We start from the raw sequence: 57,227 nt of genomic DNA on the forward strand, positions 1-57,227 counted from the left end.
TCATACTAGAGAACGATATGTTTTTTAATACCTAAAATGAAAATGGGACTGAAGAATCAATTCTGATTCATCAGTCCCATAAATTATAGAGCCACTTTTCTAACCACAAAAAAACATTCTTGCCAATGCAGCGAAAACGCCGCAACTGGCAAGAATGTTTTTTTAGATGACCCAAGCGACAAATGCAACCATTGAAAAGAACATTGTCCAAACCGCAATAATAGCTGATGCGATAAAAATAATTTTGATTGATAAAGGTTGGACAAATTTTCGGGCATCTTTAGAGAACGCATAGGTGATCGATGAAAAAATCAAGCAGCATAAAATAAAAAACACTGTTAGAACCATAAGCCTCTCCTTTACTGACGCAATGTCAAATGAATAATGTAATTATAACAGACCATGGTTTTTTGGGGAAATAAAAATGATTAAACGAGGGAATTTTCTTGTAGTTGTAACCGTTTTATAGGGAAGTGTAAGAAAGGTCGAACCTTGTTAGACAGCGAAATTATAAAAATAAGCCGTGTTATTTAAGTATTTTTATAAATTTTTCTTTATCAATAAAAGAACAAAAGAAAAAAGCTTGTTGAAAAACGATGGTTTCAACAAGCTTTTAAAGGTTGGTTATGATAATTTTTTAATCCGATAACTTTCAAAGTAATCAGGTTTGCCTCGTCCTTGAACATACGCGATCACGCCCATCAAAGCAGCACCAATCGTGTTGGTTAGTAAATCGCCCATCGTATCCATCAATGCTTCACGACCAATAAACGGGGTGCCATCTAAGGTTGCATAACGTTGGAGATTCATTCCACCAACAGAGTCGCAGATGAATTCCCAAAACTCCCAGAAAACACCACACAAGCCAGCAAAAGCAAAGCCCATCAGTAAAAATAACCAAGGCGAAACTTTTGAAACGGGCACTTCTTTTAGTAAGAGACAGATCAATCCATAGCCTACAGCCGTCAAGACCATTGGGCTTACCGCATGCAGAATTTTATCCCAGAAAGCAATGGTTTCGATCAAATGTAAGATCGTCCCCATGAATACGGAGATCAGCAAGAAAAACCAATAAAAGTAGACGGTGGCATTTGGTAGCTGGATTTTTAAGAACTTTTTACTCATTTCTGGGACAAAGATCAATAAAATCCCAAGTAAGGCTTGACCCAAGAAAATCAGTCCTTGTGTTTGCGGATAGACTCCACGGAAAAATTCCCACAAAGAAAAACAAAACACGAGAATACCGAAAATAGTGAATACCTTTTGCAGTCGCTGATAATTTTGCCCCATTTAGTTGTCCTCCGAAAGATAGTCTGCTAAGCCAGCTACAAGTGCTGCTTCAGAGGAATAAATCTCACCGTTTAGCTTGATCAAACCCACCGTATAAAGATTGACATAGTGGAACTGATTTTCCGCAACGGTTTGTAATGCTGCCAGCTTTTGCTGATTATCGGCACCTTGTTGGCGACTATCCGTATAAAGCCCTAAAACAGGAATGCCTTTTGCATAGGCGACGCCAATCTCAGAGGCAACCCCAGCATCGATGGTCAAACCATCCAGCAAAGCGATCATCAAATCGCTTTCCAGTACTTTTTCGGTATCTGCCAACGCAATCATTTTGCTATCCGCGTAGGCGGACTTATCATTGATCGCGGCATTTTCTTGAGGTAAATAAATCTCCAGCTGCGGATACTGCTGGCGAATCGACGCAACAAGTTCGGCGTTGTAGCGAAGGTCACTAGCAGCAAACAGGGGAGCAGCAAAATATAGTTTCATTCAAAAACACTCCTTAATCATTCATAGTTGTACGTTTTGTTGATTCGTTGTTTAGAAATAATCACTGAAATAGGCTTCCATATCAGGGATGATCGATTCTAGTAATGCCAGTGTTTCTGAATCGGTATTTAGCCGTTCCACACGCTCTAAGTAAGCTGGACGGCGGTAATTCATCAACAGACAAGACAATGTCTGAATATCCAGCTGGACAGCTTTTCCGATGGCTTCTCTTGAAACCACGATCTCCCCGTGATTGTATTGGACACCGAAGATTCCGTTGTTCCAATCGGCAACTGGGTCAGAAACAACAAAGTGAAAGGGTGTTTGAAAGGCTTCAAATGGGAAGTTTTTCAAAAACTGTTCAACATCGACGATCCGCGCCATGTAATAAGGCTCAATGGTTTCTTTGATTTGGCTATCATCCAAGTAGAAGGACAGGGGTTCATTTGAATAAATGTCTCCTTTGACCCAATAAACCATTGAGAAATGAGCAGAGATAAAATTCCAAAGACCATTGCGGGCTTCTTGATTCAAGTAGAACATTTCCTTTACATGGAAGACTTCTTCGGCTACCCAATAAAAAAGTACACCAGTCGGATGACCACTGGCATTGTAATAGACAGCCGCGGTGCGCTCTTCTTCATTTTCATAGCGCCAATACTCTTCCCAGTGAAAAGAGGTCCGCTGCAAGGCGCCATGGTTTTCCCGGGAGAATTGGTTATAGACAGTAAAGACATCAGGGTCATCCACTTCTTTGCGCTCTACGATCCCAGGGACTTCTTTGGTTTTCGGAAGCTGGGTATCACGAATTTTGAAGGTCAGCTTGTCGGACATGATCTCCCAGCCTTTGCGACGATAGTAGGGCACATTGTATGGATAAAGGTAGGAGATCCATTGCTGATCTTCCCGCATGGTTTCTAAGGCAAGCTTGATCAAGTCTTTCATCAGGCCATGTCCGGCATATTCAGGGTAGGTCCCAACACCGGTCACTCCGCCCATTTTGATCAATTTGCCGTGTATATTGACTTCACAAGGATAAACGGCGATTTGCGAGATCAACTTGTCTTCATTGAACCAGCCAAAGACCTTGGAAAGCTCTAAGATCGGGCGCTTAGATTTAATCATTTCCCGTTTGCTCTCATAGCCGCTTTCTTCAATATCCGATTCAGTGATCTGAAAAACGTAGCTTAACAGTTCATTGAACTGATCAACGTCTTTTTCATCCACCGCTCGAATATGTAGATTTTGATGAAAATTATTGTCCATTCTTTCAACTCCAATTTATTTGCTAGCTCTAGTATAGCAAAACCTGAATGAATATGTCTAAATAACGGTTAAGAAAAATACTTTAACTATTGGCGTTTCGTTGGTATAATAGAAAAGCTGACTAAAAGAAATGAGGAACGTATCCATGAACATAGAAGAAATGAAAAAACGACAGGAGAAGATTCGTAATTTCTCCATTATCGCCCATATCGACCATGGGAAATCAACACTGGCGGACCGTATTTTGGAACAAACCCATACGGTGACGTCTCGGGAAATGCAAAACCAATTATTAGACTCCATGGATCTTGAACGTGAACGAGGAATCACGATCAAATTAAATGCTGTGGAACTTAACTATACCGCCAAAGATGGAGAAACCTACATCTTCCATTTGATCGACACCCCAGGGCACGTCGATTTCACCTATGAAGTTTCCCGCAGTTTGGCCGCTTGTGAAGGCGCCGTACTCGTCGTTGATGCGGCTCAAGGGATCGAAGCACAGACATTGGCAAACGTCTACTTGGCGTTAGACAATGATTTAGAGATCCTACCAGTCATTAACAAAATAGACTTGCCAGCTGCCGATCCTGAGCGGGTACGAACAGAGATCGAAGATGTTATCGGAATCGATGCCAGTGAAGCTGTTTTAGCTAGTGCCAAAGCAGGTATTGGGATCGAAGACATTTTGGAACAAATCGTTGAGTATGTCCCAGCTCCAGCAGGTGATATTGAAGCACCGTTAAAAGCGTTGATCTTTGACTCCGTGTACGATTCCTATCGTGGGGTGGTCTTAAACGTCCGCATTATGGACGGGATGGTCAAACCTGGAGATAAAATCAAAATGATGAGCAATGGCAAGACCTTTGATGTCACGGAAGTCGGCGTCTTTTCACCCAAACCCATTCAACGAGATGCGTTGATGGTGGGCGATGTTGGTTATATCACTGCTGCCATCAAGACTGTTAAAGATACGCAAGTCGGAGATACGGTGACTTTAGCCAACAATCCAGCAGCCGAAGCATTGGAAGGCTACCGCCAAATGAATCCGATGGTTTATTGCGGATTGTACCCAATCGATACCTCACGCTACAACGACCTTCGAGAAGCATTGGAAAAATTACAACTGAATGATGCAGCATTGCAATTTGAACCAGAAACCTCTCAAGCGTTAGGATTTGGGTTCCGCTGCGGCTTCTTAGGCCTATTACACATGGATGTCGTGCAAGAACGGCTAGAACGTGAATTTAACCTTGAGTTGATTACGACTGCACCATCCGTAATCTATCATGTCAACAAGACAGATGGCTCAATGGTCGTCGTTGATAACCCAGCAGAATTTCCTGAACCAGTCACGATCGACAACGTGCAAGAACCTTACGTCAAAGCACAAATCATGGTCCCTAATGATTACGTCGGTGCTGTAATGGAATTGTCCCAACGCAAACGGGGAGACTTTGTCACGATGGATTACTTGGATGATTATCGAGTAAACGTCGTTTATGAGATCCCCTTATCGGAAATCGTCTTTGATTTCTTTGATAAATTGAAATCCAGCACCAAAGGGTATGCATCACTCGATTACGAAATGTCTGGTTACCGCACTAGCAAGCTAGTGAAGATGGACATCTTGCTGAATACTGAAAAAGTCGATGCGTTGAGCTTTATCGTTCACCGTGACTTTGCTTATGAACGAGGCAAAGCCATCGTTGAAAAACTGAAGAAACTGATCCCACGACAACAATTTGAAGTACCGATCCAAGCAGCCATCGGACAAAAAATCGTTGCCCGTTCAGACATTAAAGCCTTGCGTAAAAACGTATTGGCGAAATGTTATGGCGGTGACGTTTCTCGGAAACGCAAACTTTTGGAGAAACAAAAAGAAGGGAAGAAGCGGATGAAACAAATCGGCTCTGTCGAAGTACCGCAAGAAGCCTTCATGGCAGTTCTTAAGATGGATGAGGATGAACCTAAGAAATAGATTGTTTTAAATTGAAAAATCGATTAATGGAATCTTTTCGTGTGGCAGAAAAAGTGTGACTAGTAGTTTATAACATTTGGCTCTTCGACATTTAGTGTTGGTAGAGAAAGATACAACTGAAAATTTAGTCATGACCAGTTAGGCAGAGTGCTTAACTGGTTTTTTTCGGCTCTTTGTCAACAATGAAAATGGGACTGAAGAATCAACTGTGATTCATCAGTCCCAAAAATTATAGAGCCATGATTTCTTGCGAACAAATTGGAAATAAGCAAAAGGAAACAGGATGTAGAGACTGTTTAGAAACGGTCTCATTCATTCTGCTTTTGTGTGTAGTTAGAACAGGTAGGTTAGCAGCATGATATCTTCATCCGTAAAATCAATGAATGAGAGCTCAACTGCTTGATCAAATTGCTTTTTGATTCGTTGAAATTTTTGATTTGCTAGTCTTTTATATGTGGATCGATCAATGGTAACTGACGAGTCGTGATCGTTCGCCATATGCTTTTCTAAAAGACAGTTTCCTTGAAAAAGAAAGTCAAGAATGAGTTTATTTGAAAGCGTGATAGCTAAATCGCTGGTGATATGTTTTAAAAGCTTATATAAAACTTCATTGGTTTTAGCTGTATTTAGTCGTGAAAAAAGCTGATTAAAAAGTTCATAGTATTCGCTGTTTGTTCGTTCTGCACGATCATTCAAGGAATCGTCTGCCAAAAATTTCTTGTGTTCATTTTTTTTATTGATAATCGTTGAAGAAACGGAGACAATACTCATGATGTTTCCATTCAGAATACACAGAATATCATAGATATGGGCCATCGTCGGTGGGTAGGTAGTGAAGGTTAAGAGCCGGATTTCCAGGAGAATCTTATTGTCTATATCATTAGATGGGTCATAATCAGTGACTAGGACTGTTCCGCCACCGCGATCGATCGTTTTTAGATTTCTAGACATCTTTCTGACAAATGAATGAACCTCTCCCTTATCCATCGCCTCTGTTCGTCTGGAACTCATGGAAAAGATTGCTCTCTTTCCAATCAATTCGTTAAACCGCTGAGCCAAATGTTCCGCAATTCCATTGTCTCTGGCAGAAATCAGCATTGGGACTCTGACATCAGTTACTTTTTTGATCCCTAAAATAATCAGCTTCCGAATAAAAGTGATTTTTGGCTCTGATATCCCTTTTTGATACTTACGCAAGAAACGCTCGATTTTCTTGAGAATGCCAGTAATTCCTTTAAAATTATCGTCCTGTTTTGGAAAAATATAGTTCTCAATAGGGAAGCTTCCTCTAATAATTTCCGCGATCGTTTTGATGATGTAATTCTGTAAAATCGGATCTTTGATTAGCGGCGTCTCTGATAAAAAGTTGAATATGCGTTTTTCCAAGGTATGCTGGTAGTCTTGCTCGCTATAAAAAACTAAATTTGTTGGCAAGGTATTAATCAAATGTTCGATCGTCTGCTTTTCAAAGATATGTCGGTCGATTAACCAATTCTCGGCTGGTGTACTGTTTAAGATTTCTAGTGTGGACAAGTTGGATTGAGTGGAAAAGGTAAGCCTTTCTGGAAATTTATCCCAAAAATGTTTCTCATCTCGTGGGCCTTCAACGTTTTGGTCAATTTTCTCAGATAAATGCCTGGTTGATACAAGAATTGTTGTACTGGCAGCATTCTCTATATTTCGATTGAAAAAAGCTTGAGAGATCGAATATAAGATCTCTTTTTTTATATAGGCAATGTTTGACCTGGCTGAAATAGCGGCAAGCGCTTGAATCACTTTTTTGGTAACCATAATTTCTCGTGAAATTTGTCTGCATTCTGTTAAATAAATGCTTGAAATAATTTCAACTTTTTCCTTCAAAAGACGTTCGCTAAATTTAGGGAAATATCCCACATAAGGACTGATTTCATAAAACTGTTGGATATTTTGCATATGAGGTGGTATCAGTAAAGCCACCAATGGTTGAGTGCCGCCTTCATTTTTATAATAAAAAGAGAGCTCATCGAGTTTTCTTGAAACATCTGATGCTGAAATGGAAGAATCTAGCTCGATGACCAAAAAAGAAGACAGACCTTCTTTTTTCCTTTTTAACTCTGGGAGAATATCAAGCTTGTTTTGTTCGGACCAAAGAGCATAGAAGATTTTTCTTGCAGATTTGGAAGTTTCTTTCCTTTTATTTTGCTCGATCAATTTTTCTAAAAAGAATTTTCTCCCGACGCCTTTTTCGCCTCTTAAAATAATTATTTTCAGCTCATTGCTTGGATAATAAAAGATCGGTAAGACATTTTGTACTACATTGTATAACGAACTCGTTTCACCAATGTCTAAAGCATCCAACTGAAATTCAGTCGCACTAAGAATTGATGTTTCATTTAGAAAAAGGTAGTTATTCAAGTGGTCATCTTTTTGAATTGTATAAGGCAAAGATAGATAGGGAAAATTCTTTGTCAAAACTTGAGTAGAAATGAATAAAGTTGGTCGTCCTTTTAGCTTGATCAGTTGTTTTTCTTGATGCAGCTTATTCAACATACGCGAAACATTGGAGCGATCAATTACTAAATCAACTGATAGAACCAATGCGCAACAGTCTGAAAAATCATAAGTACCCTGCATGATTTGCTCTTGAGTCATCTCTTCGATGCGATGGAGTAGTTTTTCCTGCTGAGTTGCCATAATTTCCTCCTAAATTTGTTGTATTTATTCAAGAATGCGCTTACACTGTTTTTCATAGAATTATACCACAAAATAATAGTTGGTGTTTCTATAGTGTAATATATTACTTTTAATGCTTTTATAAAGGTATTTTATTGTGGTACACAAAAGGTTTTTGGGAGATTTTGACTTGTGGTTTTGGATATGTGATAGTGAGGATGTTCTTAAAGGATGTAGTCTTAAATTTACCAGAGAGGAGCCGTTATTCAAGTAAGAGATTACAAACAATGCATAGGAGGAAACAGAAATGGAAAATTTAAAATTGACACGGATCGATTTTCGTTTGATCCATGGGCAGGTAATGACCAGATGGGTAAAGGAATACCACATTAAAGATATCGTGGTGATTGACGACAAATCAGCGAAGAGTCCCATCTTGAAAAAAATACTATTAAATGCGGCACCCTCATCGGTAAATGTTTTTGTAGAATCGATTGCAAGCGCTACCGAAAAATGGAAGCAGAATGATTTCCCTAAGAATAATTTACTTATTCTCTTCAAAGATACAAAAACAGCGGCCAAAGCATGGAAAGACGGAATTAAGTATACCTCGCTACAAATTGGCGGCATTGAAGGTTCCGGAAACAAAAAAAATATCAATAAAAATATTGTCATGTCAGAAGAGGATGTTCAGGACCTGGTTCCGCTACACGAAAGTGGGGTGCGAGTTTACGGACAACCGATTCCCGAAGATACGGAGTATGCATTTAAAAATATTTTAAGTAAGTTTTAAAAAAGGATTGTCTTTTCATTCAAGAAATTTCTTGAATGAACACTTTAATGAAATGATAGTAGGCATTTGAACAAGATTCATTAGTGCGAAGGAGGAAAAGAAATGGTTCAAGCATTATTTATGGGATTGTTAGCTCTGCTAAACGGGATTCAGTGGCCGCTAAGTTGGTGGCTGATCCGCGAACCGATTATGGCCGGGTTCTGGGTTGGGTTAATCTATGGCGATCCAGTTCAGGGAGTAATAATTGGAGCAACAATCAACGTGGCCTATCTAGGGTGGATTAGTGCAGGTGGGGCGAATGCTTCAGACCTATATTGGGCGGGATTACTTGGAACATTTGTTGCGATCCAAGGGGGGATGAGTATTGAGCAATCGGCTGCTTTCGCCATTCCGATTGGATTATTAGGAAATTATGTTCATGTAGCATACATGACTCTAGCGTCATTTTGGCCGACGCGAATGGATAAATTAGCCGACAAGGGTGATTGGAAAGGCATTCGCAAAATTCAAATGTTTGGTGGTCCGTTTATTGTGCTCTTCTTAAGAGCGTTACCGGTCTTCTTTATCGCCCTTTTTGGAAGCGAGTACATTCAGATTATTATTAATAGTTTGCCTGATTGGGCAATGAACGGTCTTGGAGCCGTCGGGAAAATTTTACCAGCTTTAGGGATGTCGATGTTGTTGAAATTTATGCTAAAAAAGGAACTTATCCCATTCTTTATCATTGGCTTCGCGATTGCGGCTTATACCGGCATGACAGACTTAATGATGTATGTCATCATCGCTGTGGCGATTGGTCTATTAATGTTAAAACTTGGTTTTGCGAAAGAAGAGGGGGAAACAGAGAATGGCTAAAGCATTAGAAAAAAAGGATATCAAAAAAGCAGCTGTCACTTGGTGGTTAACATCACATTTAACTTACAACTATCAACGATTACAGGCAGGCGCGATGACAACCGTTATGGGACCGCTTTTGAACAAGATGTATGAAGGAGACAAGGAAGAAATTACCGATGGATTGCAACGGCATATGCTGTATTTCAATACAGAACCTCGCTTGGGAGCCTTTCTACCAGGAATGGTGATCGCTTTGGAAGAAGGAATCGCTAATAATCCAACCGAAGAAATCGATAAATCGATGGTCACGGAAATTAAAACCGCGTTAATGGGCCCGTTAGCGGGAATCGGCGACACTGTTGTAGCCGGATTGTTGAAGCCAATCGTTCTAAGTGTGACATTAGGCTGGGCTTCACAGGGGCAGATTTGGGGAGCTTTTGCCTTTGGGATCATCTTTACGTTGATGGATTTTGCGATGACATACGGTATGTTTACACAAGGCTACAAATTAGGGATGGACTCGATTGATCGTTTCTTAGAAGGACCATTCATCAAAAAAATGACTTCCTTTTTAGGAATCGTCGGCCTGTTCTGTCTAGGTGTAATGATCGTCAAATATGTCAGTGTTCAAGCAGTGTTAGAAGTGAAACTAGAGACGACAACTTTGTCAGTTGGTGAAACCTTGAATAAGATCATTCCTAGTTTCTTACCAATTGCCTTTACTTTTTTAGCTTATTGGTTGCAGGTCAAAGGACAAAGCGTCACTCGTGTGTTGTTGGTACTCTTCGCGATCGGTTTCCTAGGCGGTGCAATCGGGGTATTAGGATAAGGAGATAAACGTATGATTAAGTTGATTATTGTTACTCACGGACCTTTAGCTGATGCCTTCAAAGAAAGCGGTGCGATGTTTTTTGGAGATCAGGTAGATCAGGTAGCTACGATCGGATTGCTTCCAACAAAAAGCCCAGAGGTGTTAGAAAAAGAAATCAAAGCAGCTGTCGTCCAATCTGGAACGAAGGAATGTCTCATATTCGTTGACATTTTAGCTGGCACGCCATTTAATGTCGTAGCTCTCATGATTGAAGAGTTAAAAGAATATCATATTGAATGTTTTGCCGGGGTAAATATGCCAATAGTGATGGAAGCATTAGCTTCAAAGGAATCAATGAATGTAGCAGAACTAACAGAGCACATTGGAGAAATATCCGCTGCTACTATTGTTAATCTTCGACAGACATTAGAAATTTAAAAGGAGCGAATCGGAAAATGATAAAAGCAGAAAACACAATGCGAATTTTTAATACTGGTATAATGGCCGTTGTCCGCGTAGAAACGATTGAACGAGGGATCGAAGTTGCAAAAGGTTGTTTAGACGGTGGGGTTGATGTTATGGAAATCAGCTATACCAACAATAACGCTGGAGAAGTCATCCGAGCAATCAAAGCAACATTCGGTGATCAAATCTTGATCGGTGCCGGAACTGTTTTAGAAAGTACCACTGCACGCTTGGCAATCATGGATGGCGCGGAATTTGTTATTGCTCCAACTTATGATCAGGGCGTTCAAGAGCTGTGTAATTTGTATCAAATTCCTTACGCACCAGGGTGTACCTCTTATACAGAAATGATGGAGGCCTTGAAAAATGGTGCTTCATTTATTAAAGCCTTCCCAATTTCCAATTATTATGGCCCTAGTTTAGCGAAGGTAATAAAGGTTCCTGTGCCGCATACACCAATTTTAGCATCTGGCGGTGCAACTCTGGAAAACCTTCATGAATGGTTTGAAAATGGTGTGGATTGTATTGGTATTGGGGGACTCCTAACTAAAGGTACATCAGAAGAGATTGCACAAAATGCCCAGAAATTGACAGCTATAGTCAGTGAAGTTCGAGGAAAGTAAGAGGGGAATCAAATGAAAAAAACGGCGATCGTAAACGCGAATAGTTTTGGGAAATACTTTCCAGAATACATGGATCAGTTAAATAAACAAGTCGGGGAAACAAAACGTTTCAAATTTCCTTCAGACATCTCTCCTGAGGATTTAGCAGCTGAATTGAAGGATTTTTCCTTCATCATTATCGGGACCGAACCTAGATTGCCTAAAAGTTTTTTTGAAAAAATGCCTAAACTTCAATTGGTCGTACGCTTTGGGATCGGCTATGATAACGTGGATGTTATCGCGGCTAAAGAAAACAAGGTAATGGTCTCCAATATTCCGGCGTATATGGAAAGAGACGATGTTGCCGAATATGCCGTATCTTTGATTTTGACTGCAGCGAAATTAGTTACCTACACTGCTGAAAAAGTGAAAGAAGGTGAGTGGTCCAAAGATCGTGGACGATACTTAGGTCATCGCTTGAACAAGAAAACGATCGGCATTTGTGGTTTTGGAAACATTGGTACACGAGTTGCGGAGATTATGCAGGCATTTAACTGTAAGATAATTTGTTACGATCCGTATCTTTCTGTCGAAGAAGTGGAAAAACGCGGTGGAGAAAAGGTGGACTTTGACGAATTGTTGGCACAAGCAGATATCATCTCTCTGCACATGAACTGTACGGCTGAGAACAAAGGATTATTCAATAAGTCAGCCTTCAAGAAAATGAAAGCCAGCGCGGTTCTGGTTAATACTGCTCGAGGTGCTTTAGTAAATGAAGAAGATTTAGTGTTGGCACTAACGGCTGGCAAATTTGGTAGCTATGCCACTGATGTTTTAGAAAATGAACCTCCAACAGCTGATCATCCATTTATGAACCAAGAGAAAATTGTTTTGACACCTCATATTGGGGCTTATAATCATGAATGTAATGAAATGATGTGCGAAAGTGTCGTTGATGACATTGCTAGAGTTAATGCTGGTGGAGAGCCGAAACATTTGTTGGAAGGATAAAACTTAATTATTGAGCACGGAGATCTTAACTTATCAGTAATGATGGGAATAGAATAGATTCATTTGATTAGACATACATTATGGGATTAAAACTTGACCTAGAAATAGCAAGTGGAGAAATCGGTTTTAATCGTTCTGTATTTTCGGGCATAATAATCAAAGAATAAGGCCAACGATTGAGAAACAAATAAAAATAATCACTATCAGGAATGAATTGAATGGCAGACAAAAATTGATCTGCTCAGCCTATGAGATACATCCGGTTATCTAAAAGAAATAGTCAGAGCTGCAGAAAAAGCAAGTGAATGACAACGCTATTTCTTATGAGTGGTGTCGAAAGATGTGAAGACGTAAATCAATTTCATTTGTAACGAAAAAGCCCACTGAGATGTCAGTATCTCAATGGGTTTTTTGGTTTTATAAAAATGGCTCAAGAAAAGATTTGTTTTCCGGTCGTTTGCTTTCCTCTAAACTTGCAATACTTGTTAATAGAGAGAACAGATTGATTTTCGCCATTTTTTCTTCGACAGTTACTTGCAATTCATTATACGCACCATCCAGTACTTCTTGTATATTTGCACCAACAATGCAGTCTGGATTCGTTTTAGGATCGACTTGAATGAGATTTGTGTTTCCATGAATACTTTTATATATATCAAGTAGACTAATATCTTTGGGGTCCTTTGCTAAATAGGGCTTTGGTTTCCCAGTAGTTGTTCGAATCAGTCCAGATTTTTTTAAGTTTGCCATTATTTTTCTGACATTTGCAGCATTAGTTTCTACACTTTGAGCAATCATCTCACTTGAGAGCATATTAGTATCTTTATAGATGACGATATAACACATAATATGAATTGCATCACTGAGTTGAATAGAATATTTCAAGTGAATTCAGTCCTTTTTAGATTTTCTTCTTGACTTATCTTAACATACTATTTATTATATAGGTGTATCTTATAATTGTACAGCAGAATGTACGAACTAAAAAGGAGTGTTTTATATGACATATTTAGTAACAGGAGCTACTGGTGGTTTTGGAGGATATGCACTTGAATTCTTGAAAGATTTAGTTTCTAAAGATCAGATCTATGCTTTGGTACGATCTGAAGAAAAAGCAGCTACACTAAAAGAGAAAGGCTACAATGTAAGAGTAGGGGATTATTCTGACATCAATTCGTTGAGTAACGCTTTTGACGGCATTGACCGCTTGCTTTTTGTGTCTGGCGCACCAGGCAATCGTCAAGAAGAACATGCTAATGTGGTTAAGGCAGCCAAAGACGCTGGTGTTCAGTATATTGCTTATACAAGTTTTGCTGATGCAGATCACTCAACAAGTGCATTAGCTGCTGATCACATCTTTACTGAAAAACAAATCAAAGAAGCGGGAATTGCGCATACATTTTTACGTAATAACTGGTATTTAGAAAATGAAATGCCGATTATTGGAGGTGCTTTAGCTAGTGGGAAATTCGTTTACGCAGCTAAAGAAGGCAAAAACGGCTGGGCTTTGAAGCGCGAATATGCTGAGGTTGCTGCAAAAGCACTAGCAGGAACAGAATACCCTGAAATCCTTGAATTATCGGGCAGCCCTATTACTTATGCTGAATTAGCAGCAGCTTTAAAAGAAGCAACAAGGAAGGAAATCGAAGTAGTTTCATCTGATGATCAAACCTTTGTAGATAGTTTGACAGCAGGCGGTTTACCACAACCTGTTGCAGAAATGTTCTTGTCTTTCCAACATGATATTAAAAATAATCAATTAGATGTGACATCTAGTGACTTTGAACAAGCTTTGGGTAAGCCTTTGACGAGTCGCGTAGAAGCAATCAAAGAGTTGTTAAATTAGTCTTGCTATTTCCCGATTATCGAAAATAATCGGGAAATTTTTATAAAGAAGGTGTTGACGATGAACCATAGCGAAAAGAGGAAATGGCTGATTAACTATTTATTAGAGGAAAACAGTCACTTAAGTAAAATAGTAGATGCTAGCTCGGATGATCCGAAAGAACAAAATGATTTATTGCGATGCTTATTAAATATAAGAGAAGCGCGACCTATTCATAAGGACTTTATTGACATTCAAAATCAATTTCTTTTAGAAGAAAGAGCTGAAAATCAGATTTTTTCACTAAACGATGCGCAACAGTATACAAAAAAACTTTATCTCTGGCAAGGAGATATCACGAGGTTGGAAGTGGACGCCATCGTAAACGCTGCAAACGCACAGCTACTAGGATGTTTTGTTCCATTACACAGGTGCATCGACAATGCGATCCACTCTGCAGCAGGTATTCAATTAAGACTAGCATGCAAAGAAATCATGGACGCACAAGGGCATTTGGAAGAAACCGGCTATGCAAAAATCACCGACGGCTATAACTTGCCTGCAAAAAAAGTGATACATACTGTTGGGCCAATCATAAAAGATACCGTAACTAAAGAACACGTATCCTTATTGGCTGACTGTTATCGTCGCGTCTTGTTGCTTTGCGAAGAGTATCAATTGAAGAGCGTCGCTTTTTGTTGTATCTCAACAGGAGAATTTCGTTTTCCCAATGAGTTAGCTGCAGAGATCGCTATCAAAACAACGCAAGAATATGTAACGCGTGTTCATTCACCTATAAAAATTATTTTCAATGTGTTTAAAGACATTGATAAGGAGTTGTACCATGAAAAACTACAACAATTATCAGAAAGCTTATCAAAAGATAACTGAAGCAGAGGCAATCGTTATCGGTGCTGGATCAGGCCTTTCTGCTGCTGCCGGGTTAACCTATTCTGGTGAACGGTTCAAAAAATATTTCAGAGACTATATTGATCATTATTATTTAACCGATATGTATTCTGCCGGATTTTATCCCTTCGATTCATTAGAGACGTATTGGGGTTATTGGAGTAAACATGTTTTTCATAATCGATATCAGCCTGAGGCTTTGCCGCTATATAAAGAGCTTCTATCTTTGGTAGAAGAAAAAAATTACTTTGTCATTACTACTAATGTAGATCATCAGTTCCAAAAGACGGGCTTTGATAAGAGACGATTATTTTATACACAAGGTGATTATGGGTTATTTCAATGTTCACGTGCTTGCCATAACAAGACGTACGAGAATGAATCATTGATTATGCAAATGGTCCATCAGCAGAGTCAGTTCAAAATTCCCAAGCACCTCATACCATATTGCCCCAAATGTGGACAACCGATGCGGGTCAATTTACGGATAGATCAATTTTTTGTACAAGATGATGGTTGGGAAAGCGCAGCTAACCGATACAAAGAATTTCTAGAAAATTATTTAGGTACTAAAATCGTTTTTTGGGAGATCGGCATTGGTAACAACACGCCTTCCATTATAAAGTATCCATTCCAAGAAATGACGAGGGCAACGAATCAGTCGACCTATATCGTCTGTAACCAACAAGCACAACGCATACCAGATGAACTCATGGATAAAACGATTATTCTGCAAGGAAATATAGTTGAAACGATCAGAGAAATCGATCATTTTAGATAGGAGCGCATTCATGGACCATTCAAAAATGAAGACAGAAGATTATTTGAATTATTTAAAAAATGAGATTCATTCTACCGTGTTCGCCACAGTAGACGAAAACGGAAATCCGGTCACCAGAGTAATCGATATTATGTTGGTGAAAGAAACGAAGCTGTATTTTTTGACTGCAATATCCAAGCCGTTTTATAAACAGCTCAAAATGAACCCGGTCGTTTCCATCACAGGTATAGAAGGAGAAACATCAATGGAATCGTTTTCTATCACCTTACAAGGAAGAGTAAATGAAATAGGCTCTACCTATTTAGATGAAATTTTCGAGAAAAATCCTTACATGTCAAAAATATACCCCTCTGTAGAAGACCGAAATGTTTTACGAGTCTTTGAAATTTATAAAGGCATTATGTCAATCTTTGATTTAAGCAAAAAGCCTATCTATCAAAACGTTAAATCTTTCGGATAACTCAAAGCAAAAGGAGACAATCACATGGCAAATAAAGTATCAGAAGAGGAAATGAACGAAGAAGAGTGGTTAAACTGGTATAAGAAGCAGGAATTACCACAATATCCAAAGCCAGCATTTACTGTTGACAATTTGATATTCAATGTCACGTCGGATGCAGTATACATTTTACTTGTCAAAAGAAAAAATCATCCTTTCAAAGGACGGTTCGCTTTGCCAGGTGGCTTCGTTAACGAAGGAGAAAATATCATTAAGGCCGCCATCAGAGAGTTAAAGGAAGAGACGGGCGTGGAAGTGCAGGAAGTTTCTTTATTAGGTGTATATGGAGATAAAAATCGGGATCCCCGTGGATGGACCGTTTCTGCTGTCTATATAACTGTTCTACAGCAGATGAAGATTCTTTATGCAGGAGATGATGCTTCTGAGGCTTTTTGGTATAGGGTTGATAAGGATAAAGTACTCTATCAATATGTTACGTCAAAAGAACGATCCTCTACGGAGAACTGGGAATCTCTTTTTGCTTTTGATCATGCGCAAATCATCCATGATGGATTTAAGTGGTTGAACGACGAATTAAGGCAAAGAGGCCTTTAACAAGTAGAAGCGATGTGGCTTAATTTTTTTCGAGTGGGGATAATTATTTATATGATAAAATTGATTGATCGCCGGGCGACTTATGCCATCTCTTTCCTGATATCCTCTAAAAACCATGGATAGTCAGTTTGGTTCCGATGTAATGAACTACTTCTGAGGATTTGTCAGACTTAAAAGATGATGGCTTCAAATCCTCACTTCTTTCTCTTAGTAATAGTCAGCTTTGTTATAATCCTGTTTTACACAAAAGTAGTTGATTTATCTAGGAATAAGGTGGGTTAGACATAACTGGAATTGATAAGGAGGATCTGAACGAATAATCTACTTTGACGAATCTCATCTAGAAGAATAGAATGAAAGTATCTTCGTGAGAAGGTGCTTTTTTTATAGTAAAAAATGACCAAAAGAACTTAAATTATTTATTTTTATATGATTTCAATCTAATGATAGTTGGCTAAGTGATAGAGCTTTGGTTTCATAAAGAAAATCACACGATTTTGATTGGCAAAAGATAGGAGATGTTTTGTGCATGAAGGCATTGTACTTTAAAGAATTTGGCGATTCAGATGTGTTAACTTATGGTGAATTGCCTGATCCCGTCATTCAAGAAAATGAGCTAATGATAGAAATGATGTATATTGGGTTGAATTATGCAGATATTTATCGAAGAAAGGGCAGCTATCATATTGAATCCCGAGACCCTTTTATCAATGGCTATGAAGGAGTAGGGAAGATTATTCAAAAAGGAAGATCAGTCTCCAAATTTCAGCTAGGGGAAACGATTCTTTTTGTGGATGTTCCTTTTGCCAACGCAGAATTGGTGGCTGTTCCTGAGGAAAATGCCATCCGTATTCCATCTGGTATACCACCTAAATTAGCAGCCAGTATTGGTCTGCAAGGGTTGACAGCTGATTTTTTAGCTCATGATCTTGGCAATAATGTGAATAATAGTAAGGTCTTCGTCCATGGGATAAGTGGTGGTGTCGGACAAATTTTATCGCAACTATTAACCGCAGATGGTCTAGAAGTTTATGGCGTCACTTCTACGGAAGAAAAGCGACAACTGGCTTTAGACCAAGGAGCAAAACATGTCTTTTTAAGAAATACAGAATGGCAAGAAACCTATATTTCTTTCTTTGATACCGTTTATGATGGCATTGGGCATACATTAGCCGAAAGTGTCGACTTGCTCAGAAATAGAGGGAAGGTTATCTTTTTTGGCATGGCCGGCGGAAATCCGCCAGCGATCGACTTTATTCCCTTGTTATCAAAATCAAAAAGTATTTTGACAGGAGATCTGTGGGATTACTTGACAAGTTATCAAGAGCGGGAGAGAAGAAGCACCCGACTGTTTGATTATTTTAGCAAGAATCAAATTAAAATCAGTCAACCAACCATTTTTTCCTTAGTTGACGGAAAAGCTGCCCATGATTATTTAGAATCTGGAAAAAGTGTCGGGAAAATTTTGCTGCAACCATAAGAAAGTAAAAAAGCTAAATGACTTTATCATAAAAGATACACCGAATGTTTGCTAATTCACTAAATTATCTTTTTATATAATCGATACTTTTCTTATGATAAATCATTAAGGATAAAAATAAGTATAAAATGAGTAGAATATTGCAAGAATCTAATGTTTTCTGTTTCTTCAGTGAGAATCAGATAAAACTTTGTGATAAACAGTACATTTAATTTGAAAATATTTAATTACAGCAGTAAGATAAATATATCAAATACTTAAGGAGTGATATCTATGACAAACTATGAAGAAAAGGAAGCAAAAGCATTGGTAAAGATTGCAGAGGTTCTTGATAAGTTAGATAAGAATTTAGCTGAATTAGACACACTAGACGCTGACGCAAAAAAACATAGTATGAAGAAATGGATCGTTGAGAAAAAAGCGATTCACGAAATCAAAAAGATCGCACACGAAGCCGGTAAGTATGAAAAGTACGATGAAAAAGCACTACAAAAAGAAATTGATGAAGTTGAGAAGTATATGTAATTGAAGAAAAATAAGAAATTGTCTTCATTATTCAGCAATTGAAATCTGAATTGATAAAAGCCAGATTTTAATTGAAGATTTAGAATTGACGATGATCTCACTAAGCCCATGCTCTTATGAGTGTGGGCTTGTTTGCTGTACATATGATTAAACACGACAAGCTGAATAGGCATGGAAGATCATGTTCTACAACGACAAGATAAAACCTTAGTTAAACGAAGACGGGGAAAAATCAAAAAAAACAAAGAAAGTCTGTTTTTTCGTTTTTTTCATCGACTTTCTCCATTTTTTTAGACAAGCTTTTCGCTTATTCTAAATTTATGAGCGGTATCAAAGTAAAAAGTTAACAAAACGTTTAGACCATTTGAAAATACCTTTGCAGAAAATAGTGACGAGAGATTTATGGCTGATAAGCAATTCGATTGCCTTTTACAACATAGTAGAAAGTTCTTTATTGAAGATAAAATAATAAACTATATAGATGAAACGGGTGATTACATGGAAACAACATTTTTCATTTCTAAAAATACTTCTGTTACGTCAAAACAGTTGGAAAATGAAGTGATTGGACATGCTTGCGAGATCTTGCAACGTGACATTTTAACCGTTGTGACAGACACGAGGAAGGCAAATAAAATTGAATTGGTTTTACTTGATGAAAAAAATGAAACGGATGCTTTTCATATACTTTTCGTATCGCCAGATAAAGTAAAAGTGTGTGCTGAAACACCGTTAGGATTAATGTATGGGGTTCTTGAAATCTCTCATAAAATTTTAGGTGTTCAACCCTTTTGGTATTTCATGGAGATTCCCCCAATAAAAAAGCCATTTATTGAATGGACAGGTTTTGACTTAACATTGCCTGATTTTGCAACGGACTATCGGGGCTGGTTCGTTAATGATGAGTTGCTGCTGGATCAATGGGAAGATAATGGTTCAAATGAATATGTATGGGAACGTATTTATGAAACATTGTTACGTTTAGGCGGAAATGTCATCATCCCTGGAACAGATAAGAACAGTCATAGACATCGAGAAAGTGCGCAAGCGATGGGGTTGATCTATACACATCATCATGCCGAGCCACTAGGCGCTGAGATGTTTGCTAGAAGGTATCCCAGTTTGAAGGCTTCATACGAGGAACATTTTGTGTTGTTTCAGGAATTATGGAAAAAAGCCTTACACGAGCAAAAAGGTACCAAGGTTATTTACACACTCGGTTTTCGTGGACAAGGGGATTGTCCTTTTTGGTCAGAAGATCTTGATCGACAGTGGTCTGCAGCGGAAAAAGCAGTAGTGATCAACGAAATCGTCCATCTACTATATCATATGGTTAAAGAAGTCGATCCTCATGCAGTATGCTCGATGAACATTTATGGGGAGATGACGGAATTATTTAATCTTGACTTACTTGAGCTTCCAGATGATGTGATTGAGATTTGGGCGGATAATGGTTATGGCAAAATGGTTTCTCGTAGACAAGGGAATCACGATCCACGAGATGAGGTGTTAACAAACACACCAAAACCAAATCAATCAAGAGGAATCTATTATCACGTTGCCTTTCATGATTTACAAGCATCTAATTTCTTGACGATCTTGCCTAATAGCCCAGAATTTGTTTCTAGAGAGTTAATGGCGGTTAGAGAAGTCAAGATGGATAAGTTTGTCTTAGTTAATACAGGTAACATAAAACCGCATATTTTGTTCTTACAAGAAATAGCGAATTTCTGGCGAGCAGATTATCAGTTACGAACCAATCAAGAGATAATTTTAGAGCATGTAACACAATACTATCAAAATCAGCAAGAAGAGATCCAAGCTGTCTATGAAGCTTACTTTGAAGCGGTTATCCGCTATGGAACACATGAGGATCAAACCGCTGGGGATGAGTTTGCCTGTTATTTGATTCGAAAAATTATTCAATCCTGGCTCAAGCAAGAAACAAAAATTCCGAGGTTAGAATGGTTGATGGGTGATCGGAAAATCAAGGAGCAAGTCACAGAAATTTTCTCTATGATAGGAGAAAAGATAGTAGCCTGGGAGAATCTATTGCTGAGATGCCAGCAGATTACATTATCCCTTCAGGATAAAAATCCGGAAAATGCTCGCTTTTTTAATGATATTTACCTCTCAGTAGCCGTTCAATGCAAAACATTAAAAGCACTGCTCCGTTTGTTAGACGCTTATCAGATGATTGATCGGGAAGAAATGGTTTTTGTATTTGTAAAAGTTTTCGATGCGTTAGAAGAAAGCCATCAACTAATTCAAATACTGAAAGAAAATCCAAGTGATACATGGTATGATTTTTATGAAAACGATGGCTATACCAACCTAACATTGACAAAAGAGATGATTAAAAGTCTGTTGTCTTACATTCGCATCATTTGCGATGGTCCAGATCAAGACCAGTGGGAGAGAAAATATATTATGGACTCCACTGAATCAAGAGTTATGTTGCTTTCAAATACTAAAAAAGCGTTGACGGATGAAAAGTTAGCAAGAAAAATCAGAGTAAGTTTTAGAAAAGTTCGTAAATAATATTAATTTGAGATGAAACGCCATTCAAAAGTTAGACTTAATATCTTACTTTTGAATGGCGTTTCATCTAGTATGCAGTTTTTTATTAGAATTCATTAGGCGTGTTGGCCAATTCTAGCACCATATTATACCAAGCAACACCTGCATGTTGTGATTCTGACAGTCCTTCTAGTTGATAGCCATGCTTTTTGTAATATGGAATCAATGATTCTAAACAAGTTAAGGTGATTCCTTTTCTATTTTGAAGACGACATTGTTGTTCAAGAACTGACAGTAGTTTACTACCAATCTGGCAGTTTCTATAATCAGGAGCGACAGCTAAGCTAAGAATACTTTGGTAGCCACCAAAAGGCTGATTAGGACGAGTACTTTCAAAAAGATCGTCAGAGAGATAACGTTTAGAAATAATGGGTCCTACAACGTAGCCGATCGGATAATCCTTTTCATTTACTGCAACAATAAAACTGTCACTTATTGTAAGTATACGATCCATCATCGCAGATTTGGATGCTGCTTCATCCGCTGTAAATCCTGCATTTTCAATCTGCATGATTTGATCAATATCATCTTCTTTTGGTGGTCTGAAAAAAACGTTCATTCAATCACTCCTATAATATTTAGGAATAGTTTATCATATAATGATCCTATTAAAATCCATCTTACGCGCTTCTATTTTATTTTTGCTTGTCTAACGTTTTTTAACATAAATGCGTTGACTTTTTCGCCACATATTTGAGGAAAATCGAAAGATAAATGGAAAAGTCGTTAATAAATTATTGTTTACAACTTTCTTTCAAACTCTTTAATAAGCCTTAGAAATTTTATATGGAAAGATAATTAAAAAAAAGATTGGAGAGCCTTAGTGGTAAATCAACTTTATGATTTATTCAAAAATGAAGCTTTCTTCTTGTACCAGGAGTAATGCCATATGTTTCTTTAAATTTTTGGTAAAAGAAATTAATATTCTCAAATCCGACTTGTTGCGAAATATCAACGATATCCATGTCAGTTGAAAGTAAAAAACGATCAGCTGCCAAGATACGTTGATTGATTACAAGTTTTTTGTAAGAATAGCCGGTGTGTTTTTTTAAAAGATTGGACAGATAATTAGGATTAAGGTTGAATTGTTTCGATAATTCTGTCAAAGTCACATTTGCATAATTTTTCTCAATGTATTTCAAAATTGGAACAATCGGGCTCTTTCGATATCGATCAGAACGATCCGTATAAGAGTCTTGATAGATATTCACAAGATCCGAAATGATCAAACTCAACAACCCTTCACAAATGCCGGTATATGCTGTTGAACGATCGAACCATTCGCATAACAACTCTTTAAAAAAGAACTGTAGACGTGTCCTTGTTTCTGAAGCAAAATGAATAAATCGATCATGTTTCATTCCATGAGTGATGGCTTCAATAAAAAATGAAGTCAAAACGCTGTCCGAGGAAAAACGGTTGAAGAAATTTGCAGTTAAATAGTACTTGGGAATAATCAAATTAATGAGAATATCATTTTCGCCAAGCGGTTCAATCTTGTGAACAGTGTTTGCATCCATCAGCAAAATTTGCCCTTCATACAGAAAATGTGGCTCATTGTTAATGATCTGCTGACATTTTCCAGCATACATATAATTAAACTCGATCCAATCATGGCAGTGAATCGGATAATTTTGAAAACGAGAATGCCGTTTTATAAAAAAAGGCTGTTCTTGCGTAATCATCTGTGAATTTGTCAGTTCCATGCAAAGAACTTCTTGACCATTGACAACTACTTTTTTATAGTCGGAATAATCAGGTTTCAAATTTCCGTTTCGATACGCCTTTTCATGATTAGAAACCTTACGGATCAGCCTGTCTAGGGATAAATGGTCCATCGTTGCGCTCCTTTTTTATCGATTTTAACAATCAAGAATCAAGTAGTCAAATCTGTGTTTTTGTCAAAAAACAAGTCAGGAATTGATATTCGCTTTCGCTAAAGAGTCTGTTATATTGATAACAAGTTGAAATTGAAGGCGCTATCAAATCAACAATAAATGATTGGAAGGAAATATTATGAAAGAAAAAATCACAGGTCATTTCGATAAATTAAGTCCTTTTTTTGACAAATTAGGCAACAATGCTTATTTAAAATCGATCTCCGGGGCGATGATGGGGACACTAGGTCCTATTTTGATCGGCTCGATCGCTGTTTTACTTCTAGTATTACCTAATAGTCTTCCAGCACTTTCATTTTTAGCTGGTTTCGCAAATGTTTTTAGCAAACTAAATCAAATAACTATTGGCTCGATGGCTGTTTATGTCGTGGTATTAATGGCTTATCATTTAGTGAAAAATCTACGTCCGACAGAAGATGGTATTTCTGCTGCTATTATCGCATTGCTTAGTTTCTTTATCATTACCCCTCTAGGTACAACGACGGATGAAGTCAGCGCAATTCCAGCTACTTGGCTAAGTGCACAAGGAGTATTTTCCGCAATGATCGTTGGTTTGGTAAGTGGAAGGGTATATATTTGGCTGAAAGACAAAGGTTGGACAATCAAAATGCCAGCAGGTGTACCTCCTATGGTAACAAAAGTGTTTGAATCAATTTTACCTACGATTCTTATCAGTGTGCTCTTCATTGTACTAAATTCACTCTTTGAAGCAACCAGCTTCGGCAACATGCATCAGTTTGTTTACAGTATCATACAAGAACCGCTTCAAGGGATCGGAGGATCAATCAGTGCAGTAATTCTGATCTCACTGATTCAACAGGTTTTGTGGTTTTTCGGTATTCATGGAACAAATGTCGTTATGCCGATCGTTCAAGCCCTGTGGATGGCAATGGACGTCGAGAACTTAAACGCTGTTGCGGCAGGCCAAACACCGCCAAACATTACTGGCTATGCATTCTTTATGATCATAACTTGGAGCGGTATGGGCTTAGGATTAGCATTATTAATGCTGCGAGCGAAAAGCAAGCAGTATCGAGAAACAGGGAAAGTCGCAATTGTTCCAGCTCTTTTCGGAATCACTGAACCATTGATTTTTGGTACGCCTTTGGTATTAAACTTTAAATTAGCGGTACCATTCATTACCAATAATAGCATTGCTTTAATTTTAGCTTATGTTTTAACACATTTTGGATTTGTCGCTCGTTTTACTGGTGTTACTGCCATTTTCGGTTTACCAATTGGGTTCCATGCTGCTGTTCAAGGGAAACTGTCGATTATCATCTTACAGTTGTTCATTCAACTGATTTTGTCCCCAATACTATGGTATCCGTGGTTTCGAAAGCTGGATAAAGAAACCTATCAATTGGAACAAGCCGCATTGAAGGAGCAAGTGTAAACCCGAAAAAGAAAGCGGCTAGTGTCGCTTTCTTTTTTCTATGTGGCAATACAAAGAGAAAAGAGGAGCACAATGAAGTATACCAATCCGGTTATCAAAGGATTTCATCCTGATCCGAGTATTTGTTTCGATGGAAAATCCTACTATTTAGTCTGTTCAAGTTTCGAATATTTTCCTTGTCTGCCGATTTTTAAAAGCCAGGATCTACTCAATTGGCAATTTAAACAGTATGCGATTGATTGTCCAGATCATATCAATCTGAAAGAAATCAGCAACTCGATGGGACTTTTTGCCCCAACGATCCGCTTCTTTGAGGAAACATATTTTCTGGTATGTACAAATGTCACTCAAGGGAATTTCATCTGCCATACGAAAAACCTTGACCATGGCTGGTCTGATCCAATCTGGATCAATTGTCCTTTTGGGATCGATCCCTCGCTTTCATTTATTGATGGCCGATTTTTCTTCCAACTTGCTGCATCAATGAAAGGGAAAAACAGCATTCTACAATTTGAAATCGATCCTTACAGCGGGAAAATGCTGACAGATCCGGTAGAAATCAGCCAAGGGTGCGGTGGACGCGACGCGGAAGCACCACATCTTTTCAAGAAAGACGAATGGTACTATCTTATATTGGCGGAAGGTGGCACAAGAGAAGGACATATGGTAACGATTCAAAGAAGTAAATCAATCAATGGTCCATATGAAGGAGCAAGTATGAATCCTATCCTCTCGAATAGAGATATCAAGTCGCCGCTTCAAGCCGTAGGGCATGCAGATTTCTTTCAAGATAAAGAAGGTATTTGGTGGCTGACAGCTCTTGCGACTAGGCCCAAACGTCATTTTACCCTGCTTGGTCGTGAAACGATTCTATTACCTGTAGAGTGGATTGACGGTTGGCCAGTTGTCAACCAGACAGGGAACGCATCGGTTGAAGTTGAAACAGATCGTTTTTCAAAGAGCGTTAAGCAGCGGAATGAACCGGTACCTTTTCTCTGCAAGAAGTTGCAGAGTGTACGTTTGCCAATTGATTATACGTATGATACTGATTTGGTCATTGATAACTTACCGACCCGTTTAGGAACTTCTAAGGACGAGCCCATTGCCTTTTTGTCCTTAAGTCAAGCTGATACTGACTGCTGCTTTGAAACGACATTGATGGTCGACGAATGTCAGGAGGGAACTTTTGGCATAGCAATCTATAAGGATGACCTGCATTTTTGCCAATTCGGATTGCGAAAAACAAAACACCAAACAGAGCTTTTTTCCAGCAAAATCATCTTCGATTTACATCTGCATCGATCCAATAATTTAAAAGATAGAAAGAGACTGACCCTGAAATTATCTGGAGACAGCAATAGCTACAATCTGCTGATTATAGATGGAACGAGTACTGTAGTGTTTAAAGATCAAATCGCTGTACGTCATTTTACAAACGAATGTTCTGACTCAAAATTTACCGGTGTCCAGTTAGGAGTTTTTGCAGAAGCAGCTACAGGAAAGACTCGCTTTATCACACCAGAACTAAGATATCAATAGAAAAAACTATGCGAGGAGTAATAATATGAAAAATCAAACACTGGTACAATTAGTCAACCAACTGACCTTAGATGAAAAAATCGGCCAATTGGTGCAGTTATCTGGAGAATTCTTTCACGGAAGCGATTTGTCTTTGGGTCCTCAGCAAAAACTTGGCATCGAACAACAAACCATCGATTTTGTCGGTTCGGTACTAAATGTCACAGGGGCTCAAGTAACTCGAAAGATTCAAACAGACTACTTAAGAAAAAGCCGACACAAAATCCCTCTATTATTCATGGCAGATATCATTTATGGATACCGAACAGTCTTCCCGATTCCTCTAGGATTGGGAGCAACATGGAATCCGGCGTTAATTCAAAGCGCCTACCAAGCCGCAGCCCAAGAAGCAAGAGCGGCTGGCGCGCATGTAACTTATGCACCGATGGTCGACTTAGTACGCGATGCTCGCTGGGGCCGATGCTTGGAGTCGACAGGAGAGGATCCGCTGCTAAATGCTGATTTTGCGAAAGCGATGGTAGAAGGCATTCAGCAGGAAAAAGGGGGGGATCTGTCCGGAATCGCTGCCTGTGTTAAACATTTTGCTGCTTATGGAGCAGCAGAAGGCGGACGCGATTATAATACAGTTGATATGAGTGAACGCAAACTGCGTCAAGACTACTTAATCGGCTATAAAGCGGCTGTCGAGGCTGGATGCAAACTAGTCATGACTTCTTTTAACACGTATGATGGTATTCCCGCTACTGCTAATCAATTTCTGATCAAACAAATTCTAAGAGAAGAATGGCAGTTTGACGGAGTCGTTATTTCGGATTATGCAGCTGTTCAAGAATTGATTCCTCATGGGATTGCTACGGATGATCGAGAAGCGGCCAAATTAGCGATCGAAGCAACAAATGACATCGATATGAAAACCCGCTGTTATGCGAAAGAGCTTCGTCCGCTGCTGGAAAGCGGTGCGATTGATCAGCGGTTGATCGATGACGCTGTGTATCGTGTCTTGAAACTTAAAGAGGATTTAGGGCTGTTTGAAGATCCTTTCCGTGGCAGTTCAGAAGAAGTAGAGGCTCAAATACTTTTATCCGAAGAGAACCGGAAACTTGCACGAAAAGTTGCCTCCGAAGCGATCGTTTTATTGCAGAATAAGCAAGAGGTACTTCCTCTTACTCCAAACAAAGAGAAAATATTACTCGTTGGTCCCTATGGTGACAACCAAGCAATGATTGGTTTATGGGCAGTACACGGAAAAACAGAGGATGTCACAACATTAAAAACGGCGCTCCAAAATGCAGTAACGGAAAAATATGTTCATTACGAACCAGGTTGTCCGCTTTTAGAAGATGATTCTATACTTGGAGACTTTGGCTATACTGCCAGCGGCAATTCCTCATCAGCTGCACAGCAAGATCTTTGGCTGAAAGAAGCGTTGAAATCTGGCACTGAGGCAGACATTATTCTTTTTGCTATGGGGGAACACAGTTTGCAAAGTGGGGAAGCTGGCAGTCGAACGGACCTTCATTTACCAGCTGTTCAAAGAGCTTTTATTAAAAAAATGACCGCTCTTGGTAAAAAAAATATCTTGATCAATTTCAGTGGTCGCCCACTGGTGTTAAAAGAAGAAACAAAACAAATGGATGCAATATTACAGGCATGGTTTCCTGGTACAGAAGGAGCACAAGCAATCGTTGATATACTTTTTGGGAAGGTCAATCCTTCTGGTCGTTTAAGTATGAGCTTCCCAGAAGATGTAGGGCAGCTGCCACTTTACTACAATCACTTCAATACTGGAAGACCATTGAACAGCAAGACACATACAGGACGTTTCGTTTCGAAGTATCTGGATTGCTCAAACGAGCCGCTCTTTCCATTTGGTTATGGGTTGAGTTTTGGGGAAGCATCATACCATTCGTTAAAATTGAGTGATTCAACCATGAATGAAACGTTGGAAGCTGAAATTACGATCCGCAACAATTCTGCTTACTCCAGATTGGAGACAGTCCAGCTTTATATCAGAGATCACGTTGGATTGGTAGTTAGGCCTGTGAAAGAATTGAAGAAATATCAAAAAATCTCTTTGTCAGCTTATGAAGAAAAAACCGTTCAGTTCACAATAACAAAAGAAGATCTTTATTATTATCAAAAAGACATGAATTATGGCGTCGAACCAGGAATGTTTACTTTGTTTATTGGAAAAAATTCATCTGAGGGCGAATCAACAACTTTTGAACTTCTCTGAATTTCCTTCGCTGGCCCAGATTAAACACTGAAAAACAAGATAGAACAATAAGAGATGAGACTTGGGAGAGCTGTAGAACAACGGGAATTGTTTTACGGCTTTTCATTGTGTTGATTTTGTGAGAAGTTGGTAAAAGAAAATCTAAAAACGCTTCTAGCGTATTGCCCTAAAGTACACTTCAGGAAATATACTTAAAAAGTCAATCTGATTGATAATAAGAAAAAGGGGTAATATGATGAAAAAAATTTTGTATGGAATACTTTTTTTAGTGATCTTTCTCACCGGATGTGGTCAATCACAAAATGAAGAGACAGAAAATGGTGCGACGACTGACAATACAGCAGAAGTTGATGGTCTAGAAAGTGAACAAGTAGGGAATGGAGGGGTAGAAGCTACGATTGCCATAGCATACTTTACACGTCCAGAGAATTTAGAACAAGAACCTGAGATCGAAGCTGTTTCAAGAGCCAGTTTTAATATAGTAGACGGTGAACTCGCAGGAGATGTGCGCATTTTGGCTGAAATGATCGCAGAGGAGACAGGTGGTGAAATATTCTCCATTCAGACAGTATCAGGCTATCCAAATATTTATGATGAACATACAGCTACAGCCACTGTAGAGGTGGAAGAGGATGCGAGACCAGAATTGATGGAGAATACTGAAGAACTAGAAAATGCAGACGTTCTTTTTATTGGATTTCCTATTTGGTGGAACCGGGCACCGAGAGCTATTTTAACATTTCTTGAATCAAATGATTTTAGCAACAAACAAATCGTTCCATTTGCAACACACGGTGGTAATGGATTAACAAATAGTCAAAATGAATTGGAATTGCTATATCCAGACTACGAATTTCTCCCAGGATTTGGGGTAAGAGGGGGAAATGTGGAAGCGTCTGAAACGAACCTGCAGGATTGGCTAACGGAAATTGGATTCTAGCTATTTCTTTAGGTATTAGCAGATGGATGATACCTTTCTTGAAAAATAAAATAAAACATAATATTGTTATGGTAAACTAAATTTAATCGGAAGTCACAGCTACAATGAAGGAACATAAGGATCTTCATCGCAGCTGATTTGTAAAAAATATCTATTATTAACTTGCTACATGAGCTTGTATAGATATTTAGACTATCTCGGGTAAGAATAAGCATAACAAAAACCCACTTATCCTACGTCAAATGCCATAAAATAAATAGCTGATAAACCTGTTCGTTTGTGCGAACAGGTTTTACATGTCATTCCATAAAACGATCTTCTTAAAATTCTACAGTCTTCTCCGCTTTTTTAGCATGATTCGCTGAATTAGCGATTCTTTGTTATTATTAAAAATGAATAGACCAAGAAGTAGGATGATTCTTTTCATTGCTAAGAGTTAAAATGTTGCAAAAAAGAGGAGGCGATTTAGTGGAATTTCGTTTATTAAAATATTTCTTCACGATTGCAGAGGAAGGGACGATCTCACAAGCCGCAGAAGTGCTCCACATCACCCAACCGACATTGAGCCGTCAATTAAAAGAATTAGAAGATGAATTAGGAACGGCTCTTTTCATTCGTGATAATCGTACAATGCTCTTAACCGAAGCAGGTCGTTTTTTAAAAAGCCGTGCCGAGGAGATATTGAGTCTAACGGATCAAACCTTGCAAGAGTTTGAAGCTCGTAAGAAACAGTTGTTTAGTGGTCATTTCACAATTGGCTGTGTGGAAGCAGATAATTCCGACACGCTTTCTTTGATGTTGGAAGAATTTATCAGTGACTATCCAGATGTCCGCTTTCATATTCACAGCGGCACAGGAGATGATATCAACGAGCGTTTGGAGAAAGGCTTATTGGATTTGGCGATTTTGATCGAACCTATCGAGATCGAGAAATACGAAAAAATCGTTCTACCAAGAAAAGAGACTTGGGGCATACTGACATCGGCTGATTCTTTTCTCGCCCATAAAGAGGAGATCACACCAGAAGATATCAAAGGGGTGCCTTTGCTAGTGTCAAGGCGCCCGGAAGTTCAGCAAATGTTCAGTCAATGGTCAAAAATACCAATAGAAGAATTACCGATCGTTGGAACATATAACTTGATTTTCAATGTCTTTTCCTTAGTAGAAAACCATGTTGGTTCGGCGTTGACCATCAGCGGAGCTGTCAGAGAACGGAGGGATGAAACGATCAAATTTTTGCCTTTAGTCCCTCAAATCGAAACCAGCTGTGTCTTGGTGTGGAAAAGAAATCGTGTGATGTCGCCGGTTGTGACGGCGTTCATTGCCCGCTTTCGTGACGCTTTTGAATAATTGCATCCTAAAAGCCAAAAGAAGTGGAGTGATCCGCTTCTTTTGGCTTCCACCTCTCCCTATGCTTCGTAAGCATAGGGACTTTTTATAGAAAGCATTATTCAACGGCTCCGCTTTGCCTTACTATTAAATATACCAAGAAGAGAAACCAAGGAGGTGACAAAATGCCGGCAATACTTGTGTATTCACGAGCAGGGGAGAATCTTATTGAAGGGCAGCGAAAAAAGCTGATAGTGGGAAATACGCGGGTTCTAGCAGAGAAAATAGCAGAGAAATTACAATGCCCGCTTTATTCTCTTGAACCGACTTATCCTTACCCTGAAAGCTATCAAGCAATGGTCGAGCTAGCAAAAAAAGAAAAGGCGGCTAATGATTTCCCTTTCTATCAAGAGATATCGGCAGCGTTTTTTAAAGAACGGGTCTTGTTTATCGGTTTTCCCAATTGGTGGGGCACATACCCGATGATCCTAGCGAGTTTTTTAAAAGATCACCGATTGGAAGGGAAGATTATTTTTCCGTTTTGTACTCATGAAGGCTCAGGATTCGGCAATAGCATTGAAGACTTTAAAAAGACTTGTCCTGATGCAGTTGTTTATCCTGGATTAGCTGTTCGTGGTTCAAGAATAGAGAAAGCGGATACAGCTATTCGAAATTGGTTAAATCAGCATTTCATTAAAATAGATGAAGGAGTCGATCGATATGGTCAAGAAACAAACAGCAGGAAGAGATAACTTAGGCAACTTTGCGCCGAAATTCGCGCAACTGAATGATGATGTGTTATTTGGTGAAGTTTGGTCACGTGAGGCAGAATTGGCTCCTCATACGAGAAGTTTATTGACGATATCTGCCTTGATTTCCGGTGGCAATTTTGAACAGTTGACTGCCCATTTAACGATTGGCAAGGAAAACGGGATCACTGTAGAGGAAATTGCAGAAGTAATCACTCATCTGGCTTTCTATGTTGGCTGGCCCAAAGCTTGGTCTGCTTTTAACATCGCCAAAACGGTTTATCAAGAAGAGCTAGCTGAATTGGAGGAAAAATAAATGTCAAAAGCTGATGCAGCAAAAGAAGCAGGAATCTTTTTATTGGGCAACACAAATGATGCCTATGCGCAATATTTTAGCGGTCAGAGTTACTTGAATCCTTTAGTAGCTGATTCAGCGATTCCAGTCAACGTTGGCAATGTGACCTTTGAACCGGGTTGTCGCAACAATTGGCATCGGCATATCGATGGTGGGTATCAATTGTTGTTGGTGACTTCAGGAGAAGGCTGGTACCAAGAAGCAGGTAAGAAACCGCAAAAACTTACTGTTGGTGATGTCGTAGTCATCAAGGAAGGGGTCAAACATTGGCATGGTGCAGCAAAAAATAGTTGGTTTGCCCATGTAGCGATTACTGCTGGTGCTTCAGAATGGTTAGAAGCAGTCAGTGATGAAGAATACGATCAATTGCCTGACGCATAAGTGATGGTAAGGCAGCCGTACTTGAAGGCGTGTAACAAATCTTATGGGGTCTCACTTGACTGCAGCCAATACTGTGGCTAGTCAAAAGAGATTGAAGAGATCAATGTGAATGAATGTACGGTCGATTCGATGATTCAACCGGGGTAAATAGGAAACAAAAAGAAGTGTCCACTTGCACAATTAACGTGCGAGTGGACGCTTCTTTTTGTTTAACCAAGATAAAATTCAATCAAGGTTTTTGCAATCAATTTTGTCATGGGATGACCTTTCGTAAAGCTTGATGCCAAATAGATCGTCCTTGATAAGGGGAAATCTGCTAGTTCACGTAAAACGAAAGGTGCCTCATCTTCATAACCCCAAGTAATTTTAGGAAAGAAGGTGATTCCTAGTCCTTGATTGATAAAGGAGCGCAGCGTCGCTGGATCGTCCGTCGTTGAGCCGATAGTCAAACTGATTTTTTTGGCTTCAAAAGCTTCGTCAATGGTTCTGCGCAGCGGGCTGTTTTCAACCAGCATCAGCAAAGGCACGTGTTGGATATCGGCAACTTGCAAGTCTTTTTTTTCTGCCAAGGGGTGCTTTTGGGGGATCGCCAGTAAGATGGGTTCCGTGAATATCGGCAGATTAGTCAAGCCGTTCTTTGGCTCTGAGGTAATGTAGAAGGCTTGTTCTTTGTTGGTCTCCTTACTGCCGTGCTGCTTGATCGAAAGTTGGATCTCAGGGTGCTTTTCAACGAATGTCGCCACCAGGTTAGGCAAGGAAACGGATGCGACTTCAGAGTAGATCGTCACTGCCGGGACCATTTCTCCATTTAAGGCTTGGATCGCACTCATTCCTTCGTCGAAACGTGCTAACGTCTCAACGACATAGGGATAAAATTCTTCAGCATACATCGTCAACTCGATATGCCGACCGGCATGATAGAACAAAGGAACGCCTAGTTCACTTTCTAAGTGTTTCATGGCACGGCTCAAGGCAGGTTGCGAGATGTATAATTCTTGTGCAGATTGGGTAATATTTTTCGATTCGGCTACTTTTTTAAAGTAGCGTAAATGATCAAGGTTCATCAGATACTCCTCTTTCCATACCTTTTGGTTATGGATATTCACGAAACTGGTATTTTTTATTATAACAAACTTCCGTTATTATGACACAGGAAAGAGAAATTGCTTAGGAGGTGTTTCATGAGTACAGGTTTCGTATACCCAGGACAAGGCAGTCAGACCAGCAAGATGCTTGAAGACGTACCTGTCAGTTATTTCCATCGGCTAGAACAGGCGACAGGCTTTGATTTACACCGTCTATCGGAGAATCTCGAACAAGATACCGTCTCTATTCAGTTGGCGCTTTTAGTAAAAGCGGCTTTTTACACGGACCAGATGAAAGCCTCTGGTGTGCAACCTCAGCTTGTGGCGGGGCATTCGATTGGCGCTTTTTCCGCTGCGTTAGCTTGTGAAAGCTTAAGTTTCGAAAATGCCGCTAGCTTGGTCTATCATCGGGCGACATTGATGAAAGAAGCCTATCCGACTGATTATGCCATGGGGGTACTTGTTGGTGTAACGAGAAGTGAAGCAGAAGCGCTCGTGGCAAAAACATTTGATCCTGCTGCTCCCGTCTATTTGTCAAATGAAAATTGCCCCATGCAGCATACGATCTCTGGTCATCTCAAAGGCTTGCGCAAGACGCTGGCTCAAGCGAAAGACTATCATGCGCAAACCGCCAAACTTTTAGCAGTGCCTGTGCCGTCCCATTGTGTGTTGATGACAGAACCCGTGAAACGGTTTGCGCCATTTATGAACACGGTATCCCTTGATGTGCCTATCTGTCCGTACCTCAAAAATACAGATGGGCGGATGACCATGAATCCTGAAGAGATCCGTCGTGATTTGCTGCAAAATATTGCTTTTCCGGTGCAGTGGAACAAGATCATGGATGTTGCCTACGAAGCAGGACTTGATTTGGCTCTTGAATTTCCTCCGGGCAATACCTTAACAAAACTGATCCAAGCAAAATTTGGTGAAAACAAAGCGATCCGTGTGATCAATTTGGATCAACATGGCATGGATGATGCTTTATTCCTATATCAAAAATGGAGATGAATACAATGGAAAAACCTGCAAGAAACTGGGCAAGTAAACGTGAAAAGAAAGCCCAAACCATGAAAAAAATCGAGCATCTTCTCGATGGAAAATATGTCCCAACGGAAGCAATCATTGAAGTCTTAGAACAGTTGATCCGTCCGGGAGACAAAGTGGTCCTTGAAGGCGACAATCAAAAACAAGCAAGCTTTCTATCAAAAAGCTTAGAACAAGTCGATGCTCAAAAAGTCAACAATTTGCATATGATCATGTCGAGTATCTCCCGTCCAGAACATTTGACGATATTTGAAAAAGGCATTGCAACGAAAATCGATTTTTCTTATGCAGGCGCACAAAGTACGCGCGTTGCCCAAATGATTGAAGACAAAACCATGAAATTAGGGGACATTCATACGTATTTGGAATTATATGGTCGCTTATTTATCGACTTGATTCCGAATGTGGTCCTTGTGGCGGCGGACAAAGCCGATCGCCAAGGAAATCTTTATACAGGTTACAATACGGAAGAAACGCCAACGATCGTCGAAGCAGCAGCCTTTAAAGATGGGATTGTGATCGTCCAAGTTAATGAAGTGGTCGATCGTTTGCCGCGGGTCGACATTCCCAGCGATTGGATCGATGTCGTCGTGGTAGCAGACCAACCGTATCAATTAGAAGCCCTCTTTACGAGAGATCCGCAAAACATTACGGAATTACAAATTTTGATGGCGATGATGGCATTAAAAGGAATCTATGCAGAACATGAAGTACAATCGTTGAATCATGGGATCGGTTTTAATACCGCTGCGATCGAGTTACTTTTACCAACCTATGGAGAAACGCTTGGAATCAAAGGAAAAGTAGCGAAAAACTGGGTCTTGAATCCTCATCCAACGATGATTCCAGCTATAGAATCTGGTTGGGTCGAAAGCATCCACAGTTTTGGTGGGGAAGTTGGTATGGAAAAATACATTGCCGCTCGTCCAGATGTATTCTTTGTCGGAAAAGACGGCTCGATGCGCAGCAATCGAGCATTATCCCAAACTGCAGGTCAATATGCCATCGATATGTTTATCGGTTCGACCTTACAACTGGATTATCAAGGAAATTCTTCTACAGTGACGAAAGGCCGCTTATCTGGATTTGGTGGTGCACCAAATATGGGGCATAATCCGGGGGGCCGTCGGCATTCGACTCCAGCTTGGCAATCCTTACGGGATGAAACAGATCCTTTAGCAAAAGGACAAAAATTAGTCGTTCAAATGGTTGAAACGTATGGTTCCAATAAAAAACCTGTTTTTGTAGAAACGTTAGATGCGTTGGCTGTCCAAAAGCAAGCTGGTTTAGCCAATGCCCCAATTATGATCTATAGCGAAGATACGACGCATATCGTGACAGAAGAAGGCATCGCTTATCTTTATAAAGCAAACTCAAAAGAGGAAAAACAAGCAGCAATCGCAGCCATCGGTGGTGTAACCCCACTAGGAATGACCAGCACAAAAGCTTCTCTGGATGCCTTGCGCAAAGCGGGAATCGTGAAATTACCAGAAGACTTAGGGATCAAACGCAGTGATGCCAAACGATCATTGCTAGCAGCTCAAACCGTTGATGATTTGATCGAATGGTCCGATGGGTTGTATGAACCGCCAATGAAATTCAGAACGTGGTCTTAATAAGAGCAAGAGGAGAGAAGAAGAGATGGAAAAATTAGCTTATACGTATCAAACAACGAAACCAGTCACCAAAAAAGTCCATGTTGGCGTGGTTGGTTCTGGTGACTTGGAAATTCTGCTTTTTCCAACGGACAAACAAGAAACCACCGTTTCAGTTTGTACAGGAAGTGATGGCTTTGGCGATGTGTGGCAAAATGTCTTGACACGTTTTTTTGAGCGCTATCCAATCAGTGCGCAAATCGTGATCAACGACTTTGGCGCCACTCCCGGTGTGGTTTACCTACGATTAACTCAAGCAATGGAGGAACTAGCAGATGAAGAATAGTTTTGTAGAATTAAATGCCCGAGAACGGGTGCAGGCATTATTGGATGCCAAGAGTGGTCGTGAATTGATCGATCCATTCGACCAAATGATCGCACCCAATCTGGTGGCTCAAGACATCGTGCCACAAAGCGATGATGGGATCGTTGTTTGCCGTGGAACGATTTCTGGAGAAAACGTGGTCGTGATCGCTATGGAAGGAAAATTCCAAGGTGGCGGGATCGGTGAAGTTTCTGGTGCTAAAATCATCGCGGCATTGACTCATGTGTTGGAAGAAAACCAAAAGGGCAATCCGATCACACCGATCATCATCCTCGATACTGGTGGCGTACGCCTCCAAGAAGCGAATTACGGCTTATTGTCGATTGCAGAAATCGGCAATTTGATCGTTGCAATAAAATCGTATGTGCCAGTGATTGGATTAGTGCCAGGTCGGGTGGGTTCTTTTGGCGGTATGTCGATTACCTCAGCACTTATGAGCTACTTGATAGCGACGAAGAAAGCCCGTATCGGTTTGAACGGTCCTGAAGTCATCGAACAAGAAGCTGGAGTGAGAGAATTTGATTCCAGTGATAAAGATTTGATTTGGAACACCATTGGCGCCAAACAACGTTTGGCAGCACAAATGATCGATGAACTAGTGACTGACAGTGTCGAATCGATCCAAGAAGCTGTGATTGCGGCGATGGTTAAAAAGAAAGACAGTCATCGCAGCGAAAAAAGTGGTTTTTATCTTTCTCTTTTAAACGAACTTGATCTATCAAAGCCGCTGACTATCGAGGCATACAATAAGGCTCTTGCAGCGCATAAAGCAACTGGAGTGGCACCTATTACTGTAACAGAAGGCAAAGAAGCTGCTGCTGACAGTATCGGTTATCACTGGTTTTCAGCATTGACGAATCTGCAATTCCCAACCTCAACTAGTGCAACTGTCTATGCAGCTGCATCTGACCTTTTTACTGAAGAAGTCGTTGTTACAGCGATCGTGCCAAACCCAACTAATCCGATGTATCGGGTACGCAAGGGAGAAGTTGGTTTAGTCGAAGGGTATGAGATGGGCCACCTGTTAGAAACTGTTTATCAAGAAGACAAAGAGAGAGCAGTCAAACGACCAATCATTGCGGTCATCGATGTCCCTAGCCAAGCGTATGGCTACAATGAAGAATTGATTGGTATTCATGCAGCTTTAGCAAACAGTGCGGCAGCTTATGCCAAACTACGCCAAGCGGGTCATCCAGTGATCGGTTTTATCGCTGGTAATGCGATCTCTGGGGCTTTCTTAGCGCATGGCTTGCAATCAAGTCGTCTGATCGCACTAAATAGTGAAAAAATCACTGTTCAGGCAATGTCAAAAGAAAGTGCAAGTCGGGTCACCAAACGGTCGATTGCCGCGATTGAAGCCGCTGCGGAAAAAGTACCAAGTATTGCTTATGATATCAAAAATTATACGAAACTTGGGGCAATCTTCACTTTCTTATCCTCCATTACGGATCAGTCTGTCACCTCTGAAAGCAAAGCGACTGTAATTGAAGCGATCAATGAGGCGATTGATGATGTGCGTAAAACGAATGACACGATGTTGACCAGTCGCTACACCAATCCGATCGCTAAAAAGAGCGGCCGGCTGGAAACGAATAACATATTTGAAAAAATGAATGCAGAATGGAATGAGTAACGAATGAACCGTGCCCACGATATCGTTCAATTAGATAAAGAAGTTCTTGATATGATTGATATTCCGAAATGGTTTTCTGAAAAAGAACAGCTTTTTGCGACCGTCCGTCGTGGGAAACCCAGCAACCCTAGCTATTTACCCGTGGGGTTGCGCGGGGAAAAGCGGCAAGAACGGTTTGCCTTTGAGGCACCCTGTAACATGATCAAACGAACGATCCATCCTTGGGAATTGACCAGTCGTGAGAGCTTCCGATTCAATGAAGTAGCCAATTATCCAGTTTACCGCAGCTATCAAAAAGCACGGCTTTTATTGAAGTACTATTCTTGGGGAATTGGTGGCAGTTTGGGTTTTGAATTAGCTGCAAAACAGGCAGCAATCAAGCCGACAAGTGATTTAGATCTGTTGCTTTATGCCGACACGAAAGAAAAGCTGCCATTGGAACTATTGGAAAAGCAGGCAGCCTTTTTTCAACAGATCGATGTTCAAGTTATCACAAAACAAGGCGGGTTTGCCTTAAAGGAGTATTTGGAACATCCATCAAAAAAAATCTTAGTAAAAACAGACGAAGGGCCAAAACTCACCACTGAGATTTGGTAATTATTAGAAAAGTGAGCGAAAAACATGTTTGAGAACAACGATTTAAAAATCAACATCAGTGATTTCCAAAAAGTATTTGCCGTGACAGCAGTAATGATGCAAACGATTTTGACTTTTGCCTTATCCAATACCCAAGATGAAAAGACTGCAGCATTCATCGGTACCTTTTATGTCTTGGTGAAATTTACCGCACCCCTGTTTATTTTTGCTATTGTTTATAACATGGTTAAGACAAGTCAACATCTGTCTTATCTAGAATTTTTGAAAGAAAAGTTTTTTGAACTTGTCGTGCCATATGTGCTTTGGACGACGGCTTATTTATGGCTCTTTCCCGCTGTCCAACAAGGAAAACCTTATACTGATACAGCAACGTTTTTACTGAAATATGTGACGGGGGATGCGGCGCCACACTTGTGGTATACGATCATGATGCTGCAGATCCAATTGTTGATGCCGTTTTTTGTCTGGTTAGGTTACAAAGTGTTGACGAAGAAAAAAGCTGTTTGGCCAGTATTGATCGTCGCAACTGCTTTGTATGCCGCTTGGTATGTGTTTTATGATCGCCAAGTTTTTGAAGGACCGCATCATGAAAACTGGTATTTATTGGATCGGTTTGTCTTTAGCTTTGCGATCTATGGGATCTATGGCGAAGCCGCTTTGATTTATCACGAAACTGTCTATCGCTTCCTATACAAGATTCGCTATGCTTTCTTGCCAGTGGGTTTAGCATTGGGGCTATTATCTGCCAATCATCTGCTACATTATGCAGGTGATCTAAGTTTCGCTCATGCACCGTATTTAAATACATTGCAAAGCTTATATAGCTTAGTATTGATTTTTGCAGTCTTTATGTTTGGGTCAACTATGATCAAGAACAATGCCCCTCAGTTAGGGACATTTAAGTGGCTATCTACTTATGCGTATCGAACCTATCTTGCCAATGTTTTTGTCTTTCAAGTTTTGTTGCTATGCTTCAAAGATTTGTTGCTGCAACTGCCAATGGGCATCATGATCATCGTCGCTTATTTGGCAACTGCCAGCTGTGGTTTTTTAACAAGCTATGTTTTGCATGTTTTATGGGTAACGATCAAAGGTCAAATCAAAAAATAGAGGAGGAGTTGGATGTTTGCATTTGCTGTAGAAGAAAATTGTCGACGACTCGCCCAATTGGTAGAAGAAGCCTTGATTACAGAAGTGACATTGTCCCCAAAACCTGGGTTAGTGGATGCCATTGATTCAGGTGCCCATCACGATATGGATCAAGCACTCTTTCTGCGATCAGCTCGAGCATTGACGCCATACTTTGAAGAAATGGCCTTGGTGTCTTGGGGAAGCAGCATGTCTCAAGAGTTGCGGGAAGCAATCGCTGCAATCGGTCGGAAGGCAGAACAGGCGATGTTGGCAGCCACTGGTGGCATCAACACTCATAAAGGAGCCATTTGGGCATTAGGCTTGCTCATCAGCGCCGTCAGTAGCCAACTTAGTCGCAAACAGCGGATTTTTTTGCCAGAAGTCTTTTCTGACATCCAGCTTCTCACTGCATTTCCTGATCGTGCGCTGACTCAACAAACGGAAAGTCATGGCAAAACTGTTCAAGCCAAATATGGACATCTCGGTGCGTATGGGGAAGCTGCTGCTGGGTTCCCCCATGTTCAAATCGCTCTAGCGGATTATTTTTCTCGGGATTGTTCCAATGAGACTGAAAAAAGGCTCCACATGCTGTTGGCGATCATCGCTACACTGGACGATACGTGTATTTTATACCGCAGCAATCAAGAGGTACTGGCACTGGTTCAGCAACTCGCACAAAAAGCCAATCAGCAAGCGTTGCCGAACCCAGCATTTCATGCACTAGCAGCCTTCTGCCAGTCAGAAAATGTGTCTCCAGGCGGCAGTGCTGATCTGTTGGCTGCCAGCTTCTTTTTATTGTCCATCAACTCGGTTTTACCCGTAAACGAAGGAAAGACCGTTTACCAATAACTCTTTTCCTTAGAAGAAAGCCAACGATTCTTCTAAGGATTTTTTGTTTCATTTTTTCGCTCGATTAAGAAAAATAAAATCTCTTGCTATTTGCATAGTTTAATGATTAGATAATTCTTAGGCACTACTGAAATGCTTCGTTGCTCCATTGCAACGAATAAAGGAGTTACAGATGAAATACTATAATGCTTTTCTTCAAAATCTTGTGTTGCGGCGCTGGACGGTCCTGTTTATGCTTGCGGGCATTCTTTTTTTGTTTCGCAGTATGATGACCATTCTTTTGCTGACCTTTATCTTTACGTATCTGATTTATCGGCTGGTTCTTTTGCTCCATCGAAAAAGTCATCTGCCCATTAAGCTTACGAGCATCCTGACTTACAGCTTGATTGTTTTTATTCTTTATTTAGTGGCAACAAATTATGTACCCATCATCATCAAACAATCCGTCCAATTAGTCAATTCCGTTGCTGATTTCTACCAACGGACAGACTCCAACAATGAATTGATCGAATATGTCTTGAATTTATTGCAAACCAGTGAATATATTCAGAAATTACAAAGCGGCGTTCTAGTCGTGATCAATTATCTGTATAATTTCGGTGAGTTGGCATTGACGGTGCTGATCTCATTTCTGCTTAGTTTCTTCTTTATGATCGATAACAAAAAGACCGTTGCGTTTTCTCGGCTATTTTTGCAAGGGCGAGGGGCGTGGTTCTTTGAAGATGTTTACTATTTAGGAGCTAAGTTTACGCGTGCTTTCGGAAATGTGATTGAGACGCAGTTGGTGATCGCCTTAGTTAATACAGCAATCACTGTCTTCGCCTTAGCGGTGATGGGCTTTCCGCAGCTGTTGAGTTTGGCGTTGATGATTTTCTTTCTCAGCTTGATTCCTGTTGCTGGTGTGATCATCTCGTGTATTCCATTGACGTTTATTGCCTATTCCATCGGCGGATTTAATGACGTGATCTATATTCTTTTGATCATAGTATTTGTTCATGCGTTGGAATCCTATATCTTAAATCCCCGCTTGATGGCCAATAAAACAGAGATTCCGATGTTTTACACGTTTATTCTCCTGTATCTTAGCGAACATCTCTTTGGTTTGTGGGGCTTGATCATTGGGATCCCATTGTTTACTTTCTTTTTAGATTTAATGAATGTGAAAGAGATTCCGCGATTGCGTAAAAAAACCGATGACACCTTGCAGGACCAATAAAATGATTGCTGTAAAGGATGGCAATTGATAGAAAAACCATCTCTGCCGATGAAAGGCGAGATGGCTTTTTTATTTCGCAGCAATTTTTTTCGTAAAGGAGACAAAGCAGATTGCTGAAGAGGTGCTTTGAAACCTGCCTGTTTGGGAATACCCCAAAGAATGATAAAAGTGAACCAGCTTGGGTTCTTGCAGGATCGTATTCAAATGTATCGTATCTGTTTGTACGTTCCTTTCAATCAAGGTCATTGCTTGTCTACCGATCCCGCGGTTCTCGTAGGAGGGAAGAAGGGCGATGGAAGATAGCTTCGTCGTATGCTCCTGCTCAACCGTCAGTTTTAGGAATCCCACGGTTTTCTGAGCGGTCATGATTAAATAATAAGTGGTATTCGACGCAGAAAACTTTGCGTTTAGCTTCTCAAAACTTTGTAAATAGGGAGAAGTTTCTCCATCTTGATAACGGAGAAAGAGAGATTTGAAGGCAGCTTTTTGTATCAAGTAGATAGAAAGTAAATCGGAAAGCTTCGCTTCTTTAAGCTGAATGAGCATGCACACCTCCATAAAATGTCAGACATCATTTGTTGAAAGACATTGATTCGGTATAGAAGGTCCTGATGAAAAAGCCATCGAAGAGCAGTCTTTCATTGGCTCGTTTCCGTTTTGACCTTCCCTCAACCAGAGGTTCAAAAACGAAGAGATCCGCAGGGGTTCGTGCCGTCGTTGTTTTATTGAAAAAGATCATTTATCGATGTAACCAAGTCGTCATAGGTTTGACCGGTAGCGATTGCATAAACGGAAAGCAAAAAGACGAGGGCTGCTGCCAGCACGTAAAAAATTCGGAGGCGATAACCGTCACCTGTCCGGCGATTTTTTACAAAAGTAAAAATCGTCACAGCTAGATAAGCGAAGGTCAATAAACAAATAAGATACGTAATAATTTCTGGTGTCATGGGCGTTTTCCTTTCTTTTTCTATTTGTATAAAAATATACTCAATAAATATAATATAACCATTTCGATACCGTCAAAGAAAGCGCTCAATTTTTGATACAAAAAACTGACCGAGTGGTAGCCACTGGTCAGTTCTATTCAAAAACGATGGGGCATGATCTTAATTGTCTTTTTTTTCCGCATCTAGCAAGCTTCTTAGTTCATCTGCTAAAGCGATACAGGCAATACTATCCGTTAAGGACATCAGGGAATTTTCGAGTTGTCCTTGTGCAAGAGCGGTGTGAACTGCTTGAATCTCTGAATGGAAATCATCGATCTCGTACCCAATATCATAGACCGTGTCTTCTTGGTCAATCGTCACGGTAAAAGAAGCGGGGCGATGGAAGTTGGGGATTGTGATTTTCCCTTTTGTTCCTTGTAATTCCGCCACCGTCTCTTTTGTTTGGTCAAATCCAGTCTCAATCACTGCAACAAAGTCTTCACTGACAAAGCGTGCTTCAACATAGGTATCAACCCCAGTTTCATAAAGGCTGTAATCGATCATTTCGGCAGTTAAATTTTCTGGTGAAAAATCTTGGATAAAGGCTAAGTTATAGATCCCCATATCCAGTAAAGCACCCCCTTGTTTTGGCAGATAATGGTAAGAACTGCCTTCGACTGGTAAATGGCGGCGAAAAGTAGTCGTGACACTTGTTAGCTCACCGATATGACCACCATCCACAAGTTCTTTTAGTTTGCGATACGCTGGGGTGAAGCGTGGCTTCATGGCTTCCATAAAGAAGACTTCGTGTGCTTGGGCTTGTTTTTGTACATCGCGCATTTCTTGTGCAGTCAAGGTTGCTGGTTTTTCACATAAAACAGCTTTTTTTGCTTGAAAGGCTTTGATGATCCATTCATAGTGATACAAATGCGGCAAAGCAATATAAACGATATCGATAGCTGGATCATCTAATAGGTTTTGGTAGTTATCAAAGACGGCATCACACGGAAATTTTGCTTGAAACGCTTGCGCTTTTTCCATCGTACGACAAGCAACCCCATAAAGCTGGGCATCTTGAAAATTTTCTAGACTTGCAGCAAAGCGATTGGCGATATTTCCGGCACCAATAATTCCCCAATTGATCATTTCATTTCCCTCTTTTCTTCAGTTGACGGGTATTCTGAGAGAATCCCTGATTCCAAAACAGATTGTTTTTTTCTTAACTCGACAATATTTTTTTGATATTCTTTGGCATACAGCAATGCAAACAGTGAATCTAAAATATACTCAAAGGCGACCTGTGAAGAAAAGGTACCGACTTTGAGAAAATCACGTTCATCATGAGAAGCGATGATCGCATGGGTCGCTAATGGGATGATTTTCGCATGGGCGTTGCCAGAGATTACGATCACTGGTACCCCAACATCACGAAAGTGTTGCATGATTTTTTCGTATTGTGTATTTTTCCCACGATAGGTAATAAACACGGCACAATCATTTTGCGTGACGTTCGATGCATTCCACGCATCATCCCCATATTCATCCGCAATAATCAGATACTTATTGATTTTGACCAACTTATTTTGAAAACTTCTTGCCCGGATCTGAGAATCACCGCGAGCAAATAAGAAAATCCGCTGCGCAGCTTCCAACGATTGCACCACTGCTTCCATCGTTTCTGGGGCAACCTGAGCATGAGTTTTGTGGATCGAGTTGATCGTTAGATCGGCCATTTTTTTCAAAATATCAGGTGTTTGATCCTTGGGCGAAAAGGGAAAATTCGCGTCAACAAAGGTTGGATTGAACATCTGATTATGGGCAATTTCAGCCAGACCTAAGCGAAAACTTTTAAATCCTTCATAACCCATCTTTTTGGCTAGACGAATGACGGAAGAGTGGGATGTGTACGTATGCTTGGCGATGACTTCAATCGTCAACGAAGGCACATCATTGATATTTTGCAAAATATAACCGGCAATCCGTTTCTCCGTATTGGTCAATCCTTCTTGAAGCCGTAATTTATCTCCTAATAACATCAAACCACCTCTTTCTAATCATAGCCTAGGACAAAGAAAACCAAAAGCAAAAACTGTGCCTTTTTGGCAATTTGGTAAAAATGTTCAGAACCACTCAACAGTTTGCGAAAAAGTCTGGTCAAAAGAACCTGTTTTTGGCAAAAGACTTCCCATTTCGAAGGATTTCATCAATAATCAAGCTATCAATTCATAGGAGGCGTTACAATGTTAACTATCGCATATCTCGGAAACGGAAAAAGCACCAATCGCTACCATCTGCCTTTTTCAACCAAGCTACAGGATAAGATCAAAGTAAAGACGATCTATTCTCCAAGCGGCAAGCTGACCTGGCCAACACTGGAAGACGTTCATTACACCTCTGACTTAGAGGATATTTACCGTGATCCTGAAATTCAATTAGTTGTGGTCACGACCCCTAGTCATTTGCATTATAAATTAGGCAAGGATGTCTTGCTCCATGGGAAAAATGTCTTGATCGAAAAACCTTTTACGGAAACCTCGGCACAAGCAAAGGAATTGTTCGCACTGGCGCAGGAAAAAGGCTTGTTTGTGCAATGCTATCAAAATCGACGCTTTGATTCTGATTTTTTGACCACGCAAAAAGTGATCGAAAGCGGCGTGCTCGGAGATCTCTTAGAAGTAGAGATGCATTATGATTATTTTCGCCCAGAGATTCCACGGTCAGTGACCGAATTTTCACTGAATACTAGCTACTTGTATGGACACGCTTGTCATACACTGGATCAAGTGATCTCCTATTTTGGGCAACCAGACGATGTCCATTATGAGGTTCGGCAATTGCTTGGAAAAAATCGCATGAATGATTACTTCGATTTGGATCTGTTTTATGGTCGAATGAAAGTCTCAGTCAAATCTAGTTACTTCCGATTAAAAGAACGGCCTAGTTTCGTTGTTTATGGTGAAAACGGCGTTTTTGTTAAACAAACGAAGGATCGACAAGAAGAGCATCTAAAACAGTTTTATCTCCCGGATCATGCCGATTTTGGGATCGATTTACCGGAACACTATGGCACACTAACTTATATGGATGCTAACGGTGACTACCATGAAGAAAAAGTCATCTCTGAAATTGGTGATTATAGCCGTGTGTATGAGGGCGTCTATGAAACGATCATCCATGGCAAAGAGAAAATCGTGAAAGACGAAGAAACGATTTTACAAATCGAAATGCTAGAAACAGGCATCAATCAAGTGATCACTGAGTCATAAGGCAGGGTGATTATGGGGCTTTTGACAAACAAAGCGCCTGGAGGCATCAACTGACTCAACGAAAAGGAGTAGATACGAATCGAACCTTCAGAAATCCTGCAAGAAGAACAGCAGCTGCAGTTTGCTCATTTTGACAATGACCTCGCATTGCGGTTGGTTATTGCCATCGATCAGTACGTTAAAAGGAACTACCCGAAGCCTGTAGGGATCAAAGTTGTTCATCGTGGCTTGCCGATCATTCGATTTTTAATGGCAGGGCGGAAAGAGAGCCCTTGGCTTGAAAGAAAAGAACGAACGGTACTAGAAAGCGGGCATAGTTCACTATATGTCTATGCGCAAAAAAATAGAGATATACAATTTGCTAAATGGGCACAAGACGAACATTATGCAGTTTGTGGTGGTGGTTTTCCAATTATCGAAGATAGAGAAGTCACTGGTGCTATCTGTGTGTCAGGTTTGGCCCATTTAGAGGATCATAAAGTGATCACCGAGGTATTGAAACAAATGATCTAAGAAGATAGAAAAGGGGAAGCAAGATGAACTTAGCGATTTTAGGGGCAGGCATGATCGTCCATGATTTTTTGACGGTGGCAGGGGATGTCCCGCAGCTTGAACTGTCCGCTATTTTTGGGACAGAAAATGATTTAGAGAAAATGAATCACTTAAAACAGCAATACGGGATTCAAACCGTCTATACAGAGTTAGGGGCATGTTTGGCGGATCCCTCCGTTGACACCGTGTATGTCGCATTGCCCAATCATTTGCATTATTCCTTTGCCAAAGAAGCGATCCTCGCTGGCAAACACGTCATTTGTGAAAAGCCATTTACGTTGCAGGCACGAGAATTAGTAGAATTAACAGAATTGGCTGCTGCCCATGGGGTGCTTTTGATGGAAGCCATCACGAATCAGTACTTAGCCAACTACCAAGGAATAAAAGCGCAGCTTGAAACATTGGGAGAGCTGAAAGTGATTGAATGCAACTATTCGCAATATTCTTCTCGTTATGATTCATTCAAAGAGGGAACCGTTTTACCTGCATTTAACCCAAAAATGGGTGGTGGGGCATTGATGGATATCAATATCTATAATATTCATTTTGTGGTCGGGCTTTTAGGAAAACCTAAAAGTGTCCGCTATTTTGCTAATGTCGAAGAGGGGATCGATACTTCTGGCATGCTGTTTTTAGACTATGAACAAACAAAAGTCGTTTGTATTGGCGCCAAAGATTCGACAGCGACGATTCGCTCAACGATCCAAGGGACGAAAGGATCGATCATCGTCAATGGACCGACGAATATGCTTGCCAGCTATGACGTTGAACCGGTCAATGGGGCAAAAAGCCATCAGGATCAAAGCGTTCACGGACATCGTATGTTTGAAGAATTTGCCCGTTTTGCACAAGCCATTCACGAAAATGATCATGCCTTTGTCAAGGAACGCCTTGCACATAGCAAGCTGGTGATGGAAGTAGTGGAAAAAGCATTGGCAGATGCCCAGATTGTATTAGGATAATCGCATCAATGTGGAAAGACACCAGCTTCTTAGAGAAGTTGCTGGTGTCTTTGTCTGTTGTCTTATTTTTTCTTCTTTAAACTCAATAAGGTTAGTGGGATACCCAAGGTGAGATAGCCGACAATTGTCATCAAACAGACGACCAGCCAAAAGTTATCTACTGCTAGAAACGCAATCAGGCCATAGGCCACCAGAATCGAGAGGAAATAAAAAAGAAAGAGCTGAAAAAAACGTTTAAAACTCACAGTCATTCATTCTCCTTTGTCGTTAAACTGACAAGAAAAGTATACCATATCAAACGCAATTTTAAGGGATGATTGTGATCATTCGCAGGAGCCGTTAAAGGCGAATTGTTTTGTGGGCTGACCGTGATTCGCTATACTTGAAGGGAAGAGAAAGAGCAGGATTTTTTTAAGAGAAGGAGGAGACAGATGAAAAAGGTGGATGTACTGATTATCGGAGCGGGTCCAGCTGGTACGGCTGCTGCCTACGGGTTAAAAGCCAAAGGAAAGACAGTGGCGATCGTCGAAGCTGATTTATGGGGTGGCACGTGCCCCAATCGCGGGTGCGATCCGAAAAAACTACTGATGCGAGGCGTAGAAGTCAAAACAGAGGCGAAACGTATGCAAGGCAATGGCGTTCAAGGGCAGGTAGCCATTGATTGGCCGGCACTGATGGCGTTTAAGCGCTCGTATACTGATCGTGTGCCGGAGTCAACCAAACAAGGGTTACTAGCAGAAGGAATCACTACTTACTACGGACAAGCCGCTTTTCGTGATGCCCATACGGTCGTCGTGGACGCCGAAGAGATTCAAGCAGAAAAAATAATCATTGCGACAGGACAGCGTCCAGCCGTACTACCAATCGTCGGCAAGGAGCATTTACAAAACAGTACTGATTTTCTTTCCTTTGAAAAGATGCCAGCAACGATTGCTTTCATAGGTGCTGGATATATTACCTTCGAATTGGCGATGATCGCTCAAGCAGCAGGTGCTGAAGTTCATGTGATTCATCATAATGACCAGCCACTAAAAGGATTTGATGCTGAATTGACCGCAGAAATGGTTCGTTCAATGCAGGACCAAGGTGTTTCGTTTCACTTTAACCAGAACACACAGCGAATCATGAAAGAACAAAACCACTATACAATTCAGACACAAGCGTTGTCTCTCACCGTAGAAGCAGTGATTGGTGCCACGGGACGCAGACCCAATAGCGATCAGCTGCAACTGGAAAAGGCAGGGGTAGAAACGTCAAAACAAGGGATCGTTGTAAATGAGTTTTTGCAGACTAGTCAAACACACATCTACGCAATCGGAGATGTGCTAGCGAAAAAGCAGCCAAAACTGACGCCTGTTGCTAGCTTTGAAGCCGCCTATCTTGTCGAGCATATAGATGACCAGAAAACGCCCATCCGCTATCCGCTAATCCCTACGCTGGTTTTTGGTGCGGAAAAACTGGCAAGAATCGGAATCAGTGAGCAAGAGATTGCCGATCATGCCTCAGAATATCATAGCGAGGTGATGGATCTTTCTTCTTGGTACACCTATCGACGAATCAATGATCAAGAGGCAAAAATCAAATTGGTTTATGACACATCTGATACAATCGTTGCTGTCACGATTTTTTCTGCATTGGCGGATGAGTTGATCAACCACTTCGTTTTTGTGTTGGAAAATCAGCTATCGAAAGAAGCACTGGCACAAATGATTTTTGCCTACCCCACACCTGCTAGCGATTTGTCCTATTTTCTATAAATAAACAAACAAGCCTGCGCTAGTTTCCGCTAGCACAGGCTCTAAATTATTATGTCCGTATTGACTATAGTCTGCCAACCTTAAATGAACCTTAAAGTTAGGCTGGGTTTCATTTAAGCAATGTCTTTGTTTTCTAGTAACCCTAGGTTTAGGCTTTTTTTGAAAGCCGACGGACAGCAACAATCAGTACGATCGATGACAAGAAGAGTCCGATCAAATAGATGATGAAAATAAAATCCGGCTCATAATGCCGATAATTGAATATTTTTATCATAAAAAAGAGAAACGGGATCGCTGCAATAAGGGTTGAAACGAAACGTTTCCGCCATTGTATGAAAAACGATCCAATCACTAGAAAAAGACAAAATGGGACCCAGAAGATCAGATGTCCGATAAGTTCGATTTTTCACACCTCCTAGCAAGTAAAATCATCATAACGTTTCTTCCTAAAAAGCAAGCGTGAATGAAAAAATAATCCCATTAGGCACGTATGAAATTATGAGTGGAGTCTTCTGAAAAGTTCACAAGAAATCTGAGAATTTCAAAAGGAAATGAAAATCGAGCAATTAGGAATGTCCCAATAGTCCGAGACAAGAAAGCACCTGTTGCAGCATTCGTTTTCACTTGAATCCTGCAAGAGGTGCTCTTCCGTAGAAAATCTGGTGCTTTATTCAATTGATATCAAAGAAATGATTAGGAAGGAACGGCAGTCTTTTTTTATGGCAAGATATTCTTACTATACAAAAGGGAAATGATCATACCTATATCCAATAGATCCTTATAATAAAATCCTTTCAGTGGACCAAAGTGTAAGAAAAATCCGAGAATCAGTAATACAAACAGCAGCAGGAAGAGCAGGTTGAAAATGGTCATCAAGCGAAAACTGAAATGCCAATTACTCAAGAAATACTGATATTTGGCTGCTCTGTAAATTTTGTTTTGAATTGGAATTTTCTTGAGTGCAGGGATCGATTCATGATAGGACGTAAATAATTCGTAGTCTTTTTTCGTCAGCACTTCTGAGAAAATGTGCGTCCCCGCTTGAAAGTCGAAATAGCCCCAATGGAATTGTTCTTTATCCTCTGGTGATTCGTGCTTCATCAGCTTTCTTGGCTTGATGGTGAAGGCTTTGATGTTCTCATAGGGGTAACTGAAATAGGTGTTACTTTCTAAATAGTCGATGATGACCAGAAAAAGCATTCGGGTTTCTGTGAAAACCAACAAACGATTGCCGCGGGTATCATGAAAGATGTCACGGTATGCTTTTGCTTTCTCAGTTGTTGCATACGCATAGGCGCCAAGCCCTTGGTTGGCGAAGGCGAGGTTTCCATCTGGCGTCAAAGGCAGATAGCCAAGAATCGTTTCGTCTTTTGCTAAAAGCGTCCGAAGCTCCTCTAATAGATCTTGCAAGAAAACATATTGTTTGGACAGCTCGAAGGTTGTTGCTTTTTCTTGTTCAGTTACTTTTATCAGTGATTTATTTTCATTTAAGACTAACTGTTTAAAATCCATCGATAGTCATCCTTTCTTTTAAGCGTTTGCGGCCACGGGAAAGACGATTGTAGATTGCTGAGACATTTAAGTCCGTCTGCTCTGCGATGGTTTCGGGTGATTCCTGATAAAAATAGTAGAGCAGAAAGATCCTTTGATCAAGGGCTTCAAGGTCTTCAATAAAGCCCAAAAAGTTTTCCTTTGTTAAAGGTGATTCTTCAATAGCTAGTTCCTGCTCATCAACAGGTTTTTCTTCCAATGAGCGCTTGTTCAACTTTCGCTTGTGGTCAATCGCACGACTACGACTGATCAAAAGCAGCCAAGTAATCAAGCGGCTTCTGTCAGGTTGATACGCAGCAATCTTTTGCCAAACCTCGTAAAAAACTTCGTTCGCTACATCTTGGCGCTCGCTCACTTCATGCGGTTGGGAGAGGACACTATGAATCGTCCTCAGCATGCTATCACCATAAACAGCTAACAGTTCTTCTAAGCCGGCATAGTCTTTCTTTTTGATTCGTTTAATGATTTCTTCATCCTGCACCTTTTTCACCCCTTCACACTATATACGAAGAATTTTTGTCTTTTCTATCAGAAAAAGAAAAAAACCTCTGTTAACGAGGTTCATGTTCTTTGGCCATAAGATCTGTTGCTAAGCGCTGTGCCAAATACTCCCAAAGAATGCCACCAAAAAAAGCGCCTATCATATAAAGAGTGGCTGCTTGCAGCTCCAATGGATTATTTGCTAGCCGGAAAGAAAACAGCGAGCCGATGATGAATAGGTAGCTGCCAAAAAGCACTTGCCGCCACGAGCGTTTTTTAACAAACTTGCTAATGAGAAAGGTTGAAAGGATCATCAAGAGAATTTGGATGAATGCCAGAGAAGGAAAAAGTGCAAAGTCAGAAACAACCATTTCCCTCAATTGTTGAATCAAGAAAAAGAAAGCAAAGAGAATGAGCCCGCGTGAGAATATACTAAGCCGCAAGGAAGATATTTTTTTTCGCATTGGTTTACTCCTTGAAAGGTTTTCTTTATTATAGCAAATTTTTAGTTAAACAATGTAAAAAGATGAACGAGAAGGTCTGCAAAAAACTTCTCCTAAGTATGCGCTCTTTTAGTATACTTGAAAGAAACGAGTGGATGGACTCGATACATGAGGAGGATTGCATGCCAATGATTCTTTTTGCACCTGCGGTATTCAACTTGGCTGAAACGACACGGATGATCGAAGTCGCTAAACAAATGCAAGGAAATCACCACTGTGAGTTCTTTGGTTTTTCAAAGACCTTTGCTTCACTTATCATTGAAAGTGGTTTTACGTACCATTTATTGACGCCGACTCTGACAGAAAAACAAGAGGAACAGATCATAAAATTAGATCAACTGCGCTCATTCAAAAATCCCTTCACCAAAGAGATGGTTGCTGCGCGTATCCTGAGCGAAAAAAAACTGGTCGACAAGCTTGCTCCTCAGGTGATTGTAACTGGATCGAATGTCACGATCTTTCTATCTGCTCGCAGCAAACAGATTCCCTTAGTCTACGTAAAACCCTATGCGATGAGTGATCCCTTTTTTCGATCAGATAGCGCGTTTATCCCTTCTAGTTTGCGTTTCTTCGGACCGTTAAGGAAACCACTTTGGTATTGGACAAGAAAACAATTGGTAAAATCCCGCTGGATGCCCCGAGCATTCAAACACGCTGCCCAAACAGAAAAACTTTCTATGCCTGAAACGAGCTTACGAATGATGGACGCTGATTTAAATCTCATCACCACTCCTGAACGCTTTATAACAAAAGAGCTGCTGCCAGATAATTATCGAATCGTGGGGCCGATTTTTGCCAAGATGGGGGCGTCCTTGCCAGAAGAAGTGTTGACTTTTATTGAACAAAAGCGGCGGGAAAGAAAACGAATCGTTTATTTTGCAATGGGCAGTTCGGGGAATCCGCGCATGGTGCGAAAAATCTTAGCTTTCTTACAAAACCGTTCGGAACTAGCGATCATTGCTCCGGTTACTCATCTACTCAAGGGGAAACACAACGTCTCAAAGAATTTGTTCCTGACCGAATATCTGCCAAGTCATCTATTGCATGAGCATATCGATTTTTCTTTTATCCATGGTGGGGAAGGGACTGTTCAAACAGCTTGTGCCTCTGGGAAGCCGTTTATCGGAATCGGGATGCACTATGAGCAAAGCTGCAATATTCAGTACTGCGTGGCGTATGGCAATGCAATTGCACTGACAAAACCAGTAACTGAGAAAAAGCTGGAAACTGCTCTGACAGAGGTTGGAGATCTGAAGATTTGCCAACAAGCCTGCCAGCTAAAGAATCATTTCCCGACAAATGGTCCTCAGAAGGCGATGCAGGAGATTGAGCACTTTTTAGAAATAAACAATAGTGATTATCATTGAGATAATCACTATTGTTTAATAGAGATCTAATAGCATCAGCAAACCTGGGACCCACGTAGTGAAGATACCGCAAGCGATCGCAAAATAATGAATCTTACGACCAAAGTTTACCTTCACGATCGTATCCAAAAAGCCGCAAAACCATAATGCTCCCCATGTTAACCAAATCAGTGCAAAAAGGGGATCTTGCTCCCATTGCCAAGAGACCCAGGCAAAAGGCAAGGTATTGATGGCTACGAATAGCGCAAAAATTCCATAAATCCGTAGATCCAAACCAAAGAGATAAATAATTCCTACTAGTAAATACGTGAAGGCAAAGAGAAAGCCTGTGCCTGCTTCATAATAAGCACCTTGGAGCATATAGATTAGATTGATAATGAAAGATAACGAACCTGTAAAAAGATTAATTAAAGCAAGTGAACGATAGTCAATGTGAAGTAAACTTCCCCAGCCGTTGATTATCAAAGTAATTCCTACAAAAAATAAGCCGATCCCTAACATAAAATCCTCCTTTACTTAAATTTAGAATAACAAATTCCAAGAAAAAATAATACCTTTATTTATTTTTATGTCAATAAAAAGGAAAATAATTTTCAAATTTACTATTTTTTGCTGTTAAATTTGATAAAATCAATAACAAAGAGCGCTGCTTGCCGATGTTTTTCTCGTTAAGGGGAAAATTCCAGCGTTTAAAAGGAACTTTAACTCGTTGGAAGAATGGGAAAAGAGAGAGGAACAATAGATTTTCAGTGTATTAATTGGACAAAAAGCTGACGAGGCAGTAGCTTATCGGTTTTTACGAATTTGCAGCAGTGAAGACTGTTTTGCGGAAAGGAGGAATTATGCCGAGAAAAGATCGAATCTTACTTTTTATTGACGAATATATGCAAGCTCAAGGTTGCGCACCTACCATACGAGAAATCTGTGCCAATGAAGAGATAAAAACAACTTCTTTGGTTTATCGTCATTTATTGCGTCTTGAAAAAAGAGGCCTGATTTACCGAGCTTATCGCTTTAAGTCACGTTCGGTTCGTTTTACAGACGAAGGGAAGGCCTATGTCAAAGTGTTGCGACAAGCACAAGCCAACGAAGAATAAATAAAACCAAAATAAAAAAGCCTAAGGCTTTTTTATTTTGGTGCACGGTAGCCGGCAGCTTCCGCTTCAGCGATGGTTTTGAACCATTCTTTCGGGTTGGTAGTATCCTCGTAGTATTTAGATCCGGGCAAATGATAGATGCCGCTTCTTGATCCTTTGATCAAACCGTTTCCTTGTTGATCGACATATTCTTTCTGTTTTTCCTCTGTTTCACTGCTTTGAGAAGTGGCTGTTGTCGTGTTGTTTTCACTACTTGTAGCATTCTCCGGCTGCGTCATATCTTCGTTGGAAATCTCGCTGCTACCATCCGCATAGTTGATTGTGACACCATCTTGGATGTTGAAGATATAATAGTTGAATTGGATCGTATCCTCGCCAATAGATTGGGCTTGCATCTGTACCCCACGGGCAACCAGCTCGTCATCGCGATAGATCGGGGTGACGGAATATCGGACATAATGATTTTTATCTTGCTTGAGATAATAGTTGATATCCATTTCTAAGCGCAACATCTCGGGATTGTTCAACTGACTTGTCCCTGTGATCAGATTCTTCCAGTTTGCATTTTCGCCAGCTAAAGCAAAGCCAATCAAGTGGGTTCGATTATATAAATATTTCCCATTAGGGAGCTGTTTATTACGCCAACCTGTCGGTTTTACACTGGAAATATCGCCACGCTTTTCCGTGGGCATCAAGGATTGATTCAACATTGCTTCAGCAGAGGTCGCACGATTGAGGTGATCGAGGTCGCCGTATGCTTCCCAGGAGCCATTTTCAAGGGAAAGATCATCTTCTGAAAACTCAGGAATGTTCTGATTGACTTCAATCGTTTGGGTGCCTTGGTAAGTTAACTGTGCCAGCTCATCTGCACGAATATCCTTAGCAGAAGTGATTGCCACTTCTGATGATGGTGTTTTGTGATTTGGGAATAGATCATTACTGTGTAGGAGACTAAATCCGACTGCTGCGAGTGCGAGAAGCGCAGTGACCGATCCGATAAATGTTTTTTTCTTTGCCATCTTTTTTTGCCTCTCTTTTCATTGATGTATAGTTAGCATAAACGGGGAGTAAAAAAACTGCAACCCATTCATCATACCATTTGCATGGAGCGTTTTACAGAACTTTCAGGTTTCTTTTGCTTTTTGATCTCAAATGTTCTTAACCCACTTTCTTTACCAAGGGAACATGCCTGAATGGTTTTTTTTATTTGCAAGTCAAATTTTTCATGTTTTAAAAAAACTATGTGATATAATGAATAAAGTTGTTGCTATTTCCCTTTGATGCTTGTTTTAATAACAGGCATCTCCAGCTGCGGAACGAAATTTCAGCTGTATAGCACGCAACCTTCAAACGAAAGAAATCTGGACAATTTTCTGAACGATTTCCTTTCTTTCTTTGAGCAAAATTACAGGAGAAGGAGTGTATCCCATGAACCAGCAAGAAACCATCTTACATTATTTAAATCAGAAAGACTCTGAAAAATTAAAAGAACTCGTATCAGGAATGGAAGAGCTGCCGCTGTTACAATTGTTCAGCAATTTATCCGCGGATGAAAAAGTGATCGTTTTCCGACTATTACCAAAAGATAAAGCACTTATCCTGTTTGAAGATTTGACACCAGCTACACAACAACACTTATTACGCTCTTTCACCGATGAACGGGCAACCGAGTTTGTGAACGAAATGGCACCAGATGTCCGAGTAAGACTCTTGGATGAGTTGCCAGCGACCGTAACACAAAAACTTTTACAATCAATGGCACCGGATGAACGTGCTGCAACAAACCTCTTATTAGGGTATGAGGCTGAGACTGCTGGACGTTTGATGACACCGGAATTCATCACATTGAAAAAAAATATGACGGTCAATCAAGCGTTAGAAAAAGTGCGAATGCAAGCCAAAGAAAAAGAAACGATTTATACGCTTTATGTTACTGATCAAACGAAAACATTAGAAGGTGTTTTGTCGCTGAAAGATCTCTTAATGGCGCAAGGGGATCAACTCATCAGTGAAATCATGTCCCAAAAAGTTATTTATGTTACCACGGACACGGACCAGGAAGAAGCGGCACGTTTGCTAAATGAACTAGATATCATTGCGCTACCAGTCGTAGACAAGGAATCGCGAATCGTTGGGATCATCACTGTCGATGACGCCATCGATGTCATCGAGCAAGAAACGACAGAAGACATGTTTAATGCCGCTGGTTTAGTCGATGTTGCTTCTAATGAAGCAGACCGTAGTAACGTTCTGATCAACGGCACCCTTTGGCAAATTTGGAAAGTCCGATTGCCGTTCCTAGTGATCACTTTGGTTGCCGGTCTTTTAGCTGGGGTAGTCATTGATGAATTTGAACAAACATTGGAATCGGTGGCAGCCGTTGCGATTTTTATCCCTTTGATCATGGATATGGGTGGAAACGTTGGTACACAGTCCTCAACTGTTTTTGTTCGCGGGATGTCATTAGGGCATATTGATCTTTCGACCTTCACTCGCCATTTCTTTAAAGAAGTTTGGATCGGCTTAAGTCTAGGTTTGATCGTAGGGGTCATCTCTGGGGCTGCTGCATCACTTTGGCAAGGAATCCCGATGTTAGGTGTGGCTGTTGGTATTTCGTTAGTTTTTGCCATGACCTTAGCCGCAGCACTTGGCTTCTTAGTCCCGTTTGTACTGATTAAACTAAACATCGACCAAGCAGCCGGTTCGGCACCGATCATCACATCGATCAAAGATATCGCCGGCTTGTTTATCTACTTCGTTTCAGTAAATGTTCTTTTGGGTCATTTGCTTTAGCATACTGTCCGTTCCGGTGGTATAATAAAGCGACATCACATGATGAGCACAACATAGAAAGGGGAAATGTCTTATGACAAATCAAATGAAGCAACATCAACTCGGAGGTTTCTCTTTTTAAGTGCGGCCTCCTAACTAACTGGAGGGAAATCATGGAAAAACAAGGAATTGTGGTCTTTCAGGCCAAAGATATTGCAAAAGTCCGCTTGACCACAGGAGAAGAATGTTTAGCAACGGTTTCAGGAAAATTTCGCCAACAGGCAC

Annotated in this window: 59 protein-coding genes (1 of these 59 running past the window's edge); 39 read left to right on the forward strand and 20 right to left on the reverse strand. The window is 40.4% G+C overall.

The genetic code is table 11. From position 1 onward, the window contains the following. Positions 1–162 precede the first annotated feature (162 nt). From ACIPK1_RS11375 to eis, 4 genes are all read right to left on the reverse strand, one after another. Positions 163–348 (reverse strand): hypothetical protein, encoded by a 186-nt coding sequence (locus ACIPK1_RS11375; protein ID WP_005226019.1) that lies wholly within the window; start codon positions 346–348, stop codon positions 163–165. A 276-nt stretch (positions 349–624) separates the two neighbouring features. Then, positions 625–1,290 (reverse strand): hypothetical protein, encoded by a 666-nt coding sequence (locus ACIPK1_RS11380; protein ID WP_008380055.1) that lies wholly within the window; start codon positions 1,288–1,290, stop codon positions 625–627. Beyond that, complete coding sequence (locus ACIPK1_RS11385; RefSeq protein WP_005235819.1) at positions 1,291–1,776, reverse strand: nucleoside 2-deoxyribosyltransferase; 486 nt, start codon at positions 1,774–1,776, stop codon at positions 1,291–1,293. Between the two features lie 51 nt (positions 1,777–1,827). After that, positions 1,828–3,042 carry an enhanced intracellular survival protein Eis gene (gene eis, locus ACIPK1_RS11390; protein WP_005235821.1) on the reverse strand — a complete coding sequence of 405 codons (1,215 nt, stop codon included), beginning with the start codon at positions 3,040–3,042 and terminating at the stop codon, positions 1,828–1,830. Positions 3,043–3,187: 145 nt separating this feature from the next. Between eis and lepA the strand changes: the two genes are divergently transcribed. Beyond that, complete coding sequence (gene lepA, locus ACIPK1_RS11395) at positions 3,188–5,023, forward strand: translation elongation factor 4 (RefSeq protein WP_400450917.1); 1,836 nt, start codon at positions 3,188–3,190, stop codon at positions 5,021–5,023. A gap of 333 nt (positions 5,024–5,356) precedes the next feature. Here the strand turns inward: lepA and ACIPK1_RS11400 are convergent, their stop codons facing one another. Next, positions 5,357–7,696: a transcriptional antiterminator gene (locus ACIPK1_RS11400; protein WP_400450919.1), complete on the reverse strand. Its 2,340-nt coding sequence runs from the start codon at positions 7,694–7,696 to the stop codon at positions 5,357–5,359. A gap of 286 nt (positions 7,697–7,982) precedes the next feature. On the opposite strand from ACIPK1_RS11400, the gene ACIPK1_RS11405 reads away from it, so the two are divergent. The 6 genes from ACIPK1_RS11405 to ACIPK1_RS11430 all read left to right on the forward strand — a co-directional run bounded on the left by ACIPK1_RS11405 (position 7,983) and on the right by ACIPK1_RS11430 (position 12,194). Continuing rightward, positions 7,983–8,468, forward strand: a complete 486-nt coding sequence (locus ACIPK1_RS11405; RefSeq protein ID WP_400450921.1) for a PTS system mannose/fructose/N-acetylgalactosamine-transporter subunit IIB — start codon at positions 7,983–7,985, stop codon at positions 8,466–8,468. Positions 8,469–8,570: 102 nt separating this feature from the next. Continuing rightward, positions 8,571–9,323, forward strand: coding sequence for a PTS sugar transporter subunit IIC (locus ACIPK1_RS11410; protein ID WP_005235830.1), 753 nt, complete (start codon positions 8,571–8,573; stop codon positions 9,321–9,323). Continuing rightward, positions 9,316–10,134 carry a PTS system mannose/fructose/sorbose family transporter subunit IID gene (locus ACIPK1_RS11415; protein WP_400450923.1) on the forward strand — a complete coding sequence of 273 codons (819 nt, stop codon included), beginning with the start codon at positions 9,316–9,318 and terminating at the stop codon, positions 10,132–10,134. Before ACIPK1_RS11410 ends, ACIPK1_RS11415 begins: the two co-directional genes overlap by 8 nt. Before the next feature lie 12 nt (positions 10,135–10,146). Then, the gene (locus tag ACIPK1_RS11420) at positions 10,147–10,554 is read left to right on the forward strand and encodes a PTS sugar transporter subunit IIA (protein WP_005235834.1); all 408 of its coding nucleotides are present in this window, start codon (positions 10,147–10,149) and stop codon (positions 10,552–10,554) included. Between the two features lie 17 nt (positions 10,555–10,571). Then, the gene (locus ACIPK1_RS11425) at positions 10,572–11,204 is read left to right on the forward strand and encodes a ketohydroxyglutarate aldolase (RefSeq protein ID WP_005235836.1); all 633 of its coding nucleotides are present in this window, start codon (positions 10,572–10,574) and stop codon (positions 11,202–11,204) included. Positions 11,205–11,216: 12 nt separating this feature from the next. Next, a complete protein-coding gene (locus tag ACIPK1_RS11430) occupies positions 11,217–12,194 on the forward strand; it encodes a D-isomer specific 2-hydroxyacid dehydrogenase family protein (protein ID WP_087664112.1) in 978 nt (325 codons plus the stop codon). A 417-nt stretch (positions 12,195–12,611) separates the two neighbouring features. Here the strand turns inward: ACIPK1_RS11430 and ACIPK1_RS11435 are convergent, their stop codons facing one another. Next, complete coding sequence (locus ACIPK1_RS11435; RefSeq protein ID WP_008380035.1) at positions 12,612–13,079, reverse strand: Rrf2 family transcriptional regulator; 468 nt, start codon at positions 13,077–13,079, stop codon at positions 12,612–12,614. 115 nt (positions 13,080–13,194) lie between these two features. On the opposite strand from ACIPK1_RS11435, the gene ACIPK1_RS11440 reads away from it, so the two are divergent. The 8 genes from ACIPK1_RS11440 to ACIPK1_RS11475 all read left to right on the forward strand — a co-directional run bounded on the left by ACIPK1_RS11440 (position 13,195) and on the right by ACIPK1_RS11475 (position 21,309). Continuing rightward, entirely contained in the window at positions 13,195–14,040 is an 846-nt protein-coding gene (locus ACIPK1_RS11440) for an SDR family oxidoreductase (RefSeq protein ID WP_400450926.1), read from the forward strand. A 60-nt stretch (positions 14,041–14,100) separates the two neighbouring features. Then, positions 14,101–14,910, forward strand: coding sequence for a protein-ADP-ribose hydrolase (locus ACIPK1_RS11445; RefSeq protein WP_400450928.1), 810 nt, complete (start codon positions 14,101–14,103; stop codon positions 14,908–14,910). Further along, positions 14,864–15,709 carry an SIR2 family NAD-dependent protein deacylase gene (locus tag ACIPK1_RS11450; protein WP_400450929.1) on the forward strand — a complete coding sequence of 282 codons (846 nt, stop codon included), beginning with the start codon at positions 14,864–14,866 and terminating at the stop codon, positions 15,707–15,709. The genes ACIPK1_RS11445 and ACIPK1_RS11450 overlap by 47 nt, the downstream gene beginning before the upstream one ends. Positions 15,710–15,719: 10 nt before the next feature. Beyond that, positions 15,720–16,169: a pyridoxamine 5'-phosphate oxidase family protein gene (locus ACIPK1_RS11455; RefSeq protein WP_086316153.1), complete on the forward strand. Its 450-nt coding sequence runs from the start codon at positions 15,720–15,722 to the stop codon at positions 16,167–16,169. A gap of 24 nt (positions 16,170–16,193) precedes the next feature. Further along, positions 16,194–16,763, forward strand: coding sequence for an NUDIX domain-containing protein (locus ACIPK1_RS11460; protein WP_400450931.1), 570 nt, complete (start codon positions 16,194–16,196; stop codon positions 16,761–16,763). A gap of 529 nt (positions 16,764–17,292) precedes the next feature. After that, complete coding sequence (locus ACIPK1_RS11465) at positions 17,293–18,243, forward strand: zinc-binding dehydrogenase (RefSeq protein ID WP_400450933.1); 951 nt, start codon at positions 17,293–17,295, stop codon at positions 18,241–18,243. A gap of 273 nt (positions 18,244–18,516) precedes the next feature. Further along, positions 18,517–18,768 carry a hypothetical protein gene (locus tag ACIPK1_RS11470; protein WP_005235871.1) on the forward strand — a complete coding sequence of 84 codons (252 nt, stop codon included), beginning with the start codon at positions 18,517–18,519 and terminating at the stop codon, positions 18,766–18,768. A gap of 498 nt (positions 18,769–19,266) precedes the next feature. After that, complete coding sequence (locus tag ACIPK1_RS11475; protein ID WP_400451021.1) at positions 19,267–21,309, forward strand: glycosyl hydrolase 115 family protein; 2,043 nt, start codon at positions 19,267–19,269, stop codon at positions 21,307–21,309. Between the two features lie 85 nt (positions 21,310–21,394). Here the strand turns inward: ACIPK1_RS11475 and ACIPK1_RS11480 are convergent, their stop codons facing one another. Beyond that, positions 21,395–21,907 (reverse strand): GNAT family N-acetyltransferase, encoded by a 513-nt coding sequence (locus ACIPK1_RS11480; RefSeq protein WP_400450936.1) that lies wholly within the window; start codon positions 21,905–21,907, stop codon positions 21,395–21,397. A gap of 289 nt (positions 21,908–22,196) precedes the next feature. Then, a complete protein-coding gene (locus ACIPK1_RS11485; RefSeq protein WP_400450938.1) occupies positions 22,197–23,186 on the reverse strand; it encodes an AraC family transcriptional regulator in 990 nt (329 codons plus the stop codon). Between the two features lie 178 nt (positions 23,187–23,364). Between ACIPK1_RS11485 and ACIPK1_RS11490 the strand changes: the two genes are divergently transcribed. The 8 genes from ACIPK1_RS11490 to ACIPK1_RS11525 all read left to right on the forward strand — a co-directional run bounded on the left by ACIPK1_RS11490 (position 23,365) and on the right by ACIPK1_RS11525 (position 32,171). After that, the gene (locus ACIPK1_RS11490) at positions 23,365–24,642 is read left to right on the forward strand and encodes a PTS sugar transporter subunit IIC (protein ID WP_400450940.1); all 1,278 of its coding nucleotides are present in this window, start codon (positions 23,365–23,367) and stop codon (positions 24,640–24,642) included. Between the two features lie 72 nt (positions 24,643–24,714). Then, positions 24,715–26,181: a glycoside hydrolase family 43 protein gene (locus tag ACIPK1_RS11495; RefSeq protein WP_400450942.1), complete on the forward strand. Its 1,467-nt coding sequence runs from the start codon at positions 24,715–24,717 to the stop codon at positions 26,179–26,181. Continuing rightward, on the forward strand, positions 26,174–28,417 hold the full coding sequence (bglX, locus tag ACIPK1_RS11500; RefSeq protein WP_400451022.1) for a beta-glucosidase BglX: 2,244 nt from the start codon (positions 26,174–26,176) through the stop codon (positions 28,415–28,417). Before ACIPK1_RS11495 ends, bglX begins: the two co-directional genes overlap by 8 nt. Before the next feature lie 235 nt (positions 28,418–28,652). Then, complete coding sequence (locus ACIPK1_RS11505) at positions 28,653–29,357, forward strand: flavodoxin (RefSeq protein ID WP_313769654.1); 705 nt, start codon at positions 28,653–28,655, stop codon at positions 29,355–29,357. Between the two features lie 468 nt (positions 29,358–29,825). Further along, positions 29,826–30,707, forward strand: coding sequence for a LysR family transcriptional regulator (locus tag ACIPK1_RS11510; RefSeq protein WP_400450944.1), 882 nt, complete (start codon positions 29,826–29,828; stop codon positions 30,705–30,707). A 164-nt stretch (positions 30,708–30,871) separates the two neighbouring features. Continuing rightward, entirely contained in the window at positions 30,872–31,438 is a 567-nt protein-coding gene (locus tag ACIPK1_RS11515; protein WP_016611811.1) for a flavodoxin, read from the forward strand. Beyond that, on the forward strand, positions 31,407–31,751 hold the full coding sequence (locus tag ACIPK1_RS11520; protein ID WP_016611809.1) for a carboxymuconolactone decarboxylase family protein: 345 nt from the start codon (positions 31,407–31,409) through the stop codon (positions 31,749–31,751). Before ACIPK1_RS11515 ends, ACIPK1_RS11520 begins: the two co-directional genes overlap by 32 nt. Then, complete coding sequence (locus ACIPK1_RS11525) at positions 31,752–32,171, forward strand: cupin domain-containing protein (RefSeq protein ID WP_008379994.1); 420 nt, start codon at positions 31,752–31,754, stop codon at positions 32,169–32,171. 209 nt (positions 32,172–32,380) lie between these two features. Here the strand turns inward: ACIPK1_RS11525 and ACIPK1_RS11530 are convergent, their stop codons facing one another. Next, positions 32,381–33,235: a LysR family transcriptional regulator gene (locus ACIPK1_RS11530; RefSeq protein ID WP_034872658.1), complete on the reverse strand. Its 855-nt coding sequence runs from the start codon at positions 33,233–33,235 to the stop codon at positions 32,381–32,383. Between the two features lie 117 nt (positions 33,236–33,352). Between ACIPK1_RS11530 and ACIPK1_RS11535 the strand changes: the two genes are divergently transcribed. From ACIPK1_RS11535 to ACIPK1_RS11570, 8 genes are all read left to right on the forward strand, one after another. Beyond that, entirely contained in the window at positions 33,353–34,267 is a 915-nt protein-coding gene (locus ACIPK1_RS11535) for an ACP S-malonyltransferase (protein ID WP_400450946.1), read from the forward strand. Between the two features lie 5 nt (positions 34,268–34,272). Continuing rightward, positions 34,273–35,919, forward strand: a complete 1,647-nt coding sequence (mdcA, locus tag ACIPK1_RS11540; protein ID WP_008379988.1) for a malonate decarboxylase subunit alpha — start codon at positions 34,273–34,275, stop codon at positions 35,917–35,919. Positions 35,920–35,944: 25 nt separating this feature from the next. Further along, positions 35,945–36,244, forward strand: a complete 300-nt coding sequence (locus tag ACIPK1_RS11545) for a malonate decarboxylase subunit delta (RefSeq protein WP_005226050.1) — start codon at positions 35,945–35,947, stop codon at positions 36,242–36,244. Further along, on the forward strand, positions 36,234–37,916 hold the full coding sequence (mdcD, locus tag ACIPK1_RS11550; RefSeq protein WP_400450948.1) for a biotin-independent malonate decarboxylase subunit beta: 1,683 nt from the start codon (positions 36,234–36,236) through the stop codon (positions 37,914–37,916). Before ACIPK1_RS11545 ends, mdcD begins: the two co-directional genes overlap by 11 nt. 3 nt (positions 37,917–37,919) lie before the next feature. Next, entirely contained in the window at positions 37,920–38,513 is a 594-nt protein-coding gene (locus ACIPK1_RS11555) for a malonate decarboxylase holo-ACP synthase (RefSeq protein ID WP_016611804.1), read from the forward strand. 24 nt (positions 38,514–38,537) lie between these two features. Beyond that, positions 38,538–39,623, forward strand: coding sequence for an acyltransferase family protein (locus tag ACIPK1_RS11560; RefSeq protein WP_016611803.1), 1,086 nt, complete (start codon positions 38,538–38,540; stop codon positions 39,621–39,623). Positions 39,624–39,635: 12 nt separating this feature from the next. Next, positions 39,636–40,493 carry a triphosphoribosyl-dephospho-CoA synthase gene (locus tag ACIPK1_RS11565; RefSeq protein WP_400450949.1) on the forward strand — a complete coding sequence of 286 codons (858 nt, stop codon included), beginning with the start codon at positions 39,636–39,638 and terminating at the stop codon, positions 40,491–40,493. A gap of 172 nt (positions 40,494–40,665) precedes the next feature. Then, positions 40,666–41,709, forward strand: coding sequence for an AI-2E family transporter (locus ACIPK1_RS11570; RefSeq protein ID WP_008379977.1), 1,044 nt, complete (start codon positions 40,666–40,668; stop codon positions 41,707–41,709). Positions 41,710–41,778: 69 nt separating this feature from the next. Here ACIPK1_RS11570 and ACIPK1_RS11575 read toward each other — a convergent pair whose 3' ends face one another. The 4 genes from ACIPK1_RS11575 to ACIPK1_RS11590 form a co-directional block, all read right to left on the reverse strand. Then, complete coding sequence (locus ACIPK1_RS11575) at positions 41,779–42,255, reverse strand: GNAT family N-acetyltransferase (RefSeq protein ID WP_008379975.1); 477 nt, start codon at positions 42,253–42,255, stop codon at positions 41,779–41,781. A gap of 176 nt (positions 42,256–42,431) precedes the next feature. After that, positions 42,432–42,656, reverse strand: coding sequence for a hypothetical protein (locus ACIPK1_RS11580; protein ID WP_005235901.1), 225 nt, complete (start codon positions 42,654–42,656; stop codon positions 42,432–42,434). A gap of 159 nt (positions 42,657–42,815) precedes the next feature. Beyond that, positions 42,816–43,781, reverse strand: coding sequence for a Gfo/Idh/MocA family protein (locus ACIPK1_RS11585; protein WP_008379972.1), 966 nt, complete (start codon positions 43,779–43,781; stop codon positions 42,816–42,818). Next, a complete protein-coding gene (locus ACIPK1_RS11590) occupies positions 43,778–44,671 on the reverse strand; it encodes a MurR/RpiR family transcriptional regulator (protein ID WP_008379971.1) in 894 nt (297 codons plus the stop codon). Before ACIPK1_RS11590 ends, ACIPK1_RS11585 begins: the two co-directional genes overlap by 4 nt. A gap of 204 nt (positions 44,672–44,875) precedes the next feature. On the opposite strand from ACIPK1_RS11590, the gene ACIPK1_RS11595 reads away from it, so the two are divergent. From ACIPK1_RS11595 to ACIPK1_RS11605, 3 genes are all read left to right on the forward strand, one after another. After that, positions 44,876–45,901, forward strand: a complete 1,026-nt coding sequence (locus ACIPK1_RS11595; protein WP_142437571.1) for a Gfo/Idh/MocA family oxidoreductase — start codon at positions 44,876–44,878, stop codon at positions 45,899–45,901. Between the two features lie 114 nt (positions 45,902–46,015). After that, on the forward strand, positions 46,016–46,414 hold the full coding sequence (locus tag ACIPK1_RS11600; protein ID WP_400451024.1) for a heme-binding protein: 399 nt from the start codon (positions 46,016–46,018) through the stop codon (positions 46,412–46,414). Between the two features lie 23 nt (positions 46,415–46,437). Beyond that, complete coding sequence (locus ACIPK1_RS11605) at positions 46,438–47,415, forward strand: Gfo/Idh/MocA family protein (RefSeq protein WP_008379967.1); 978 nt, start codon at positions 46,438–46,440, stop codon at positions 47,413–47,415. Between the two features lie 62 nt (positions 47,416–47,477). On the opposite strand, the gene ACIPK1_RS11610 is transcribed toward ACIPK1_RS11605, so the two are convergent. Next, on the reverse strand, positions 47,478–47,666 hold the full coding sequence (locus tag ACIPK1_RS11610) for a hypothetical protein (RefSeq protein WP_005226063.1): 189 nt from the start codon (positions 47,664–47,666) through the stop codon (positions 47,478–47,480). A 180-nt stretch (positions 47,667–47,846) separates the two neighbouring features. Between ACIPK1_RS11610 and ACIPK1_RS11615 the strand changes: the two genes are divergently transcribed. Continuing rightward, the gene (locus ACIPK1_RS11615; RefSeq protein WP_008379964.1) at positions 47,847–49,172 is read left to right on the forward strand and encodes an NAD(P)/FAD-dependent oxidoreductase; all 1,326 of its coding nucleotides are present in this window, start codon (positions 47,847–47,849) and stop codon (positions 49,170–49,172) included. 242 nt (positions 49,173–49,414) lie between these two features. On the opposite strand, the gene ACIPK1_RS11620 is transcribed toward ACIPK1_RS11615, so the two are convergent. From ACIPK1_RS11620 to ACIPK1_RS11635, 4 genes are all read right to left on the reverse strand, one after another. Further along, positions 49,415–49,582, reverse strand: coding sequence for a hypothetical protein (locus ACIPK1_RS11620; protein ID WP_170920176.1), 168 nt, complete (start codon positions 49,580–49,582; stop codon positions 49,415–49,417). Positions 49,583–49,889: 307 nt separating this feature from the next. Beyond that, entirely contained in the window at positions 49,890–50,684 is a 795-nt protein-coding gene (locus ACIPK1_RS11625) for a hypothetical protein (protein ID WP_005235915.1), read from the reverse strand. Beyond that, entirely contained in the window at positions 50,674–51,213 is a 540-nt protein-coding gene (locus ACIPK1_RS11630) for a sigma-70 family RNA polymerase sigma factor (RefSeq protein WP_051013026.1), read from the reverse strand. The genes ACIPK1_RS11625 and ACIPK1_RS11630 overlap by 11 nt, the downstream gene beginning before the upstream one ends. A gap of 61 nt (positions 51,214–51,274) precedes the next feature. Further along, entirely contained in the window at positions 51,275–51,667 is a 393-nt protein-coding gene (locus ACIPK1_RS11635) for a hypothetical protein (RefSeq protein WP_008379958.1), read from the reverse strand. 161 nt (positions 51,668–51,828) lie between these two features. On the opposite strand from ACIPK1_RS11635, the gene ACIPK1_RS11640 reads away from it, so the two are divergent. Next, on the forward strand, positions 51,829–53,073 hold the full coding sequence (locus ACIPK1_RS11640) for a glycosyl transferase (protein ID WP_086332390.1): 1,245 nt from the start codon (positions 51,829–51,831) through the stop codon (positions 53,071–53,073). 15 nt (positions 53,074–53,088) lie between these two features. Here ACIPK1_RS11640 and ACIPK1_RS11645 read toward each other — a convergent pair whose 3' ends face one another. Next, positions 53,089–53,574 (reverse strand): AmiS/UreI family transporter, encoded by a 486-nt coding sequence (locus tag ACIPK1_RS11645; RefSeq protein ID WP_005235922.1) that lies wholly within the window; start codon positions 53,572–53,574, stop codon positions 53,089–53,091. A 341-nt stretch (positions 53,575–53,915) separates the two neighbouring features. Between ACIPK1_RS11645 and ACIPK1_RS11650 the strand changes: the two genes are divergently transcribed. After that, positions 53,916–54,170, forward strand: coding sequence for a LexA family transcriptional regulator (locus ACIPK1_RS11650; protein WP_016620130.1), 255 nt, complete (start codon positions 53,916–53,918; stop codon positions 54,168–54,170). A 32-nt stretch (positions 54,171–54,202) separates the two neighbouring features. Here ACIPK1_RS11650 and ACIPK1_RS11655 read toward each other — a convergent pair whose 3' ends face one another. Further along, positions 54,203–55,189: a DNA/RNA non-specific endonuclease gene (locus ACIPK1_RS11655; protein ID WP_194199730.1), complete on the reverse strand. Its 987-nt coding sequence runs from the start codon at positions 55,187–55,189 to the stop codon at positions 54,203–54,205. Between the two features lie 409 nt (positions 55,190–55,598). Here ACIPK1_RS11655 and mgtE point away from each other — a divergent pair, with 409 nt between their 5' ends. After that, the gene (gene mgtE / locus ACIPK1_RS11660; RefSeq protein WP_016611788.1) at positions 55,599–56,963 is read left to right on the forward strand and encodes a magnesium transporter; all 1,365 of its coding nucleotides are present in this window, start codon (positions 55,599–55,601) and stop codon (positions 56,961–56,963) included. Positions 56,964–57,115: 152 nt separating this feature from the next. Further along, positions 57,116–57,227, forward strand: partial view of a ribosome small subunit-dependent GTPase A gene (rsgA, locus tag ACIPK1_RS11665; RefSeq protein WP_016611787.1) — the start only. The gene runs 830 nt beyond the window's last position; only the first 112 of its 942 coding nucleotides appear in the window; it begins with the start codon at positions 57,116–57,118; the stop codon falls past the right edge of the window.

The sequence above is a fragment of the Enterococcus sp. NPDC086594 genome, assembly GCF_044746145.1.
Classification (GTDB): Bacteria; Bacillota; Bacilli; order Lactobacillales; family Enterococcaceae; genus Enterococcus_D; species Enterococcus_D entomosocium.

Excerpts from the sequence above, each read along its gene's own strand:
- ACIPK1_RS11555 (WP_016611804.1), top strand. The coding sequence starts at position 37,920 with ATGAACCGTGCCCACGATATCGTTCAATTAGATAAAGAAGTTCTTGAT.
- ACIPK1_RS11485 (WP_400450938.1), bottom strand. The coding sequence starts at position 23,186 with ATGGACCATTTATCCCTAGACAGGCTGATCCGTAAGGTTTCTAATCAT.
- ACIPK1_RS11400 (WP_400450919.1), bottom strand. The coding sequence starts at position 7,696 with ATGGCAACTCAGCAGGAAAAACTACTCCATCGCATCGAAGAGATGACT.
- ACIPK1_RS11635 (WP_008379958.1), bottom strand. The coding sequence starts at position 51,667 with ATGCGAAAAAAAATATCTTCCTTGCGGCTTAGTATATTCTCACGCGGG.
- ACIPK1_RS11655 (WP_194199730.1), bottom strand. The coding sequence starts at position 55,189 with ATGGCAAAGAAAAAAACATTTATCGGATCGGTCACTGCGCTTCTCGCA.
- ACIPK1_RS11470 (WP_005235871.1), top strand. The coding sequence starts at position 18,517 with ATGACAAACTATGAAGAAAAGGAAGCAAAAGCATTGGTAAAGATTGCA.
- ACIPK1_RS11455 (WP_086316153.1), top strand. The coding sequence starts at position 15,720 with ATGGACCATTCAAAAATGAAGACAGAAGATTATTTGAATTATTTAAAA.
- ACIPK1_RS11645 (WP_005235922.1), bottom strand. The coding sequence starts at position 53,574 with ATGTTAGGGATCGGCTTATTTTTTGTAGGAATTACTTTGATAATCAAC.
- lepA (WP_400450917.1), top strand. The coding sequence starts at position 3,188 with ATGAACATAGAAGAAATGAAAAAACGACAGGAGAAGATTCGTAATTTC.
- ACIPK1_RS11480 (WP_400450936.1), bottom strand. The coding sequence starts at position 21,907 with ATGAACGTTTTTTTCAGACCACCAAAAGAAGATGATATTGATCAAATC.
- ACIPK1_RS11525 (WP_008379994.1), top strand. The coding sequence starts at position 31,752 with ATGTCAAAAGCTGATGCAGCAAAAGAAGCAGGAATCTTTTTATTGGGC.
- ACIPK1_RS11520 (WP_016611809.1), top strand. The coding sequence starts at position 31,407 with ATGGTCAAGAAACAAACAGCAGGAAGAGATAACTTAGGCAACTTTGCG.
- ACIPK1_RS11560 (WP_016611803.1), top strand. The coding sequence starts at position 38,538 with ATGTTTGAGAACAACGATTTAAAAATCAACATCAGTGATTTCCAAAAA.
- ACIPK1_RS11640 (WP_086332390.1), top strand. The coding sequence starts at position 51,829 with ATGCCAATGATTCTTTTTGCACCTGCGGTATTCAACTTGGCTGAAACG.
- ACIPK1_RS11375 (WP_005226019.1), bottom strand. The coding sequence starts at position 348 with ATGGTTCTAACAGTGTTTTTTATTTTATGCTGCTTGATTTTTTCATCG.
- ACIPK1_RS11495 (WP_400450942.1), top strand. The coding sequence starts at position 24,715 with ATGAAGTATACCAATCCGGTTATCAAAGGATTTCATCCTGATCCGAGT.
- ACIPK1_RS11575 (WP_008379975.1), bottom strand. The coding sequence starts at position 42,255 with ATGCTCATTCAGCTTAAAGAAGCGAAGCTTTCCGATTTACTTTCTATC.
- mdcD (WP_400450948.1), top strand. The coding sequence starts at position 36,234 with ATGAAGAATAGTTTTGTAGAATTAAATGCCCGAGAACGGGTGCAGGCA.
- ACIPK1_RS11530 (WP_034872658.1), bottom strand. The coding sequence starts at position 33,235 with ATGAACCTTGATCATTTACGCTACTTTAAAAAAGTAGCCGAATCGAAA.
- ACIPK1_RS11440 (WP_400450926.1), top strand. The coding sequence starts at position 13,195 with ATGACATATTTAGTAACAGGAGCTACTGGTGGTTTTGGAGGATATGCA.
- ACIPK1_RS11580 (WP_005235901.1), bottom strand. The coding sequence starts at position 42,656 with ATGACACCAGAAATTATTACGTATCTTATTTGTTTATTGACCTTCGCT.
- ACIPK1_RS11650 (WP_016620130.1), top strand. The coding sequence starts at position 53,916 with ATGCCGAGAAAAGATCGAATCTTACTTTTTATTGACGAATATATGCAA.
- ACIPK1_RS11615 (WP_008379964.1), top strand. The coding sequence starts at position 47,847 with ATGAAAAAGGTGGATGTACTGATTATCGGAGCGGGTCCAGCTGGTACG.
- ACIPK1_RS11430 (WP_087664112.1), top strand. The coding sequence starts at position 11,217 with ATGAAAAAAACGGCGATCGTAAACGCGAATAGTTTTGGGAAATACTTT.
- ACIPK1_RS11515 (WP_016611811.1), top strand. The coding sequence starts at position 30,872 with ATGCCGGCAATACTTGTGTATTCACGAGCAGGGGAGAATCTTATTGAA.
- ACIPK1_RS11385 (WP_005235819.1), bottom strand. The coding sequence starts at position 1,776 with ATGAAACTATATTTTGCTGCTCCCCTGTTTGCTGCTAGTGACCTTCGC.
- ACIPK1_RS11405 (WP_400450921.1), top strand. The coding sequence starts at position 7,983 with ATGGAAAATTTAAAATTGACACGGATCGATTTTCGTTTGATCCATGGG.
- ACIPK1_RS11595 (WP_142437571.1), top strand. The coding sequence starts at position 44,876 with ATGTTAACTATCGCATATCTCGGAAACGGAAAAAGCACCAATCGCTAC.
- ACIPK1_RS11610 (WP_005226063.1), bottom strand. The coding sequence starts at position 47,666 with ATGACTGTGAGTTTTAAACGTTTTTTTCAGCTCTTTCTTTTTTATTTC.
- ACIPK1_RS11565 (WP_400450949.1), top strand. The coding sequence starts at position 39,636 with ATGTTTGCATTTGCTGTAGAAGAAAATTGTCGACGACTCGCCCAATTG.
- ACIPK1_RS11460 (WP_400450931.1), top strand. The coding sequence starts at position 16,194 with ATGGCAAATAAAGTATCAGAAGAGGAAATGAACGAAGAAGAGTGGTTA.
- ACIPK1_RS11625 (WP_005235915.1), bottom strand. The coding sequence starts at position 50,684 with ATGGATTTTAAACAGTTAGTCTTAAATGAAAATAAATCACTGATAAAA.
- ACIPK1_RS11585 (WP_008379972.1), bottom strand. The coding sequence starts at position 43,781 with ATGATCAATTGGGGAATTATTGGTGCCGGAAATATCGCCAATCGCTTT.
- ACIPK1_RS11465 (WP_400450933.1), top strand. The coding sequence starts at position 17,293 with ATGAAGGCATTGTACTTTAAAGAATTTGGCGATTCAGATGTGTTAACT.
- ACIPK1_RS11380 (WP_008380055.1), bottom strand. The coding sequence starts at position 1,290 with ATGGGGCAAAATTATCAGCGACTGCAAAAGGTATTCACTATTTTCGGT.
- ACIPK1_RS11535 (WP_400450946.1), top strand. The coding sequence starts at position 33,353 with ATGAGTACAGGTTTCGTATACCCAGGACAAGGCAGTCAGACCAGCAAG.
- ACIPK1_RS11475 (WP_400451021.1), top strand. The coding sequence starts at position 19,267 with ATGGAAACAACATTTTTCATTTCTAAAAATACTTCTGTTACGTCAAAA.
- ACIPK1_RS11545 (WP_005226050.1), top strand. The coding sequence starts at position 35,945 with ATGGAAAAATTAGCTTATACGTATCAAACAACGAAACCAGTCACCAAA.
- ACIPK1_RS11490 (WP_400450940.1), top strand. The coding sequence starts at position 23,365 with ATGAAAGAAAAAATCACAGGTCATTTCGATAAATTAAGTCCTTTTTTT.
- ACIPK1_RS11420 (WP_005235834.1), top strand. The coding sequence starts at position 10,147 with ATGATTAAGTTGATTATTGTTACTCACGGACCTTTAGCTGATGCCTTC.
- ACIPK1_RS11505 (WP_313769654.1), top strand. The coding sequence starts at position 28,653 with ATGAAAAAAATTTTGTATGGAATACTTTTTTTAGTGATCTTTCTCACC.
- eis (WP_005235821.1), bottom strand. The coding sequence starts at position 3,042 with ATGGACAATAATTTTCATCAAAATCTACATATTCGAGCGGTGGATGAA.
- ACIPK1_RS11415 (WP_400450923.1), top strand. The coding sequence starts at position 9,316 with ATGGCTAAAGCATTAGAAAAAAAGGATATCAAAAAAGCAGCTGTCACT.
- ACIPK1_RS11425 (WP_005235836.1), top strand. The coding sequence starts at position 10,572 with ATGATAAAAGCAGAAAACACAATGCGAATTTTTAATACTGGTATAATG.
- ACIPK1_RS11605 (WP_008379967.1), top strand. The coding sequence starts at position 46,438 with ATGAACTTAGCGATTTTAGGGGCAGGCATGATCGTCCATGATTTTTTG.
- ACIPK1_RS11590 (WP_008379971.1), bottom strand. The coding sequence starts at position 44,671 with ATGTTATTAGGAGATAAATTACGGCTTCAAGAAGGATTGACCAATACG.
- ACIPK1_RS11450 (WP_400450929.1), top strand. The coding sequence starts at position 14,864 with ATGAAAAACTACAACAATTATCAGAAAGCTTATCAAAAGATAACTGAA.
- ACIPK1_RS11445 (WP_400450928.1), top strand. The coding sequence starts at position 14,101 with ATGAACCATAGCGAAAAGAGGAAATGGCTGATTAACTATTTATTAGAG.
- ACIPK1_RS11570 (WP_008379977.1), top strand. The coding sequence starts at position 40,666 with ATGAAATACTATAATGCTTTTCTTCAAAATCTTGTGTTGCGGCGCTGG.
- mdcA (WP_008379988.1), top strand. The coding sequence starts at position 34,273 with ATGGAAAAACCTGCAAGAAACTGGGCAAGTAAACGTGAAAAGAAAGCC.
- ACIPK1_RS11410 (WP_005235830.1), top strand. The coding sequence starts at position 8,571 with ATGGTTCAAGCATTATTTATGGGATTGTTAGCTCTGCTAAACGGGATT.
- mgtE (WP_016611788.1), top strand. The coding sequence starts at position 55,599 with ATGAACCAGCAAGAAACCATCTTACATTATTTAAATCAGAAAGACTCT.